General features: G+C 72.0%; 55 protein-coding genes (2 of these 55 running past the window's edge). 30 read left to right on the forward strand and 25 right to left on the reverse strand.

The window, feature by feature from the left end; genetic code table 11:
• Nucleotides 1–638: the final stretch of a DUF7507 domain-containing protein gene (locus tag OG494_RS12890; protein WP_328455268.1), read on the forward strand. It extends 2287 nt beyond the left edge of the window; the window shows 638 of its 2925 coding nt (coding positions 2288–2925); the start codon falls outside the window, past its left edge; its stop codon occupies nucleotides 636–638.
• Between the two features lie 181 nt (nucleotides 639–819).
• Here the strand turns inward: OG494_RS12890 and OG494_RS12895 are convergent, their stop codons facing one another.
• Nucleotides 820–1215, reverse strand: coding sequence for a hypothetical protein (locus OG494_RS12895; RefSeq protein ID WP_328455270.1), 396 nt, complete (start codon nucleotides 1213–1215; stop codon nucleotides 820–822).
• A gap of 455 nt (nucleotides 1216–1670) precedes the next feature.
• Between OG494_RS12895 and OG494_RS12900 the strand changes: the two genes are divergently transcribed.
• Nucleotides 1671–2324 carry a response regulator transcription factor gene (locus tag OG494_RS12900; protein ID WP_328455272.1) on the forward strand — a complete coding sequence of 218 codons (654 nt, stop codon included), beginning with the start codon at nucleotides 1671–1673 and terminating at the stop codon, nucleotides 2322–2324.
• On the forward strand, nucleotides 2308–3498 hold the full coding sequence (locus tag OG494_RS12905) for a sensor histidine kinase (RefSeq protein ID WP_328455274.1): 1191 nt from the start codon (nucleotides 2308–2310) through the stop codon (nucleotides 3496–3498). The genes OG494_RS12900 and OG494_RS12905 overlap by 17 nt, the downstream gene beginning before the upstream one ends.
• A gap of 15 nt (nucleotides 3499–3513) precedes the next feature.
• Here OG494_RS12905 and OG494_RS12910 read toward each other — a convergent pair whose 3' ends face one another.
• Nucleotides 3514–4350, reverse strand: coding sequence for a hypothetical protein (locus tag OG494_RS12910; protein WP_328455276.1), 837 nt, complete (start codon nucleotides 4348–4350; stop codon nucleotides 3514–3516).
• A gap of 228 nt (nucleotides 4351–4578) precedes the next feature.
• Between OG494_RS12910 and OG494_RS12915 the strand changes: the two genes are divergently transcribed.
• The 8 genes from OG494_RS12915 (at nucleotide 4579) to OG494_RS12950 (ending at nucleotide 13827) form a co-directional block, all read left to right on the forward strand.
• Nucleotides 4579–6150, forward strand: coding sequence for a hydantoinase/oxoprolinase family protein (locus OG494_RS12915; protein ID WP_328458933.1), 1572 nt, complete (start codon nucleotides 4579–4581; stop codon nucleotides 6148–6150).
• A complete protein-coding gene (locus OG494_RS12920; protein ID WP_328455278.1) occupies nucleotides 6147–7235 on the forward strand; it encodes a DUF917 domain-containing protein in 1089 nt (362 codons plus the stop codon). Before OG494_RS12915 ends, OG494_RS12920 begins: the two co-directional genes overlap by 4 nt.
• Nucleotides 7236–7317: 82 nt before the next feature.
• Nucleotides 7318–8913, forward strand: coding sequence for an ABC transporter substrate-binding protein (locus OG494_RS12925; protein ID WP_328455280.1), 1596 nt, complete (start codon nucleotides 7318–7320; stop codon nucleotides 8911–8913).
• A 10-nt stretch (nucleotides 8914–8923) separates the two neighbouring features.
• Nucleotides 8924–9853 (forward strand): ABC transporter permease, encoded by a 930-nt coding sequence (locus OG494_RS12930; protein ID WP_328455282.1) that lies wholly within the window; start codon nucleotides 8924–8926, stop codon nucleotides 9851–9853.
• Nucleotides 9850–10704 (forward strand): ABC transporter permease, encoded by an 855-nt coding sequence (locus tag OG494_RS12935; protein WP_328455284.1) that lies wholly within the window; start codon nucleotides 9850–9852, stop codon nucleotides 10702–10704. The genes OG494_RS12930 and OG494_RS12935 overlap by 4 nt, the downstream gene beginning before the upstream one ends.
• A complete protein-coding gene (locus OG494_RS12940) occupies nucleotides 10701–11669 on the forward strand; it encodes an ABC transporter ATP-binding protein (protein ID WP_328455286.1) in 969 nt (322 codons plus the stop codon). The genes OG494_RS12935 and OG494_RS12940 overlap by 4 nt, the downstream gene beginning before the upstream one ends.
• Complete coding sequence (locus OG494_RS12945; protein ID WP_328455288.1) at nucleotides 11666–12460, forward strand: ABC transporter ATP-binding protein; 795 nt, start codon at nucleotides 11666–11668, stop codon at nucleotides 12458–12460. Before OG494_RS12940 ends, OG494_RS12945 begins: the two co-directional genes overlap by 4 nt.
• A complete protein-coding gene (locus OG494_RS12950) occupies nucleotides 12457–13827 on the forward strand; it encodes a serine hydrolase domain-containing protein (RefSeq protein ID WP_328455290.1) in 1371 nt (456 codons plus the stop codon). The genes OG494_RS12945 and OG494_RS12950 overlap by 4 nt, the downstream gene beginning before the upstream one ends.
• A gap of 29 nt (nucleotides 13828–13856) precedes the next feature.
• Here the strand turns inward: OG494_RS12950 and OG494_RS12955 are convergent, their stop codons facing one another.
• On the reverse strand, nucleotides 13857–15152 hold the full coding sequence (locus OG494_RS12955) for a hypothetical protein (protein WP_328455292.1): 1296 nt from the start codon (nucleotides 15150–15152) through the stop codon (nucleotides 13857–13859).
• Nucleotides 15153–15504: 352 nt separating this feature from the next.
• A complete protein-coding gene (locus OG494_RS12960) occupies nucleotides 15505–15837 on the reverse strand; it encodes a Sec-independent protein translocase TatB (RefSeq protein ID WP_328455294.1) in 333 nt (110 codons plus the stop codon).
• A 525-nt stretch (nucleotides 15838–16362) separates the two neighbouring features.
• On the opposite strand from OG494_RS12960, the gene OG494_RS12965 reads away from it, so the two are divergent.
• The gene (locus tag OG494_RS12965) at nucleotides 16363–17040 is read left to right on the forward strand and encodes a hypothetical protein (protein WP_328455296.1); all 678 of its coding nucleotides are present in this window, start codon (nucleotides 16363–16365) and stop codon (nucleotides 17038–17040) included.
• Between the two features lie 57 nt (nucleotides 17041–17097).
• On the opposite strand, the gene OG494_RS12970 is transcribed toward OG494_RS12965, so the two are convergent.
• Entirely contained in the window at nucleotides 17098–18630 is a 1533-nt protein-coding gene (locus OG494_RS12970; RefSeq protein WP_328455298.1) for a hypothetical protein, read from the reverse strand.
• Between the two features lie 106 nt (nucleotides 18631–18736).
• On the opposite strand from OG494_RS12970, the gene OG494_RS12975 reads away from it, so the two are divergent.
• Nucleotides 18737–18859: a hypothetical protein gene (locus OG494_RS12975; protein ID WP_328455300.1), complete on the forward strand. Its 123-nt coding sequence runs from the start codon at nucleotides 18737–18739 to the stop codon at nucleotides 18857–18859.
• 22 nt (nucleotides 18860–18881) lie between these two features.
• Here OG494_RS12975 and OG494_RS12980 read toward each other — a convergent pair whose 3' ends face one another.
• Complete coding sequence (locus tag OG494_RS12980) at nucleotides 18882–19292, reverse strand: hypothetical protein (RefSeq protein WP_328455302.1); 411 nt, start codon at nucleotides 19290–19292, stop codon at nucleotides 18882–18884.
• A gap of 768 nt (nucleotides 19293–20060) precedes the next feature.
• Nucleotides 20061–21302 (reverse strand): hypothetical protein, encoded by a 1242-nt coding sequence (locus OG494_RS12985; protein ID WP_328455304.1) that lies wholly within the window; start codon nucleotides 21300–21302, stop codon nucleotides 20061–20063.
• A 503-nt stretch (nucleotides 21303–21805) separates the two neighbouring features.
• Between OG494_RS12985 and OG494_RS12990 the strand changes: the two genes are divergently transcribed.
• Nucleotides 21806–22804 (forward strand): hypothetical protein, encoded by a 999-nt coding sequence (locus OG494_RS12990; RefSeq protein WP_328455306.1) that lies wholly within the window; start codon nucleotides 21806–21808, stop codon nucleotides 22802–22804.
• 591 nt (nucleotides 22805–23395) lie between these two features.
• Here OG494_RS12990 and OG494_RS12995 read toward each other — a convergent pair.
• Nucleotides 23396–24784, reverse strand: a complete 1389-nt coding sequence (locus tag OG494_RS12995) for a KamA family radical SAM protein (protein WP_328455308.1) — start codon at nucleotides 24782–24784, stop codon at nucleotides 23396–23398.
• 131 nt (nucleotides 24785–24915) lie between these two features.
• Here OG494_RS12995 and OG494_RS13000 point away from each other — a divergent pair, with 131 nt between their 5' ends.
• From OG494_RS13000 to OG494_RS13010, 3 genes are read left to right on the forward strand one after another with little or no spacing between them, the layout of a single operon-like run.
• Entirely contained in the window at nucleotides 24916–26520 is a 1605-nt protein-coding gene (locus tag OG494_RS13000; RefSeq protein WP_328455310.1) for an amidohydrolase, read from the forward strand.
• Nucleotides 26521–26531: 11 nt separating this feature from the next.
• The gene (gene lnt / locus OG494_RS13005) at nucleotides 26532–28160 is read left to right on the forward strand and encodes an apolipoprotein N-acyltransferase (RefSeq protein ID WP_328455312.1); all 1629 of its coding nucleotides are present in this window, start codon (nucleotides 26532–26534) and stop codon (nucleotides 28158–28160) included.
• Nucleotides 28161–28186: 26 nt separating this feature from the next.
• Nucleotides 28187–28954 carry a polyprenol monophosphomannose synthase gene (locus OG494_RS13010; protein ID WP_328455314.1) on the forward strand — a complete coding sequence of 256 codons (768 nt, stop codon included), beginning with the start codon at nucleotides 28187–28189 and terminating at the stop codon, nucleotides 28952–28954.
• Nucleotides 28955–28960: 6 nt separating this feature from the next.
• Here the strand turns inward: OG494_RS13010 and OG494_RS13015 are convergent, their stop codons facing one another.
• Both OG494_RS13015 and OG494_RS13020 read right to left on the reverse strand, forming a co-directional pair.
• On the reverse strand, nucleotides 28961–29149 hold the full coding sequence (locus OG494_RS13015; protein WP_328455316.1) for a hypothetical protein: 189 nt from the start codon (nucleotides 29147–29149) through the stop codon (nucleotides 28961–28963).
• A gap of 141 nt (nucleotides 29150–29290) precedes the next feature.
• Complete coding sequence (locus OG494_RS13020) at nucleotides 29291–30052, reverse strand: DeoR/GlpR family DNA-binding transcription regulator (RefSeq protein WP_328455318.1); 762 nt, start codon at nucleotides 30050–30052, stop codon at nucleotides 29291–29293.
• 48 nt (nucleotides 30053–30100) lie between these two features.
• On the opposite strand from OG494_RS13020, the gene OG494_RS13025 reads away from it, so the two are divergent.
• Nucleotides 30101–30769 (forward strand): NUDIX domain-containing protein, encoded by a 669-nt coding sequence (locus tag OG494_RS13025; RefSeq protein WP_328455320.1) that lies wholly within the window; start codon nucleotides 30101–30103, stop codon nucleotides 30767–30769.
• Between the two features lie 556 nt (nucleotides 30770–31325).
• Here the strand turns inward: OG494_RS13025 and OG494_RS13030 are convergent.
• The 3 genes from OG494_RS13030 to OG494_RS13040 form a co-directional block, all read right to left on the reverse strand.
• Nucleotides 31326–31673: an RNA polymerase-binding protein RbpA gene (locus OG494_RS13030; RefSeq protein ID WP_003081521.1), complete on the reverse strand. Its 348-nt coding sequence runs from the start codon at nucleotides 31671–31673 to the stop codon at nucleotides 31326–31328.
• A 226-nt stretch (nucleotides 31674–31899) separates the two neighbouring features.
• Nucleotides 31900–32664, reverse strand: a complete 765-nt coding sequence (locus OG494_RS13035; RefSeq protein ID WP_328455328.1) for a thymidine kinase — start codon at nucleotides 32662–32664, stop codon at nucleotides 31900–31902.
• A gap of 22 nt (nucleotides 32665–32686) precedes the next feature.
• Nucleotides 32687–34087: an MFS transporter gene (locus OG494_RS13040; RefSeq protein ID WP_328455330.1), complete on the reverse strand. Its 1401-nt coding sequence runs from the start codon at nucleotides 34085–34087 to the stop codon at nucleotides 32687–32689.
• 244 nt (nucleotides 34088–34331) lie between these two features.
• On the opposite strand from OG494_RS13040, the gene OG494_RS13045 reads away from it, so the two are divergent.
• Entirely contained in the window at nucleotides 34332–35003 is a 672-nt protein-coding gene (locus OG494_RS13045) for a transglycosylase family protein (protein WP_328455332.1), read from the forward strand.
• 40 nt (nucleotides 35004–35043) lie between these two features.
• Here the strand turns inward: OG494_RS13045 and OG494_RS13050 are convergent, their stop codons facing one another.
• Nucleotides 35044–36018, reverse strand: coding sequence for a hypothetical protein (locus OG494_RS13050; RefSeq protein ID WP_328455334.1), 975 nt, complete (start codon nucleotides 36016–36018; stop codon nucleotides 35044–35046).
• Nucleotides 36019–36289: 271 nt separating this feature from the next.
• Nucleotides 36290–37072 carry a glycerophosphodiester phosphodiesterase gene (locus tag OG494_RS13055; RefSeq protein ID WP_328455336.1) on the reverse strand — a complete coding sequence of 261 codons (783 nt, stop codon included), beginning with the start codon at nucleotides 37070–37072 and terminating at the stop codon, nucleotides 36290–36292.
• A gap of 66 nt (nucleotides 37073–37138) precedes the next feature.
• Between OG494_RS13055 and OG494_RS13060 the strand changes: the two genes are divergently transcribed.
• Entirely contained in the window at nucleotides 37139–37525 is a 387-nt protein-coding gene (locus OG494_RS13060; RefSeq protein WP_328455338.1) for a hypothetical protein, read from the forward strand.
• A 217-nt stretch (nucleotides 37526–37742) separates the two neighbouring features.
• Here the strand turns inward: OG494_RS13060 and OG494_RS13065 are convergent, their stop codons facing one another.
• On the reverse strand, nucleotides 37743–38705 hold the full coding sequence (locus OG494_RS13065; protein WP_328455340.1) for a tyrosine-type recombinase/integrase: 963 nt from the start codon (nucleotides 38703–38705) through the stop codon (nucleotides 37743–37745).
• Nucleotides 38706–39262: 557 nt separating this feature from the next.
• A complete protein-coding gene (locus tag OG494_RS13070; protein WP_328455342.1) occupies nucleotides 39263–39778 on the reverse strand; it encodes a GNAT family N-acetyltransferase in 516 nt (171 codons plus the stop codon).
• A gap of 41 nt (nucleotides 39779–39819) precedes the next feature.
• On the opposite strand from OG494_RS13070, the gene OG494_RS13075 reads away from it, so the two are divergent.
• The 3 genes from OG494_RS13075 to OG494_RS13085 are packed head-to-tail and all read left to right on the forward strand — an operon-like array spanning nucleotide 39820 to nucleotide 41567.
• Nucleotides 39820–40377 (forward strand): helix-turn-helix domain-containing protein, encoded by a 558-nt coding sequence (locus OG494_RS13075; RefSeq protein ID WP_328455344.1) that lies wholly within the window; start codon nucleotides 39820–39822, stop codon nucleotides 40375–40377.
• 49 nt (nucleotides 40378–40426) lie between these two features.
• Entirely contained in the window at nucleotides 40427–41071 is a 645-nt protein-coding gene (locus OG494_RS13080) for a DUF1345 domain-containing protein (protein WP_328455346.1), read from the forward strand.
• 40 nt (nucleotides 41072–41111) lie between these two features.
• Nucleotides 41112–41567, forward strand: coding sequence for a DNA topology modulation protein FlaR (locus OG494_RS13085; protein ID WP_328455348.1), 456 nt, complete (start codon nucleotides 41112–41114; stop codon nucleotides 41565–41567).
• On the opposite strand, the gene OG494_RS13090 is transcribed toward OG494_RS13085, so the two are convergent.
• Together OG494_RS13090 and OG494_RS13095 are read right to left on the reverse strand one after the other, a co-directional pair.
• Nucleotides 41551–41685, reverse strand: coding sequence for a hypothetical protein (locus tag OG494_RS13090; protein WP_328455350.1), 135 nt, complete (start codon nucleotides 41683–41685; stop codon nucleotides 41551–41553). The genes OG494_RS13085 and OG494_RS13090 overlap by 17 nt on opposite strands.
• Nucleotides 41667–41858 carry a hypothetical protein gene (locus OG494_RS13095; RefSeq protein ID WP_328455352.1) on the reverse strand — a complete coding sequence of 64 codons (192 nt, stop codon included), beginning with the start codon at nucleotides 41856–41858 and terminating at the stop codon, nucleotides 41667–41669. Before OG494_RS13095 ends, OG494_RS13090 begins: the two co-directional genes overlap by 19 nt.
• A 212-nt stretch (nucleotides 41859–42070) precedes the next feature.
• On the opposite strand from OG494_RS13095, the gene OG494_RS13100 reads away from it, so the two are divergent.
• From OG494_RS13100 to OG494_RS13110, 3 genes are read left to right on the forward strand one after another with little or no spacing between them, the layout of a single operon-like run.
• Nucleotides 42071–42196, forward strand: coding sequence for a hypothetical protein (locus tag OG494_RS13100; protein ID WP_328455354.1), 126 nt, complete (start codon nucleotides 42071–42073; stop codon nucleotides 42194–42196).
• Between the two features lie 33 nt (nucleotides 42197–42229).
• Nucleotides 42230–42835: a TetR/AcrR family transcriptional regulator gene (locus OG494_RS13105; protein WP_328455356.1), complete on the forward strand. Its 606-nt coding sequence runs from the start codon at nucleotides 42230–42232 to the stop codon at nucleotides 42833–42835.
• Nucleotides 42819–44441 (forward strand): acyl-CoA dehydrogenase family protein, encoded by a 1623-nt coding sequence (locus OG494_RS13110; protein WP_328455358.1) that lies wholly within the window; start codon nucleotides 42819–42821, stop codon nucleotides 44439–44441. Before OG494_RS13105 ends, OG494_RS13110 begins: the two co-directional genes overlap by 17 nt.
• Nucleotides 44442–44546: 105 nt before the next feature.
• Here the strand turns inward: OG494_RS13110 and OG494_RS13115 are convergent, their stop codons facing one another.
• From OG494_RS13115 to OG494_RS13135, 5 genes are all read right to left on the reverse strand, one after another.
• A complete protein-coding gene (locus OG494_RS13115) occupies nucleotides 44547–45125 on the reverse strand; it encodes a DinB family protein (RefSeq protein WP_328455360.1) in 579 nt (192 codons plus the stop codon).
• A 152-nt stretch (nucleotides 45126–45277) separates the two neighbouring features.
• Complete coding sequence (locus tag OG494_RS13120) at nucleotides 45278–46381, reverse strand: SWIM zinc finger family protein (RefSeq protein ID WP_328455362.1); 1104 nt, start codon at nucleotides 46379–46381, stop codon at nucleotides 45278–45280.
• Nucleotides 46378–48876, reverse strand: a complete 2499-nt coding sequence (locus tag OG494_RS13125; protein ID WP_442874477.1) for a DEAD/DEAH box helicase — start codon at nucleotides 48874–48876, stop codon at nucleotides 46378–46380. The genes OG494_RS13120 and OG494_RS13125 overlap by 4 nt, the downstream gene beginning before the upstream one ends.
• A gap of 71 nt (nucleotides 48877–48947) precedes the next feature.
• Complete coding sequence (locus OG494_RS13130; protein WP_328455366.1) at nucleotides 48948–49730, reverse strand: ABC transporter permease; 783 nt, start codon at nucleotides 49728–49730, stop codon at nucleotides 48948–48950.
• Entirely contained in the window at nucleotides 49727–50653 is a 927-nt protein-coding gene (locus tag OG494_RS13135) for an ATP-binding cassette domain-containing protein (protein ID WP_328455368.1), read from the reverse strand. The genes OG494_RS13130 and OG494_RS13135 overlap by 4 nt, the downstream gene beginning before the upstream one ends.
• Before the next feature lie 79 nt (nucleotides 50654–50732).
• Here OG494_RS13135 and OG494_RS13140 point away from each other — a divergent pair, with 79 nt between their 5' ends.
• Nucleotides 50733–51509 (forward strand): TetR/AcrR family transcriptional regulator, encoded by a 777-nt coding sequence (locus OG494_RS13140; protein ID WP_328455370.1) that lies wholly within the window; start codon nucleotides 50733–50735, stop codon nucleotides 51507–51509.
• Here OG494_RS13140 and OG494_RS13145 read toward each other — a convergent pair.
• The gene (locus OG494_RS13145) at nucleotides 51492–52664 is read right to left on the reverse strand and encodes a cytochrome P450 family protein (protein WP_328455372.1); all 1173 of its coding nucleotides are present in this window, start codon (nucleotides 52662–52664) and stop codon (nucleotides 51492–51494) included. The two genes, OG494_RS13140 and OG494_RS13145, sit on opposite strands and share 18 nt — an antisense overlap.
• An 85-nt stretch (nucleotides 52665–52749) precedes the next feature.
• On the opposite strand from OG494_RS13145, the gene OG494_RS13150 reads away from it, so the two are divergent.
• The 3 genes in view from OG494_RS13150 to OG494_RS13160 are tightly spaced (at most 22 nt apart) and all read left to right on the forward strand, a layout consistent with a single transcriptional unit that may run on beyond the window.
• A complete protein-coding gene (locus OG494_RS13150) occupies nucleotides 52750–53820 on the forward strand; it encodes a TetR/AcrR family transcriptional regulator (RefSeq protein WP_328455374.1) in 1071 nt (356 codons plus the stop codon).
• Nucleotides 53821–53842: 22 nt separating this feature from the next.
• Entirely contained in the window at nucleotides 53843–55120 is a 1278-nt protein-coding gene (locus OG494_RS13155; protein ID WP_328455376.1) for an RNA polymerase sigma factor, read from the forward strand.
• Nucleotides 55117–55845, forward strand: partial view of an alpha/beta fold hydrolase gene (locus tag OG494_RS13160; RefSeq protein ID WP_328455378.1) — the 5' portion only. Its footprint extends 75 nt past the window's final position; only the first 729 of its 804 coding nucleotides appear in the window; its start codon is at nucleotides 55117–55119; its stop codon lies off the right edge, out of view. Before OG494_RS13155 ends, OG494_RS13160 begins: the two co-directional genes overlap by 4 nt.

The following is a 55845-nucleotide window of genomic DNA, read 5'->3' on the forward strand; positions in this document are numbered from 1 at the left end:
CCACCCTGATCAAGGTCACCGCGCCGGGCGACAACAACTTCGACGGCCTGACGAACACCGGTGACACGCCCCTCCTGGAGATTTCGGTCACCAACAGCGGCAACGTCCCGGTGGCCGGGCTGGTGCCGGCCGCCACGGCGAACGGCGCCACGCTCGACTGCGCCCTGCCGACGACTCCGCTGGCGCCGGGGGAAACCGTCACGTGCGAGCCGAGCTACACGGTGAAGACCGCCGACGTCACCGCGGGGTCGATCAAGTTCGTCAGCGACGTCACGGGGACGGATCCGGCGGGCAGCAAGGTCGACGCGACCTTCACGCTGAACCGCACCACCGGGGCCGACCCGGTGACGTCGACGCCCCCGACGCCGCCGACCGACGACACCAGCGTCACGACCTCGCCGCCCACCAGCGCCACCGGTGCTCAGCCGAGCACGACCTCGTCGTCGGCGGTCGCGGCGGTGACGACGACCGGTTCGCCCGCGGCGGCCACCGCAGCCGCCGGCAAGGCGTCCGGGGGTTCGTTGCCCACCACGGGTTCGGACGTCGGCGGGCTGCTGGCGATCTGCGCGATGCTCGCGCTGGTCGGTGGCGGGCTGCTGCTGCTGGTGCGGCCGGCTCGCCGGCGTCGCCGGGGCTGACCGCCCGGCACGGATACCCGCGTTCCCCCGGTCGTGCTCGGCGGGCCACGACCGGGGGAACGCGCCCTGCACGTCCGATGGTCCGGAAACCCCGGTGGCCCGCGCTCGCGCGGGCCACCGAACGAAGCTGGGTGTCACCGCGAAAACCGGTGACACCCAGCGTTCTTCCCTGGTCGGCGGGTCAGTCGCGCACCGCGAGCCAGTCCCGGGAGAGGGTTTCCACGTCCACTTCGGACAACCGCACCCGCACGTATCCCGGGCCCGGTACCGGTTTGTCGTCGACGACCTCACCCTGCTTCCCCGTGTGCCTGCCGGCCGCGACCACCACCCGGGTACCGGTCGCCAGCCGCCGTCCGGACCCCAGTTCCTCGCGCAGGATGCCGTCGAGCTTGGTGCCGGCCCGCCGGAGGCTGACGACGACTCCGGCGAGAATGGTCAGTGCTTGGGCGAGGGAAACGGCCAGCAGGAGGGAAAAGGAGGCGACTGTGAGCAGTCCGTCGGCCGCCACCGCGACCAGTGCGACCGACCTGAGGTCGACGAGACCGCGCCGGGTTCTCGCTATCTGCCCGCCGGACATCCGCGCGACCTCCCGGACTCCACGCGCCGGGAACCGTGGTCGGCATTCTTGCCAGTGATCATTTTTCTTATTCCTCTTCGGTTTGTTTTGATCCGCCTCGTTGCGGTCGGACAATTGTCGGAACACTTTGTTTGGGAACATTCAAATCTTGTTGCACGCGATTGTGCGAGTCAACGTCTTCGCTTTGCCGGGAGTGCAGGTCTGCCTGATGGAGCACGTTTCGCGTGATCGACCTGTCGATGTGCTGTGCGGGGGTTTTCGGCGCTGGTCCGTTCGGCCGAACGCGGTCGTCCGGACCGGGGCGTACCCCGGTCGGCCGGACCGATCGGCCTGTCCGATCGGACAACGACGATGAGGGGACTGCCTGATCGGCCGCACGGCCGGGCTTCACCAGCGGTCCGCCGGGGTGTGTGCTCGAAGCGGAGGGCCGAACGATCACCGAAACGAGAAGAGTCATGACTGACGTGGGGCCCGGCCGGGCCGGGAAACTGGTCGTCGTCGAAGACCATCCGATCTACCGGGACGGGCTGGTGCGCGTGCTCGACCGGTCGGCCGCCATCCGGGTGGTGGCCCAGGTGGGTACCGGCCGGGAGGCGATCGCCGCGGCCCGGGAGCACGCGCCGTGCACCGTGGTCGTCGACTACAACCTGCCGGACCTGACCGGGATCCAGGTGGCGGCGGCCATCGCCCGGGACGCGCCGGACTGCCGCGTGCTGATCATTTCCGCACTGCTCGACGGCGTCGTGGCCTACCGGGCGCTGGAGGCGGGCGCGGCCGGGTTCATCGGCAAGGACGCCGACAGCGAGGAGATCCTCGACGCGGTGCTGCGGGTGAGCTCCGGCCAGACGGTGCTGCCGCCCGCGGTCGCGGGCGGGCTGGCCGGCCAGATCCGGCTGCGGGCCACGTCCCGCGGTCCCGCCCTCAACGACCGCGAGCGCGAGATCCTCCGCTCGTTCGCGGCGGGGCTGAGCATCCCGCAGGTCGCGCGCAACCTCTTCCTGAGCCCCAGCACCATCAAAGCCCACGCGCAGAAGCTCTACGACAAGCTGGGCGTCTCCGACCGGGCCGCGGCCGTCGCCGAGGCCATGCGCCGTGGCCTCGTCGACTAGCGGCCGGACGCCGGTGGTCGCGGCCCGGCCGATCACCGGGGGAGCCGCCTGGAGCCGGGTCGTGGTCGTGCTGCCGATGCTGGTCAGCACCCTGGTCGCGCAGACCGCGCACTGGACGGCCTTCCTGGTCACCCTCGGGCTCTACGGCGCGTGGACGCTGGCCTTCCTCCTCTGGCGCCCCGGGCCCGCGACCTGGTCGTTCCTGCTGCCCGCCGCGATCGACATCGGCGCGATCACGGTGTTGTCCCTGTTCGCCGGCGGGCCCGCCTCGGAGATCGGGTACGCCTACATCCTGGTGCCCTTCACCGCGGTGGCGAGCTACCGCCCGTGGCTCACGGCGCTGGCGGGGACGGCGTCGGCGCTGGCCTACCTCGCGCTCGTGCCGCTGGCATTGGCGCCGGACGACATCGCCCGCCTCGACCCGGATCGCGGCGCGCCCTACGACCTGCTGCGCGCGTTCGGCTTCGCCGGGTACCTGGTGTGGTTCGGTGTCGTCTGCACCGTGGTCGCCGCGCTGCTCGTGCGCCGCGAGCGGCGGATCGCCGATCTGGTCGGCGTGCAGGAGCAGCTGGTCGGGGACCTGATCAACGCCGAGGAGCGGGAGCGCGCCGCACTCGCCGACGCTCTGCACGACAGCGCCGTGCAGAGCCTGATGGCGGCCCGGCTGGAGCTGTCCGGCGCGCCGCTGCCGGCCGAGGTGCGCACCCGGGTGCTGGACCTGCTGGACACCACGGTCGCCGAACTGCGCGAGGCCGTGTTCGACCTGCACCCGCGGGTGCTGCTGGAGCTGGGCATCGCCGCGGCTCTCGAGACGCTGGGCGAACGCAGCGCGCAGCGGGGAGGGTTCGCGCTGGTCCTCCACGCGGAGCCGGCCGTCGAGCACCCGGCCGAGGCGATGCTCTACTCGGTCGCCCGGGAGCTGCTGGCGAACGTGGTCCGCCACGCCCGGGCCCGGAACGTCCGCGTGGACTTGCGCGAGCAGCCGGGCCGCCTGGGGCTGACCGTCACCGACGACGGCGTCGGCTTCGCCCCGGCCGTCCTGGCGGAGCGGCTGGCCGGCGGGCACGTCGGCCTGGCGGGCCACCGGGTGCGGGTGGAGGGTGCGGGCGGCACGTTCACGTTGCGGACCCGCGAAGGCGGCGGCACCACGGTGGAGGTGTGGCTACCCGGCTGAGCGCTGGGGGTGTCCCTACCTCAGGGTGACCTTCTTCTTCGTGATCCGCCCGAGCGCCTCCCGCAGCGTCCGGTCGAGCTCGCCGCTGGCCGAAGAGCGGTCGAGGACGTCGATGCGGCCCGGGTCGAGGCCGCGCCCGCGGGCGACCATCAGCAGCTGTCCCGTGCGGACCAGGCCGACGAACTTGGCCTCCTCCCCGAACAGGAGCCCGCTCGCGGAACGCCGCACGAAACTGTCGATGTAGGCCCGGACCTCCTTGGTGGCGGCCTCGCGGCCGATGAGGACGATCTCCCCCCACTGCCAGAACCCCCGGACCGCGCCCTTCTGCAGCTCTCCCACGGAAGCGCGGTTGAGGGCGTCGTAGGCGGCCCAGGCGTTGCTGTGCTCGACGTAGCTCTCCAGGCTGCCGAAGCCGCCGTTGGCGGCGCCCCACGCGATCAGCCAGTCGGCTTGGTTCTGGTTTTCGGCGGCGTCGGCGAGGATCCGGTCGCACGCGTCGATCAGCGCGTCCGCGAAGCGCTGCCGGTCCCCGTCGTCCAGTTCGGCGACGGCCTGCGTCGTCGCCACCGGATCGAGGCCCGTGGCGAGCGTCGCGCCGACCGGTTCGAACGCCTCGTCGGCCGCGTCTTCGAGCACGTCCCGCACCACGCGCAGGGCGATGGCCGGGTCCGCCTGCGTCGCGTACGCCAGGTTGGTCGTCCAGCCGTTCTCGTCGGCCGACAACGCCGCGTCGACGAGCCACAGCGCGACGCTCGCCTCCGTCCGGCCCGAGGCGAAGGCCCACAGCTGCGCGGCGCCCTTGACCTGGTCGCTTTCGTAGTTCTGGATGCTCATCAGGTGCATGGCCAGCATCGTGGAACCCCGGGCCGGCACCGGCCGCAAGCGATGGTGAAGCCTTTCGGGCAGCTCCGGCCCCGGCCGCCGGCACGCGGCTCACCCGGACGGGGGGTCCGTACCGGCGGCGCCGCGCGCAACCGGTACGCCCGGCGCAACGGGTGTAGCGTCCGTGGTCTGTTCGGTCCAGTCCGTTGGTCACCATGGCGGTCCGCCGCGGCGACCGGCGACGGTTGCGGGGTGGGCATGCGGATTGGCGTCGACGTCGGCGGTACGAACACCGATGCCGTGCTCATGGCGGACGACCGGATGGTCGCGCACGCGAAGCGGCCCACCTCCGGCGACGTGACCCTGGGGATCGAGCAGGCGCTCACCGCGCTGATCGCGACCGCGGGCGTCACCACCGATCAGGTCGACGCGGTGCTGATCGGGACCACGCACTTCCTCAACGCGGTGGTCGCCGTGCACGGGCTGACCCCCACCGCGGCGATCCGCTTCGCCGTCCCGTCCACCCGGGCGATCCCGCCGATGGGAACCTGGCCCGACGCCCTGTCGCGGGCGCTCGGCCCGCACCGGTACATCTGCGGCGGCGGGCACGAGTACGACGGCCGGACCGCGCTCCCGTTCGACGAGAGGGCGTTCCGCGCGATCGTGGACCGCATCGCCGCCGACGGCGTCCGGGCCGTGGCGCTGACGTCGGTGTTCTCGCCGATGAACGCGGGGCTGGAGGAGCGGGCCGCCGGGCTGCTGGAGGACCGCATCCCCGGCGTGACGGTCTGCCGGTCCCACGAGATCGGCCACCTCGGGCTGCTGCGCCGGGAGAACGCCACGATCCTCAACGCCTGCCTCATCGGCGTGGCCGACCGGGTGTTCGACGGTGTCTCCGCGATGATCGCGCGCCTCGGCTTCACCGGTCCGGTCTACGTCAGCCAGAACGACGGAACGGTGATGGACGTCGACTACGCCCGCCGGTTCCCGATCGCGACGTTCGCCTCCGGACCGAGCAACTCCATCCGCGGCGCCGGCCTGCTGAGCGGCCGCGACGAGTGCGTCGTGGTCGACGTCGGCGGGACGACCAGCGACGTCGGCGTGCTCCGGCACGGGTTCCCCCGCACGTCCGTCGACAACGTCGGGGTCAACGGCGTGTACACCAACTTCCGGATGCCGGAACTGCGCTCTCTCGCCGTGGGGGGTGGCTCCCGGGTGGCCCTGCGCCCGGACAGCGCGGTGGTGCTGGCCGACAGCGTCGGTCGCGACCTGCGCCGCGCCGCGGTCGTGTTCGGCGGCACCCAGCCGACGCTGACCGACGTCGCGGTCGCCGCCGGGCTGGCCCCGCACGTCGGGGACGCCGGCCGGGTGGCGGGCTGGGACCGCGGCCGTTGCGCGGCCGTTCTCGCCGACGTCCACGCCCGGCTGGCCGAAGCGGTGAAGGGGGTCCGCACGACGCTCCGGCAACCCCCGCTGGTGGCCGTCGGCGGCGCCGCTTTCCTGGTGCCGCCGCGGCTGCCGGGGATCTCGCACGTCGAACGCCCGGAGCACCACGCCATGGCCAACGCCGTCGGGGCCGCGATGGCGCAGGCCGGTGCCGAGATCGACCGGGTGTTCCAGGCGTCGGCCGACGACCTGGGCAGCCGCCTCAGCAGGGCCGAGGACGAGGCGGCGGCCCGCGCGGTCGCCGCCGGCGCCGACCCGGACTCGGTCCGGGTCATCTCGGTGAACCTGCAGGAGCTCGGCTACTTCGACAACGAGGTGACCCGGGTCCGGATCCGCGCGGTGGGCGACATCCAGCGCACCCGTCAGCAGCCGGAGCCGGTGTGAGCGGCGCCGGCGGGCCGCTGACGCCCGCGCCCGAGCCGATCACCGGGATCGGCCTCGACGACCTCGCCGTCATCAACCAGGGCGCGCTGGTGCTGGCCTGCGGCCGGGGCGGTGGCTGGGAACGCTCGGTGCTGTACGACGTACTCGCCTACGCCATGCGGTCCGGGGAGACGCTGCCGGTCGTGCGGGCCGCGGACCTGCCCCCGGACGCCTGGGTGGTGCACGTCGCGATGCTGGGCTCACCCGCCATCCTCGGCGAAAAACTCCCCGACGGCACCGAACTCGCGCGGGCGGCGCGGCTGGTCGCGGACCGGCACGGGGTGCGGCTGGCCGGCGTGGCCAACGTGGAGATCGGCGGCCTCAACGCCTTCGCCGCCCCCTTGGCCGCGCTGGAATTGGGCCTGCCGGTCGTCGACGGGGACCTGATGGGCCGGGCCTCGCAGCACTTCAACCAGATCATCCTGTCCGCCACCGGTTTTCCGCCCGGCACCGTGAGTTTCGTGGACAACCAGCAGAACCACATCGTGCTCCGGACCGACGACGTCGCCGTCGTCGACCGGGTGGGCGATGCGGTGGCGGTCGCCTTCGGCGGCTGGGCGGCGGTGAGCCTCTACCTGCTGCGCGCGAGAGTGCTGGGGGTGCACGGGATCACCGGCTCGCTCAGCCGGGCCCGCATGATCGGAGCGGCGCTGACGCCGCCGCTGACCGGGACGGTCGACGACCTCATCGCCCGGATCGGCGGTCGCCGGCTGTTCCACGGGACCATCACCGAGCTGAGCACGTCCGTGCGCGCCAGCGAACCCTGGGCCGTCGTGATCGACGACGGCGACCGGCTCGCCCGGATCGACGCCGAGCAGGAGTACCTGGTGTGCGCGGTCGACGGCGAGGTCGTCGCGACCGTCCCCGACATCATCTGCCTGCTGGCCGACACCGGGGAACTCATCGACATCGAGAAGCTCCGGCTGGGCCTGCCGGTGTCGGTCGTCCGCCTGCGTTCGGACCCCAAGTGGGAGGACGCGCGGCTGGCACACCTCGCCGGTCCGGAGGCGTTCGGTCTCGACCTCGACCCGCTGCTGCCCCCGTGATCGCCCGTTCGGGCAGCCCCGCCGGCTTCGGGGCGATCTAAGTTGTCGAGGCAGCGCCGAGAGATGCACCTGCGAGGCTGATGTGGATTCTGCCGGCACCGATCCCCGGGGCCACCTGATCACCCGAGCGCGGTTCCTGCGGCTCGCCGCGGGTTCGGTCGCCGGCCTCGCCGTGGGTGCGCAGACCTCGTGCAGCCCCGCGAACGGACCTTCACCCCAGGACGACACGCCGGTGCGCGGCGGTGAGCTCACCTTCGCCCGCAGCCAGGACCCGCTGGGTCTCGACCCGGTGTCCGTCACGGACAACGGCTCGATCTTCTTGCTGTACAACGTCTTCGACACCTTGGTGACGATCAACGCGGACTCGACGGGGGTCTCTCCCGCGCTCGCTGCTTCGTGGACGACCTCCGCGGACGGCACCCACTACGTCTTCACGCTCCGATCCGGCGTGCGGTTCTCCGACGGTACCCCGATGACCGCGGCGGACGTGGTGTTCTCGCTCGACCGCGCCCGGGGACCGGACAGCGCCTACGCTTTCCTGTTCGCCCACATCACCCACGTCGGCGCGACCGCGGCGGGCACCGTCGAGGTGGTGGTCGACCGGCCGTACCCGCCGCTGATCGACAACCTTTCGCTGTTCGCCGCCGGGATCGTCCCCCGCGCCGCCGTGCAACGCGACCCCGCCGCCTTCGCGGCGGCGCCGGTCGGCACCGGCCCGTTCCGGGTGGCGTCCCTGGTGCGGGGCCAGGAGGTGGTGCTGGCCCGCAACGAGCACTACTGGAAACCCGGCCGCCCGTACCTCGACCGGATCGCGATGCCCTACGTGCCGGACGACACGGCGCGGATGCTCAAGCTCCAGGCGGGGGAGGCGCAGCTCGCGGAAAGCGTGCCGCGCGCCGAGGCCGAACGCCTGCGCGGCCACCCCGAGCTGGACGTCTCGGTCGACGAGGCGTTCCAGCTCGACGCGGTGTTCTTCAACTACAACACGGCACTGCTCGCCGACCGGAGGGTGCGCCAGGCCCTGTGCCACGCCGTCGACGTCGAGGGCATCAACCGGTCCGTCTACTACGGACTCGGCGCCGTCGCCAACGGCGTCACGCCGAAGATGCGCGGCTGGAGCCCGGACGTCCGGGCCTACCGGTACGACCCGGCCGCGGCCAGGCAGCTGCTGGCCCGCGCCGGGATCCCCGCCGGCACCGAACTCCCGCTGCTGGTCAACTCCGGCGACGCCACCGCCGTGACCACCGCGCAGGTGATCGAGCAGGGCTGGCGCACGGCCGGGCTGCACCCGGTGATCCAGCAGGTCGACTTCGCCACCCTGGTCCAGCGGCTGCAGGCGCAGGACTTCGTCGCGCTCCTGGCCTTCGAGACCGCCGACGTGCCGTCACCGTGGGAGATGCCGCAGCTCACCTTCGCCTCGGACAGCCCGACCAAGGGCATGTACACCTCCGTGCGCAACAGCATGCTGTCCGACGCGGTCGCTGCCGGTCCGCTGCACCTCACCCCGGCCGAACAGGAGCGGGCCCTGCAGGCGGTGCAGCAGCTCGGCATGGACGAAGCACCGCTGCTGCCGATCAGTTTCCCGCCGACCGTCACCGGGCTCGGAGCCGACGTGCAGGGCTTCCGGGCGGTCGGCACCGCGTGGTGGCGCCTGGAAGACGTCTGGCTCGCCCGATGACCCGCGCCCGATGACCGGGTACGCCGCCCGCCGCCTGCTGGCCGCCGTGCCGACCCTGCTGCTGGCCGTCGTGCTGGTGTTCGTCCTGCTCCACCTGATCCCCGGGGACGCCACCGCGCAGCTGCTCGGCGGCAAGGCGTCGGCCGCGGAGGTGGCGCGCCGCCGCGCCGAACTCGGCCTCGACCGGCCCGTGCCCAGCCAGCTGGGCACGTTCCTGGCCGGCCTCGCCCGCGGTGACCTCGGCACGTCGCTGACGCGGGAGCAGCCGGTGACCCAGGTGATCGCCGCGGCGGCGGCCCCCACGCTCCTCCTGCTCGTCCTCGGTATCGCGGCGAGTTCCGCGGGCGGGTTCCTGGCGGGGACACTCGCCGCCTACCACCGCGGCCGGCCGCTGGACCACCTCGTGCGCGCCGGCAGCGTCACCGGCGGGGCCGTCCCGTCGTTCTGCGTGGCCATCGTGCTCATCCAGCTGCTGGCGCTGAACCTGCGGCTGCTCCCGGTCTCCGGCTACCGTGCGGGCTTCGCCGGGCTGCCCTACCTCGTGCTGCCCGTGCTCACCTTCACCGTCATGGCCGGGTCGGTGCTGACCCGGCTCGTCCGCGCCGGCGTGCTCGGGGAACTGCCGCGGGAGTACGTCGCCACCGCGACGGCCCGGGGGCTGTCCCCGCGGCGGGTCCGCACCGGGTACGTGCAGCGCAACGCCGTTCTCCCGGTCGTCACCTACCTGGGCACCAACATCGGCAGCCTGATCGGGGTCGCGGTGGTGATCGAAAACGTCTGCGCGGTGCCCGGGCTCGGGCAGCTGCTGGTGCGGTCCGTGCTGGAGCGGGACCTGCCGGTCGTCCAGGGCGTCGCGCTCGTGCTCGCGGTGCTCGTCATCGGCGGGAACATCCTGGCCGACCTGGTGTGCGCGGCCCTCGACCCGAGGTTCCGCCTGTGACCGCCGCGCCGGGATTCGCGTCGCCCGGCGTCGGCAGGCGGGACGCCGAGGTGCTGGCCGGCGCGGCGATCCTGCTGGTCCTGGTCGCCGCGGCGGTGCTGGCGCCGGTGCTGACCCCCTGGGAACCCACCGCCGTCGACCTGCTGCACCAGCACGAGTCCGTGTCCGCGGCGCACCTGCTCGGCACCGACCACCTCGGCCGCGACGTCCTGGCCCGCGTGCTCCACGCCGGCCGGACCGACCTCGCGGTCGCCGCCGGCGTCACCGTCGCCTCGGCGGTGCTGGGCACCGGGCTCGGGGCGCTGTGCGGGTGGCTGCGCGGCCCGCTCCCGGCGGTGGTGCTGCGGCTGGTGGACGTCGTGGCCGCGTTCCCGTTCCTGGTCCTGGTCCTGGCCGTGCTGGCGGTCACCGGCCCCGGTCTGGGCGGTGTCCTGCTCGCGATCCCGCTGACCGGGTGGATCAGCTATACGCGGTTGTGCCGCACGGAAATCCTGGTGCTGCGCGAAGACGGCCTCGTCGACGCCCACCGCGTGCTCGGCCTCGGCGGCGGGCGGATCCTGCTGCGCCACGTGCTGCCGCACGCGCTCGGTCCGTGTCTCGTGTACTCGACCAGCGATTTCACCGGCAACCTGGTGCTGATCGCCGCCGTGTCCTACCTGGGCGCCGGGGTCCAGCCGCCCACCCCGGAGTGGGGCGCGATGATCGCCGAGGGCCAGCACTACCTCGACCGGGGCTGGCTGCCGCTGGTGGCCGCGACCGCCGCGGTGGTGGTGGCCGGGCTGGGCGCGAGCCTGCTCGGCGACGGGCTGGCGCACCGCCTGCGGACCCCGGCCGCCGGAGCCGCGGCATGACCGGCGACGTCCTGCTGGCGGTGCGGGACCTGACGGTCGCGTTCGGCGCGCCGGAGCACGCCGCGGTGACCGGCGTTTCCCTGGACGTGCGGCCCGGCGAAATCGTCGGGGTGGTCGGGGAATCGGGGTCGGGCAAGACGGTGCTGTGCCGGACGGTGCTCGGCCTGCTGCCCGCCCCGGGCCGGGCCGTGCGCGGGGACGTCCGGTTCCGCGGCCGGTCGCTGCTCGGCGACCCCCGGGCCCTGGCCGCGGCGCGGGGGAGCGGGATCGGGTACGTGCCGCAGAACTCCGTGGCGGCCCTGAACCCGGTGCGGCCGGTCCGGGCGCACCTGGTCGAAACCCTGCGTGCGCACGGAACGCGCACCCGGCGAGCGGCGGCCGCCGAAGCCGCGGCGCTGCTCGAGACCGTGGGCCTCGACCCGGCCGTCGGGGCCGCGTACCCGCACGAGCTGTCCGGCGGGATGCGCCAGCGCGTCCTGATCGCGCTCGCCCTCGCGCCGCGGCCCGCCGTGCTGCTCGCCGACGAACCGACGTCGGCGCTCGACGTCGTGGCCCAGCTGCGGATCCTCGACCTGCTCGCGGCCGTGTCCCGGGAGCGGGGCACCGCGGTGGTGGTGGTGTCCCACGACATCGGCGCGATCCGGCACCTGTGCCACCGCGTCGTCGTGCTGTACGCCGGCGGCGTGGTGGAAGCCGGCCCGGCCCCGGCCGTCCTCGGCGAACCGGCCCACCCCTACACCCGCGGCCTGCTCGCGGCGCTGCCGCGGGCGGATCCCGGATCCCCCGGCCGGCTCGCCGCGATCCCCGGCACGGCACCGGCACCGTCGCACCGGCCCACCGGCTGCGCCTTCCGGGACCGCTGTCCCGTGGCGACGCCCCGGTGTGCCACCGAGCCACCGGCGCGGCAGGCCGGTCCGGGGCACGTGTTCTCCTGTCATCTCGTCACGCAGGAGGTGGCCGGATGACCGAGCCACTGCTGGCGGCCCGGGACCTCACCGTCCGGTTCGGCGGCGGCCCCGGAAGGCGATCCCGGCGGGAGGTGCTCGCGCTCGACCGCGCGTCGGTGGCCGTCGCCGCCGGCGGGGCGCTCGGCGTCGTCGGGACATCCGGCAGCGGCAAGACCACCCTCGCCCGGTGCCTGGTCGGGCTGACCCGGCCCGGCACCGGGGTGGTCCGGCTGTCCGGCCGGGACATCGCCGGGCTCACCGGCGCGGCGGCCCGGGAGTTCCACCGCCGGGTCCAGCTGGTGCCGCAGAACTGGGGCAGCGCCCTGGACAGCCGCTACTGCGTCGCCGACGCGATCGCCGAACCCGCCCTGCTCCACGGCCGGACCACCCGCCGCGGCCGGAACGAGTTCGTCACCGGTCTGCTCGACCTGGTCGGGCTGCCGCGGTCCTACGGCGTCCGGCGGCCGCACGAGCTGTCCGGCGGGCAGGCCCAGCGCGTGGTGATCGCCCGCGCGGTGGGCCTGGACCCCGATGTCCTGATCGCGGACGAGGCGGTGACCGCGCTCGACGCGTCCACCCGGGCACAGATCGTCAACCTCCTCGCGGAGCTGCGTGCGCGGCTCGGCCTGGCGCTGGTGTTCATCAGCCACGACCTCGCGCTGGTGACCCACGTCGCCTCGGACGTCGTCGTCATGCACGAGGGCGCGGTGGCCGAGGCCGGCCCCGCGGCCGACGTGCTGCGCCGGCCCGCCACCGCGATCGCCGCCGAGCTGGTCGCGGCCGCCCGCACCCGGACGGAACCGACGTGAGCGCGCCCGGCCGCGGTCACGACGACGACCCCGAACTCGAAGTGCTCGTCCGCGACCTCGCGCCGCGGCACCGGGTGCCCGGGGTGTCGGTGGCGATCGCCGACCGCGGCGGGGTGCGCCGCGCCGTCACCGGCCACGTGACCGTGGCTTCCGCCGTGCCCGTCACCGCCGACACGTCGTTCCCGATCGGGTCGGTGACGAAGATCGCGGCCGCCGCGATCGTCGTGTTCCTGCTCGACCGGGCGGGCCTGACCCTGGACACCCTGGTCCGCGCGCTGCTGCCGGGTCTCGACGTGGCCGCCGACGAGCCCCTGGCCCAGGTCACCGTGCGGCACCTGCTGACCCACACCAGCGGCCTCGACGGTGACTACCTGCCCGTCCTGGACGACGGCCCGGACGTGCTGAGCCGGTACACCCACGCGTGCCGCCACATCGCGTCCGCCTTCCCCGCGGGCACCCGGTTTTCCTACTGCAACGCGGGATTCGTGCTGCTCGGCGCCATCGCCGAGCGGCTGAGCGGCGCGACGTGGCCGACGCTGTTCACCCGGTTCTTCGTCGTCCCCGGCGGCCTGCGCGGCACCTGGGTCGCCGAGCACCGGCGGCGGCCCGGCGACCTCGTGCGCGGGCACGCCTACGAGGCCGCCACCGGTCGCTTGGTCGAGGACCCGGGCTGGGAACACCCCTACATCGCGTCCGCCGGCCTGGTCGTGGCCACCCCCGCGGACCTGCTCACCATCCTGCGGGCGGTCACCGAAGGCACCACCGGGCCGTTCGCGGCGGCGGCTTCGGTGCTGGCGGGCCCCGCAGTCGCCACCCCGGCCGGACACTCCGTGCCGGGCGCGGTCGGCTGGACCCCGGGCTGGGCCGAGTGGGATTTCGGCGGCCTGCGCGTGCTGGGCTACAACGGCCAGATCCGCTGCCAGGTCACCCAGGTCCGGGTGGCGCCCGGACACGACTTCGCGGTGGTCGTGGCCACCAACGGCCTCGGCGGCGACAGCGTCGCACGGGCGGTGTTCGAGCACGTTTTCACCCGCCGGTTCGGCGTCCGCGTGCCACCGCTGCCGCGCGAAGTACCCGCGGGCGCGCACGAAACCCTGCCCGAGCACGCCGTGTACACCCACGGCGACACGGTCCTGACCCTCGGGCGGCGGGCCGGGCGGCCGGTGGTTTCGCTGGGCTACGGTGCCGCGCTCGCCGGGTGGGCGCCGGCGGCGATCGACCACGCTCCGCTGGTGCCGGTCGACGACGGCACCTGGACCGTGCGCTGGCCGCAGGCCCACCGCACGGTGGCGTTCACCGGGCCGCGGGAGGGCGGCGCCCGGTCCTGGGCCCACTACGACGCGCGCGCCTTCCGCCTGCGCCCCTGACGCGGCCGCGCCAACGGGCGGTCAGTGCGTCAGGCCGGCTTCAGCAGCGCGTCGCGATGCGTGTCGTAGAGCTCCTGGAGACGCCGGGTCGCGACGTACGCGTACGCCTTGTCGAACAGCTCCGCGGTCGCTGTGGCCGTGCCGGCCGCGATCGCTTGGACGGCTTTCGCGACCTCGTCGAGGTACCGGCGCCGGATCGCCAGATCCGTGTCCTCGACGTACTGGCGGTAGGTGTAGACGGCCCATTCGGCGGAGACGTTCCGGCGGTACTCTTCGACCCCGGCCAGGAAGGCGAGCTCGTAGTGCTGGTTGAGCTTGGCGAGCAACTGGTACAGCCGCTGCTTGTGGAACGGTGCCGCCGAGTCCCAGAACTGCGTGAACGCGTCCGGGAGTTCGACGTCCGCGCGCAGTTCGGCGCCGAGCAGGATCTTCTTCTTCGAGCCGGTCGCCCGGATCGCTTCCTTCACGATCCCGAAGTCGCCGCCGGGCAACGGGTTCACCACCCAGGAGGTGCTGCTCGTCCGGATGATCGAGCCGACGGTTTCGGTGGGGGAAAGCCCGTGCTCGCGCATGCAGGCGAACCGCGCGACCGCGAACACCGGATCGGTCGGCGACGCGCTGAAGACGATGCTCTTGCGGAACTGGGTGTAGAAGCAGGGGCCTCCCGCGGTCACGGTGTCCGCTCGCAGCTGGGCGGTGTTGCGCGTGACCAAGGCGTCCGTCTCCAGCATCATGGTCAGCGTCCAGGTGTAGCCACCGTCCACCAGGCCCGCGTAGCCGAGCGACACCGAGCCGTCGGCCGCCAGGACCACCCCGTTGTTGAGGACGCCGTCGTTCTTGTCGCCCAGCGAGCCGTCCGTCAGGTACGGCTCGGCCTTGCGGTACGCCTCCGCCAGCAGGTCGTCGGTGATCACCAGACCGAACTCGTCGAGCATCGCCTGTTCGAACGACAGCGCGACCGCACCCTGGAGTGGCGTGTCGCCGAGGTAGATCATGTTCTTGATCCGGTTGGTCGCCGCGTCGCCGGCTGCACCCGGATCCGCGTCCGAGCCATCCGGGGAGGTGTCCCTGAGTGCGAGGAATTCGTCGACGACGTCCCGCTGCCGGTCCGGCCCCTCCAGGGCGTCCATGCCCCAGCCCGAAGCGGAAATCGCCTCGAGCATCGCATAAGCCAGATCTCGCAGTTCGGAGGTGTCGTTCGCGCAGAAGGCGGTGAGCGCTTCCTCGAACTCGACCACGTCGCCCGCGGATTTCTCGACGGCTTCCGACAGGTAGTACAGCAGCACGTCTCGCGGATTCGTCCGGTCCGGTTCGGCCGTCGTCATGGAGGTTCCTCCCAGTCCGTGGGCGGGGCGGCCTGCCGAGAGCCGAGCCCGTGGTGCGCGACACCGAAGTCCGAGCGCACGTGGCTTCCCCGCCACCCTCGACGAGCGGTCCCCTCCGGACATCCTGCGGGGCGGCGGTCGATCCGGCCCGGCTGTGGCAGGCAACCGCAGGGGCACGCGGGCCTGCCCCATCGGGCACCTGCGTCGCGCGTCCGATCGGCCCGTCGTGCGGCGAGTCACCGGAGCAGCCTCCGGCTCCGGCTCCGCCGAGAGTGGGAGTATCCGTCCGTTGTGGACAGTTTCGTCCGCGGCGGTCCGGGAACGCGCGCCGCCCAACGAGCACCGCGTCGGCTCAGGTGGCGTCCGGGTCGATCGCCGGCGGCGAAGAGGCGGCGACCAGCGCGGGCGGCGACGAGGGCGGGACCTCGTCGAGGAAGCGTCGGAGCGTGGTCGCCGGATCGAGCGGGCGCAGATCCGGCAGCGGTTTGCGCAGTTCGCGAAACTCCGGTTCGAGCTCGGTCTCGAGCCGCCGCTGCGCCGCGGACGCGAGGTCACGAACCCGACGCACCGCATCGGCCAGCCACTGAACCGCACCGGGTAGCCGTTCCGGGCCCAGGACGAACAGAGCGGCCAGCAGGAGGACCGTCAGATGTCCCAGGCTGATACCGAACACGACCACCTCCACTGCGTTTGTACCCCGTCCCACCCTACGGACCAGCAGCGGTCGGCGAATCCGGGCCGATCGGGCTGTCCGATCGGTGGATCCGTTCACCGGGAACCGCCCGTAACGTGCTTCACGGCTCGGTGAGCGGGAAGCGAAGTGGGTGTACTGCGGGTGATGCTCTTGGCGGTCGTGCTGCTGTTCGGGCAGGAGTGACCCGCGGACGCGTCACCCGCGAACGCCTCCTCCGTTCCGCTCGGCGACTGGATGGGGATCTTGCCGGAATCGCGGACCCCCGCTCACCGAGCCGCCTCGGCCGGCACCCGCGGCTCGGCGACGTCCGGCCGCCCCGCTGCCCGTTCGGTTGCCCGCGGGAACACCGACGTGGGCGCGTCCCGCCGCTACGGTTCGGGCAATCCGTCCGTCAAGGAGCACCCGATGACAGGGGTGAAGCACCGGTACCCGCTCGACGCGGTCGCGTTCGCCGGGATCGGCGTGACGGTCGGCACCTTGGGTTACAGCGAAAACAACGGACGTTGAGGCGGAGCGATGCACATCCTTCCCGAGAAGTGGGTGGCCGGCCTGCACCACGAAGAACAGGTCGACAGCCTCCTCTTGATCAACCAGTACTGCGCGCTTCACGAGACTCGCGGCTTGGGACCCAAGGAACGCGAGGTGCTGGACGAGCTCTTGCGGACCGCCGAGGAGTTCGTGCACGAAGTCGCGGGGCAGCTGGCGGCGCTGGAGAGCACTGTGGCGACCGCGCTCGCCGCGGTTCCATTCAAGGAGGCCGAGGAAACCCGGGAAGCGCTGGACAGCATCGTCGTGGCGGCGGCCCAGTGGAACGCCTGGCCCTTCCACACCATCCTGGATCGGCTGAAGGACAACAACCGGCAGATCATCGAAGCCTATGACATGAACCACTATCCGGTGCTCGCCGACTACCTGGCCGAATTCGACTCGGCGTACCTGGACGGCGTGAACGAGCTCCGCGGGCTGCTGGCCGACTGGCTGCCCGAGTTCCACAAGCCGGACGAGAGCTTCGACGGCACGTCATACCGGGCGAAGAACGCCTTGCAGGAACTCGGGAAGATCGACGAAGGCTTACTCCGGCTGCACAGCGTCCTGAGCGCCGGCGGCCACCTCGTGCACAACTGGCACGCGAACTACGCGGAGATCCTGCAGGTCATCAAAGCCGACCTCGCCGAGCTCGCGGCCGCCTTCTGACCGGGGCGGCAGCCGCCGCGATGGCCGGAGCAGGTGAAATCCGCGCCCGAGGTCACTTCACAGTGAGCTGCTGGCACATGGGGAATGCAGATAGTACTTGCGACCGGTGGTTTCACAAAGGATTTGAACGGCGGCCAGGTCCGTCTCCACCTGGTCGCCGCAGCTCCAGCAGGGAGTGGGCAGGTTGACGAAATCGTGCGCCAGGAGGCTTCCGTGGAGGAGGCAGTGCCGGTCGCACACGGGGCAGCGCGTCTGCTCGTCGGCTTGCCACTCGGGTTCCGGGCCGATGCACTCGAACCCGGACGGGAGATCCGGCTCGGCCGGCGGGGGTTCGCTCTCGTCCAGGGTTCGGGCGTACTTGGCCGGAGGCGTCGCGTCCTCGCCGATCTGCCGCGCGCGCTTGCGGCTGACAGCCGCAGTGGGGGCCGAAAGTGCGCGTCGGAGTGTCTCGTTGTGGTTGGTCAGGACGAATTTGACGGCTTCCTGGTAGGCGAAGTCGAGCCGGCTCACGAACTCGGCTACGTCGTGCTCCTGTCGCGCCCGGCCGATCATGGCCCGGATCGCGTCTTCGGTCTGGGGCCACTCGCGAGCCTGAGCACGCTTCTTCCGCGTGTTCAGCAGGTGGTACCTGGATGCGAATTCGCTCCAGGTGGCAGTGTCCGATGCGGACACAGCGGTGGCGCAACGCGCGATCCGAAAGCACTTCTTTTCCGTCGCGACGATGTTCGACGCGTCGGACTGATCGAGGATGTGCCATATCGCCTTCGCCGCGTCGCGGTCCTCCTGCTTCCTCAACGCGGCGCAGTTGCGTCGCGCTCCTTCCCACGTTCGGAAGAGCCCGGTCAGCTCGGTGAGCTTGCTTCGGACGACGGGAAGATCGTGCAACCAGCCGACGGCCTCGAGGTTCGAGTGGTAGATGGCCGAAATCAGCTGCAGCCAGCTGGGTGCGTCTTCGTCCTCGAGCGGAATGGCGGCGATCTTGGCGGCGACAGCCACGGCCTTGATGCGCGGCCGGTGCTTCAGCAGCGCCTTCTCGCCGTCGAGGAGGCTGTCGAACCAGGCTTTCGCGTCAACGGGGTCTTGTTCGGCTCGTTCGGCGATCCGGTTCTCCAGTTGAGACACCTCGTCGGCGTGCCCCCGTCCGGGTGCGGCACCCGCGCGGCGTTCGGACGGCGTGTGGCGGATGCGCCGATGGCTGTGGTCGGGGAAAGACATGCAGCACACCATGCGCACGTCGTCGAGTTTCCCGGCCAGAGGCCCGTCCGCGGCGACCAGCACGCTCAGCTTGGTCGGCGTCTCCAGCAGGTGAACGTGCCGGTAGGCGTCGCCGAGGTACTCCCGGGCTGTCTCGCTCTCGTCCGCCGTGAGGGGGGTCAGTGCGAGGTCGGGTAATTGCCAGTCTCGGGGAAACAGGTCGAAATCGTACCAGTGCTCGGACGGTGGCTTCTCCTCGTTCTTGATGATGTCGAGTCCCGCGGTCTGGCTGAGTCCCAAGCCGAACCGGCCGTAGAAACCCAACCGGCAACCCTTGCGACCGTAGGGAAAACGATCCTCCCCGCTGACCTGCCCGTGACACAGTACGTACACCATCGGCCGACCACCCGCTTTGCTCGCTTGTGGCGAGGCTAATCGGAGTGCAGGCCCGGAGTGCGCCCGTTGAGGCAGCCGTCAGGGCAACCGACACCGAGAGTCAGGGGTGCAGGTGGTCGCCGGCGACCTCGCGGTGCCGACCGTCGACGAGGACGCCGTCGTGATCCTCGGCCGGGCCGCACGCGGCTTCGAAGAGTTCGTCCCCGGCCACATCGAGGCGTTCTCATGAGGCCGCCGGTTGCGGAAATCCCTCAGAACGGCACTGCCCGCACGGCGTGATAGCTCTGCGCGCCGGTGGTCCCGAGAGTGACGAAGGGATCGATTCCCTGGATCTGACCGGGGTGGACGTAGTAGGTCGTGATGGCGCCCGGGTTGGCCACGGCCAGGTTCGCCACCATCGCCTGGCACTCCTGTGCGCGGCCGGTGTTCGGGAAATCGTTGCTGATCACCTCGATGTGCGTGACCGGCGATTCGAGCTGATCGACCAGTGACCTGAAGGTTTCCCGGCAGTCGTCGGTGTCCGACATGAACGGCCAGTGGTAGCACGCGACCTTGCCGTTGCCCGCGAAGGCCATGACGAGCGCGCACGACGTCGTGCCGAGGCACAGCACCTGATCGCCGACGTCGGCGATCACGTACTGGCCCTGTTCGATGGTGTGCATCACTCTGCCCTCGTCCCACGACATCGCCGTCTCGCTTCACCACCGTCAGCGTCCCCGCCCGGCGGCGGCCTCCCGGTTCCTTCGAGGGCAACCCTGAGCGCGAAACGGACCGACGGCGGCGGCCGGCCGGTGCCCGTGAGGCTGCCCGCCGGGGATCGAGCAACGGCGGCAGCCGGCGCGAATCGCTCAGGCGCCCGGCACGCCGATCGTGTCCGGGGCATTGACGCTCGACCGCATGCGTGAGGTGGTAGCGCGAACCCGAAGGGAGGCCGATCGGGGCCCTCCTGGGCACTTTCGAGGCCGGTCGGCAAGCCAACACGAATCGTGCCCGCGGCCTTCGCCGGCACCCACCGATCCGTACCGACCTCGACGTTCCGAGTGCAGGTCCGCGGTCCGCTCGGTTCGCCAACCCGGCCCTCAACGCCCGCCACCGCACCGAGGTCTCGGGTACCAGTGTGCGCTCGAAACAGGCGAACGCACTGAACCATGCTGGCTGCGGTCGCCCGATCGGCGGAGCGGCCACGAGAGCGCGGGTCGGTCTCGATGCGGTGTATAACCCGTGCGCCCATGCCGAGCGGCGGATTCGGGCCGGGAACGTACCTGACGGGATAGCCGGCAACCAGTGCGGCGGCAATCAGCTCGCCTTGGTCACGTACTTACCGATCGCGCGCTCAACGAGGTGGTTCATGCTGTAGCTGCCGACCGTGGGTCTGATCGGCGCGATGTTCCGCCTCAGCCAGGCAGCGACCTCCAGCGACAAATGACGGCTCAGGACGCGCCGGGCACGCCGAGTTTCCAGAACACGAACGCCGGCTCCTGGTGCACCTTGGCTTCCCGGCGCAGGCCGTCGCGGACCGCCGGGCCGAAGCCGAGGAGGCTCGAGAGGGCACCGAAGATCGTCGCCGCGGGTGGTGCGGCGCCGGCCATCCCGCCGGCGACGGCGAAGCCGGCCGTGGCCAGGACGAAGGGCAGGTCACGCAGCAGAGTGTTGCGCCGCATGGCTTTCTCGATGACGCGGATGTTCGGCCGGAACACCTCGTCGAAGACCCGGGCGACGTCCGCGGAGAACTGCTCTTCGTCCGGGTCCGAGCCGATCAGGTCTTCGGTCAGCGCGAGGTGCCGCCGGAAGGCGTCGAACGCCTCGTCGTTACCCCGGATCTTGAGCAGGTCCAGCGTCGGCACCTGTTCCAGGACCGGCCGGGTGAACGTGTCGACGAAGGACAGCAGCCTCGTCCCGGGATGCAGGCCGTTCATCGCGTCCCGGGCCAGCCGCCAGTACGCGTCGGACGTGCTCCAGAACGTCCCGTCGACCGCTTCCGCGTGCAGCAGCCCGTTCCACGTGGTCAGGGACTGCAGGGTCAGCCGCGGCTCGACGGTGAAGCGGGCGATCTCGGCAGGACCCATGCCGAACTCCGTCCACAGCTCACGGTCCAGCTCGATCTTCGCCTGCTCGGCCAGCAGCGGCAGCCGGTACTCGACCCACTGCGGATAGCTGTGCACGTCGTAGCCGAGCATTTCCAGGTGGTCGCCGAGGTGGTCGGTGACCGCGCGCTCCACCGCGGTCACGGTCTCCTCGGCCGCCATGCGCAGCGGCCGGAACACGACGAGCCCGGCCCGTACCAGCGGCAGCACGTCCCACATCCGCTCGAGCTGGGTCGCCAGATGGGCCAGCAGCCGGGTGCCGGTCTGCCTGCCGAAGGTCCGCCGGTAGAAGTGGGCGAACCGCTTGATGTGGTCCTGCACGTACAGCAGCGGGTCGTCGCAGATCACCAGGTCCGCGACCAGCACCGCGCTCTTGACCTCGGCGGACCAGTCGCGCCAGGGATCGAGGGCGATGACGGCGACCCGGCCCGGTTCCGGCCGCGGCTCCTGGCCGGGCGCGGGCAACCCCGCGTAGAAGGCGCGGAGCCGCTCCAGCATCGCTTCGGCATCTTTGCGCTTGCTCAGCGACAACTCGAGTTCGGGGAGCAGTTCGTCGAGGAACCGGCTGTACTCGCTGTCTGCGGACATCAGCGACCCCGGGTGTAGTCGGATCCGGCGTGCCCGGTGACGACCTCGAGGGTGCTCAACGGGGAGGTGTGATCGGCCATCATCGGACGGGACGGCTGGACAGCACACGCATGCCGGCACTCTACGGTGCGAACGCGTTGGCAGGGCAAGTACGGCATCGTCATCCATTTCATCGCGTCCCTTCCCCAGGGGGATCGGCCGCATGCCCTCCGGCACAACGCTCTCCCGGCCCGGACCTCGACGCCCGCCAGGCGCGGGTGCCGATGCACGCCGGGTTCGGCGTGGTGGTCGAGGCCGGACGCCGCCTGCACCGGCAGGACAGCCCGGCGCACCGCGCCGCCGTGGCCGCCTTGTTTCGTGGGTGCCCTGGACCTGTGACGCCGGCTCGTTGAGCCGTTCGGGTGGCGACTCGGCCGGCGGCCAAACCTCCCGGGGCCGCCGGGCGTGGCGGGGGAGACGGCCGACTCCCGGGGGAAACCATGCTCAAGCGAACTCTTCTACTCGTGGCGGCGCTCGGCGCCGCCCTCGTGCCCGGCGCACAACCCGCGGTGGCGGCGGGCTGCACCTGGGCGATGACACCGCTGGCGCTGCCGGCCCCCTACACCAGCAGCGAGGTCTACGCGGCGGCCGAAGGCGGCTGGTTCGTCGGAGCCGTGCGCGGCCCCGACGCGTATTCGCAGGTGCGGTGGCACGGCGGTCAGGTCGTTTCGTCGTTCCGCCTGGTCGAAGTGCGCGACATCAACTCCTCCGGAGACGTCGTGGGGGACGGGGGGACCGGTGATTGGTGGGCCGCGAAACCCGTCGTGTACCGCGGTGGCCGATACGTGAACCTGCCCATGCCGCAAGGGTTCCGGTCCGCCAAGGCCACGCACATCAACAACGCCGGGGACGTCATCGGTGTCGCCTACGGTGAGTTCGGCGGCGACGTCCACCCGGTGCTGTGGGCCGCCGCGCGGCCGGGCACGGCCGAGGTCCTGAACCCGGATCCGCAGCACCTCTACGACACCTACCCGGTCGACGTCGACGAGCAGGGCCGCGTCCTGCTCTACACCGACGTCGGCGAGCGCTCGGGCGAGGTGTTCGTCCGAGCCGCGGACGGCGGTTACCGGCAGCTGCCCCCGCTGTACCCCGGCGGCGCGGTCTACCTCGAGGCCTTCCACGGCGGCCGCATCGCCGCTTCGGTCGTCACGCCCGAGCTGACGACGGTCGCCATCGAGGCGGACCTGGCCGGGAACGTCGTGCACACGACCACCGAAGCGGCCGACACCCTGTTCCTCGACGCCGGCACGACGATGGCCGGCGTGGCCCACACCTTCGGCCCCGAGAACTACGAACTCCGCATCTGGGACAACGGCGAACCCACCGCCGACCTGGCCGGCGACGCCGACTTCAACGCGGCCCCGCAGCCCGCGGGGCTCACCGACGACGGGACGCTGGCCGCGACCATCAGGTTGCCGGGCACGACGCAACCGCGGGCGGTGGCCTACCACCGCGGCTGCTGACGTCGCGTGCATCACGTGGCCGCCGCGCCGACTTGCTCCTGGTCGACGGCGACCCGACGACGACCATCGGCGACACGCTCAACACGCGCGCGCTCTGGCGGCCGGGCAGCCGGCTGAAGGAACCGTGACGGTCGGGCGCGGTCGGCAACCGCCCGCGGCTGTGCCGGGCCAGGTGCTGGTCGCAGCCGACGTGTCTCCGGCGAGGGCCGAGGGGCGCCTTCCGCGATGCGGCCGCGGTCGGCCAGGCCGAAACGGCGGTGCCCGCGGCGACCCTCCGGAAAGTGTCTGGCCGGTACCGCGAGTAGTCGGCGGGGTCCGGGGCATCGGAGGCGTCGTCCCAGCGCACGGCCAAGCTCCTAGACGTACTCGACGAGCTTGGCTGTCGTGATCGCGTCCGTACAGCCTGACTGATCCGCGCCCGTCGCCAGGTCCGGGCGACTGTCCACGATGGATCTTCTGGGCCGTATGGCGATCGGTCGCAACCGGTACTTACCGGCTTTGACCAGCCCAAACACGCGTATAAGCCGAGGGGTGCCGCGTCGGCCCCGATCGGGGCCTCCGCGGCACCCCTCGCACAGTGACGCGTCGGCGTCAGCGGGAGCGGTTCGCCCACCAGGTCTGGCCGGCTTCGGGCAGGGTGGTGATCGGGTCGTAGTAGGGGTAGCGCCGCTGCAAGGCTTCCGGGTCGTCCAGCTCGATGCCGGTCCGGTAGTTCTTGGTCCAGTAGGAAATCCCCAGCTCGCGGTCGTAGTCGGCGAGCTGGTGCACCCAGCGCTTCCCGACATACGGCACGTCGCAGACGATGCGCGGGGTGGCGTAGCCGGGGAGGTAGCCCATGATCGCGTGCTGCAGCTCCTGGGCTTCGTGCACGGAAACCCGCCAGTGCTCGGCGTTCGGGATCATGTCGCACATGTAGAAGTAGTACGGCAGAATGTTCGCTTCGCCCTGCAGCGCGAAGCACAGGTCCAGCAGCTGGGCCGGCGTCGCGTTGACGCCGCGCATCAGGACGCCCTGGTTGCGGACGTCGCGGACGCCCACGTTCAGCGCCGTCTGGGCCGCTTCCGCCACCAGCGGGGTCACCGACTGGGCGTGGTTGACGTGGGTGTGGATCGCCAGGTTGACGCCGCGGCGCTGGGCGGTGACGGCGACGCGCTCCAAGCCTTCGACGACCTTCGGCTGGAGCCAGTGCTGCGGCAGCGCGGCCAGGGCCTTGGTCGCCAGGCGGATGTCGCGGACGGTCTCGATGTCCATCAGGCGCATCAGGAACGACTCGAGCTGCGGCCAGGGCACGTTGGCGACGTCGCCGCCGGAGACCACGACGTCGCGGACGCCCGGGGTCTTCTTCAGGTACGCGATCATCGCGTCCTGGCGGTCGACCGGCTTGAGCGAGAGCTTGTGCTTCTCGACCTGCTCGGTGGAGTTGCCGACGAGGTCCATCCGGGTGCAGTGGCCGCAGTACTGCGGGCAGGTCGAGATCATCTCGGCCAGCACCTTGGTCGGGTAGCGGTGGGTCAGGCCCTCCACGACCCACATCTCCGCCTCGTGCAGTGAGTCGCGCTCCGAGTGGGGGTGGCTCGGCCACGTCGTGTCGCGGTCGCTCTTGACCGGGAGCATGTAGCGGCGGATCGGGTCGGCGTAGAACGCCTCGGTGACCTTCGCCGGGTCGGTGCCCGCCGTCGGCGCCATCGTGTTGATCATCTGCGGCGGCAGCAGCATCGACATGGTCGCCATCTCGCGCTGGTCGGCGGCCAGGTCGTCGTAGAAACGCTCCTCCAGCAGGTCGCCCATCAGGGCGCGCAGCTGCTTGGCGTTGCGGATGCAGTGCACCCGCTGCCACTGGGCGTCGCGCCACTCGGCGTCGGTCACGTCGTGCCAGCCGGGGAAGCGGCGCCAGTCGGGTTCCACCAGCTCGGCGCGGGCGTACTCATAGGGCTGGTCGATCGCGGCGGCAGGCGTCACAGGTTCCTGGATCGCAGTCACTTGTACTCCCAGTCGTCGGTTAGGCGTCAAAATATCCTGTCATAACGTTCTCACGGAGTAAATCTTCCTGCATGCTCGTAGATCTTCCCCCAGGTGGCGGAGGGGTTCGAGACGCGGAGCAGACTCAAGACGTGACGGACGAACACACCACGCTCCTGCTCGGCGGGCGCATCTACACCCCGGCCGGCCCGGACGCCACGGCGATGGCGATCACCGGCGGCACCGTCGTCTGGGCCGGGCAGGACGGCCCGGCCCGCGCGCTGCACCCCGGCGCCGAGGTCGTCGACCTCGACGGCGCCTTCGTGGCCCCCGCGTTCGTCGACGCCCACGTCCACGCCACCGCCACCGGCCTGCACCTGACCGGCCTCGACCTCACCGCCGTGCGCGACCGCGCCGGGCTGCTGGCCGCAGTCCGCGACGCCGTCGTCCCCGGGCAGGTCCTGCTGGCCCACGGCTGGGACGAGACCCGCTGGACCGACCCGCGGCCGCCCAGCCGCACCGAACTCGACGACGCCGCCGGGGACACCCCGGTCTACCTGAGCCGCGTAGACGTCCACTCCGCCCTCGTCTCCACCGCGCTGATCGAGCTGGCCCCGGCCGCCCGCAAAGCCGACGGCTGGTCGCCCGACGGCCCGCTGACCCGCGACGCCCACCACGCCGTCCGCACGGCCGTGCGCGCCGCCATCACCCCCGAGCAGCGTGAACGCGCCCAGCGGGCGTTCCTCGCCGAAGCCGCGAAGCAGGGCATCGTGAGCGTCCACGAGTGCGCCGGGCCCGACATCTCCGGCCGCGACGACCTCGCCGCGCTCCTGGCCCTCGCCGGCCCGGGCCTGCCCGACGTCATCGGCTACTGGGGTGAGCTCGGCGCCGTCGACACGGCCCGCGAACTCGGCGTCCGCGGCCTGGCCGGTGACCTGTTCGTCGACGGCGCCCTCGGCTCCCGCACCGCGGCGCTGACCGAGCCGTACGCCGATCACCACGGCTCCGGCACGCTCTACCTCGACGCCCACCGCATCGCCGAGCACCTCGCCGCCTGCACCGAAGCCGGCCTGCAGGCCGGCTTCCACGTCATCGGCGACGCCGCGACCGCCGAGGTGATCGAAGGCTTCCGCCTCGCCGAGAAGGAGGTCGGGCAGCGCGCCCTGGCCGCCCGTCACCACCGGCTCGAACACCTGGAGATGGTCACCGCCGAGCAGGCCCAGATCCTCGCCGGCTGGGGCGTCGTCGCCTCGATGCAGCCCCTGTTCGACGCCGCGTGGGGCGGCACCGACGGGATGTACGCCGACCGCCTCGGCGCCGGCCGCGCGGCCGGGCTCAACCCCTTCTCCGCCCTGGCCGCCGAAGGCGTCATGCTCGCCTTCGGTTCCGACGCGCCCGTCACGCCCCTCGACCCGTGGGCCGGCGTCCGCGCGGCCGCCTACCACCGGACGCCGGGCGCGGGCCTGTCGCCGCGCGCCGCGTTCACCGCCCACACCCGCGCCGGGCACCGCGCCGCCGGCGTCCACGACGGGAGCACCGGGAGCCTGGCCCCGGGCGCGCCGGCCCACTACGCGATCTGGGACGCGACCGACCTCGTCGTCGCCACCCCCGACACCCGGGTGCAGCGCTGGTCCACCGATCCGCGGGCCGGCGTGCCACCGCTGCCGCGCCTCGAGCCCGGGGCGGCGCTGCCGCGCTGCCTGCGCACGGTGCGCGCGGGCGAGGTCGTCTACGACGACTTCACGCCGGGCACCTAGAGTCAACCCCTGTGGCAGTCACCGTGGCGGACCCCGAACCGGGCGCTTCGCACAAACCCGCCCGTACCAGGCCCTTCCCCCGGATGTGGCTGCTGCGGCTGGCCGGCGCGCTGGTGTCCGGTTTCGCCGTTTACCTGAGCTTCGCGCCGCGCCCGCTGTGGTGGCTCGCCCCGCTCGCGTTCGCCGGGTTCGCCCTCGTGCTGCGCGGCCGCACCTTCCGGGGCGCGTTCGGGTACGGCTTCGCGTTCGGGTTCGTCTTCTTCCTGCCGCTGCTGACCTGGCTGCTGGACTTCCTCGGCCCGGACTACGGCCCGTGGCCGTGGCTGGGCCTGTCGTTCGCGCTGGCCCTCTACTACGGCCTCGCGGGCGGTCTCATCACGCTGGTGTCGCGGCTGCCGCTCGCGCCGTTGTGGGGCGCGCTGATCTTCATCGCGATGGAGACGCCGCGCGCGTGGTTCCCCTTCGGCGGCTTCCCGTGGGGCCGGGTCGCGTTCAGCCAGCCCGAAGGCGCGTTCCTGCCGCTCGCCTCGATCGGCGGCGCGCCCCTGGTCGGCCTCGCCGTCGTCTTCACCGGGTTCTGCCTCGCCGTGCTCGCCGGAGGCCTCTGGGACGCCCGTGCCGCCCTGAAGCCTGCCCTGCGCGCCCGGCGCAACGTCCTGGCCGCCCTCGGCACCGTGCTGCCCGTCGTCGCGGGCCTGGCCTGGTGGCCGGCCATCGGGACCGGCGCGCAGGACGGCGAGCGCACGATCGCCACCGTGCAGGGCAACGCCCCGGACATCGGCCTCGCGCTGCAGGGTGAGCGGGACCTGCTGCGCCGCAACACCCTCGCCGAGAGCGAACGGCTGCTGGACGCGATCCGTGCCGGGAAGGTCCCGAAGCCGGACCTGGTCCTGTGGCCGGAGAGCGCCACCACCGTCAACGGCCCGGACCCGCAGGTCGACCAGCTCGTCGCGAGCTTCGGCGTGCCCGCCCTGATCGGCGCGCTCTACGTGCTGCCGGACCGGCACATCCAGAACTCCGTCATCGCCTGGGACCCGCGCACCGGGCCCGGGCAGCGCTACGCGAAGCAGCAGCTCGTGCCCTTCGGCGAGTACGTGCCCGCCCGCAAGCTCGCCGAGCTCGTCACGCCGTTCGTCGACCAGGAGACCGTCGACATGGTCCCCGGCGACGGCGCGAACCAGACCCTGGCCGCCGCGGGCACGAAGGTCGGCGTGTTCGTCTGCTATGAGGCGGCGTTCGACTACCCGGCCCGCGACGCCGTGCGCGACGGGGCCGAGGTGCTGGTCGTGCCGACCAACAACGCCTGGTACGGCGAGAGCGAGATGAGCGTGCAGCAGCTGGCCATGTCGCGGCTGCGGGCGGTCGAGCACAGCCGGTCCGTCGTGGTGTCCGCCGTCTCAGGAGTGAGCGCGATCGTCGCCCCCGACGGGACGGTTACCAGCTCAACGGGCCTTTTCACCGCGGATTCCCTGGTCGGGCGCGTCCCGCTGCGGACGCAGACTACGCTGTCGGATCGACTCGGTGCGTGGACGGAGTACGGGCTGCTGGCACTGGCGATCGCCGGGGTGGCCGGCGGGCTCGTACTCCGTTTTCGCACCCGGCGCAGCAGCGCCGGCACGGCAGGGGACACGGCGGACTGACCGCCGGGGATATCGGAGGAGCACGGATGTCGCAGGCGCCGCGGGGGGCCCGGGGAATCGAGCCGGTGCTGGTGGTGATCCCGACCTACAACGAGCGGGAGAACCTCGGGCCGATCCTGGACCGCCTGCACAAGGCACTTCCGGATGTGGACGTGCTGGTCGTGGACGACGGCAGCCCGGACGGGACCGGTGAGCTCGCCGACGAGCGCGCCGCCGCCGACGAGCACATCCACGTGCTCCACCGGACGGAGAAGGCCGGCCTGGGCGCCGCCTACATCGCCGGGTTCCGCTGGGGCCTGGCGCGGGAGTACAACACCATCGTCGAGATGGACGCCGACGGCTCGCACGCGCCCGAGGACCTGCCCCGGCTGCTGGACGCGGTCGGCGACGCCGACCTGGCCATCGGGTCGCGGTACGTGCCCGGCGGCAGCGTGGTGAACTGGCCGGTCAACCGCCAGATCCTCTCCCGCGGCGCCAACGTCTACTCGCAGCTCGCGCTGGGGATGCGTGTGCGCGACATCACCGCCGGGTTCCGCGCGTACCGGCGTCCGGTGCTGGAGAAGCTGGCCCTGGACGAGGTCAACTCGCACGGCTACTGCTTCCAGATCGACCTGACGCTGCGCACGGCCGACGCCGGCTTCGAGATCGTCGAGGTGCCGATCACGTTCACCGAGCGCGAGATCGGCGAGTCCAAGATGAGCGGCTCGATCATCCGCGAGGCGTTCCTGCGCGTGGCGACGTGGGGCGTGCAGCGCCGCACGCAGCAGCTGAAGCGGCTGTTCAAGCGCGGCTGAGCGCCGTCACGATCCAGGCCTCGGAGCCGGGAAGACGCCGTCGGGGGTCTGGTGCGCGGTGAACGCCGCGCGCAGCCGGCCCACGGCGGCGTCTTCCCCGTCGTGGGCGGCGAGCAGTTCCTGCGCGTTCCTGAGCCCAGGGGTGAACTCGACCACCGTGACGCTGTCGGGGCCGTAGCAGGCCGGTTCACCCACTTCGGCGGCCTCGAACGCGGCTTCTCCGCGTTCTCGATGCAGGTGACGGCCGCCGCGGCCCGGAAGCGTTCGTTGTGCGGGCGGATCTCGGCGTCGAACAGCGCCGCGAACTCGACCCCCGTGCTCACTCATGGCGTTTCCTCAGTGGCCGGTGAGCCGCAGCTCGACCCCCTGCGCTGCAAGTTTCCGCACGTTCGGGTCGGCTTCGTCGGCGTCGGTGATGATTCCGGCGACGTCGGCGAAGGGCAAGACCGCGCACCGCGACGCCGTGCCGAGCTTTTCGGCGCTGGCCAGCACGTACGTGTCGGCCGCGCGCCGGGCCAGCGTTCGCTTCATCGCGGCTTCGTCGGCGTCGCCGGTGGTCAGGCCGGCCTCGGGGTGGACGCCGGTGACGCCGAGCAGGAAGACGTCGGCGCTGATCGCCTGGGCTGCTTCGGCCGCGGCGGCGCCGCAGGTGACCGCGGAGTGCCGGAACAGGCGGCCGCCGAGCAGGAACACCTCGATGCCGTCGTGGTCCAGCAGCGCGGCGGCGACCGTGGGGCTGTGGGTCACGACGGTCGCCGCCAGGTCCCTGGGCAGCGCTTTCGTGACGGCCAGGGAGGTGGTCCCGCCGTCGAGGATGACCGTCGACCCCGGCCGGATCAGCCCGGCGGCGAGGGCGGCCACCCGGTCCTTGCCCGCCACGGCGATCGACGTCCGGCTCGCGTAGTCGGCGACGGCGGGGGAGATGGGCAGCGCGCCGCCGTAGACGCGCTGGCAGAGCCCGGCCGCGGCGAGGTCGCGCAGGTCACGGCGGATGCTGTCCTCCGAGACACCCAGCTCGGCCGCGACGTCCTTCGCCAGCACCTTGCCTTCGGCGGCCAGCCGGCCGAGCAGCAGCTCGCGGCGTTCCCCGACCAGCATGCACGATCCTCCTTGTTCGTTCCGAGTTATGCACATTATGGTCGCGGCATGACCACTTCGACAAGCGTGCCCGGCCTCGACGTCCCGGATCACCGCGGCCGCACCGGCCTCGACCGCGTGGGCCGCGACCTGGACCGGAACCCGCGGGTGCGCGTCACCGGCGTCGAGCTGCTCGCGGCCGGCTGGCACGTGCTGCGCCGCACGACGCTGGACTACCGCCACGACGACGGCCACTGGACGACCCAGCAGCGCGAGACCTACGACCGCGGCAACGGCGCCACCGTGCTGCTCTACGACCTCGAGAGCGCGACTGTGCTGCTGACCCGTCAGTTCCGCTACCCCGTCTACGTCAACGACCACCCCGACGGGATGCTGCTGGAGGCCGCGGCCGGGCTCCTGGACGACCAGGACCCCGAGACGGCCATCCGCCGCGAGGCCGAAGAGGAGACCGGCGTCCGCATCGGTGAGCTGGAGCACGTGTTCGACGTCTTCATGAGCCCGGGCTCGGTCACCGAACGCCTCCACTGCTACGCCGCGCCGTACCGCCCGGCCGAACGCGGCCCGGGTGGCGGGCTCGCGGAGGAGGGGGAGGACATCGAAGTGGTCGAGCTGCCGTTCAAGGAGGCCCTCGCGATGGTGCGCACGGGGGAGATCGCCGACGCCAAGACGATCATGCTGCTGCAGTGGGCGGCCCTGGAAGGCCCGTTCAGCCGCTAGCCGGCCGCCGTGAGGGGCACCCTCATGGCCTACGGCGAGCCGCCGGGCGCGCGGCGGTAATGCACCAGGTGGCCGGTCGTGAGGGGCATCCTCAGGGCTTTAAGTCCCCGAGGGTGCCCCTCACGACTGTCGACGGTCCGACGCGGTCGCCCGGGCACCCGGCTGTTGCGGGTTCACGTGCGGCTGAGGTGTGACACCGCGGTGCCGTGAAGGTGCCCCTCACGGCGCCGCGGTGAGCTGTCGGCCAACTCCATCGGCGCGCACGCCGCTCGGGAGTAGTTCCAGTGGAGCCCGCCGTGAGGGGCACCCTCACGGCACTAGGCGAGCTGCCGGCGCGCATGCGGCTGGTCGCGGACTCATCGTGCGGCTGGATAGCGGCCACCAGGAGAGCTGTCGTGAGGGGCACCCTCAGGGACTCAATAGCCCTGAGGGTGCCCCTCACGGCCGAAGGGCCGCGGCAGCCGGGTGCGGGCATGTGAAAGGCCCCCGCGGGGGGAGGTCGCGGGGGCCTTTCCGTTGTGGTGGGAGCTTGGCTACGAGCCGAAGCCCGAAGGGGTCACGCGGACCGGGAGGTCCGGCGGCCCTTCAGCTCGGCGAGACGTTCGTTCAGCAGGTCCTCGAGCTCGGGGATGGTGCGCCGCTCAAGCAGCATGTCCCAGTGGGTCCGCGGCGGCTTGACCTTCTTCTGCTCGGGCTGCCCGCCATCGACGATCTCGGACTCGCTGCCGTGCAGCCGGCATTCCCACACCGTCGGGATCTCGGCGTCGTCGGAGAACGGCACCTCGAACTCGTGGTTCTTGGGGCAGGCGTAGCGCACGGTGCGTCGCGGGGCGAGGTCGTGGTTGCGGTCGGTCTCGTAGCTGACCGCTCCCAGCCGGCTTCCACGAAGAACACGGTCGGCCATGATGGGGTCCTTTCAGTCAGCTCCGGGGTGGAGCCAGGGTGGTGCTCACCCTATGCAACGACTCAGGGTCTCCGGGGATTCCCGGTTCACCATGTCGTTGCTCACGATGAGCTGCGTCACCCGCCGGGATCAGCTTCCACTAGTAGGAGGCATTTCGCGCTCCGGCGTGACGTCAATACGGCCTTCTTAGTGCTGATATCCCCCGGATGGGCTACTCGCGCATCCTTCAGGTCAACCGTAACTGACCGTGATGCGCGGTAACGGGTCCCAGGTCACCCGCCCGAAAGTGGCGACGGCACAATACCTGATAACGCAAAGTAGCTGATTCGACCTCAAATCGTGCTGAAGCTGAAGTTTCAACTACGGATTGTTCGGTATCTGCCACGACCACCGTATCGCCTTCGCGCACAACCTCGCCGTCGAGCACCCGCGCGTTGAACCGGCCGGCCAGCCCGCACCAGCACAAGACCTCCACCTGGACCGGCTGCAGCTCGTCCGCCAGCTCGAACAGACGTGCGGCCCCGGGGAAGAGCTTGCTGCGGAAGTCCGTCGCGATCCCGAAGCAGTACACGTCGATCTGGACCTCGTCGGCCAGTTCGGCCAGCTGGTCGACCTGCGCGGGGGAGAGGAACTGCGCCTCGTCGATCACCACGTAGTCCACGTGCTGCCCGCGCGCCCACTCCTGCCGCACCAAGTCCCGGACGTCGGTGTCCTCGCCGACCTCCACCGCCTGCCGGCTCAGCCCGATCCGGCTGGAGATCTGCGGCGCGCCCGAGCGGTCGTGGCGCACCAGCACCAGCCCCCGTCTGCCCTGGCGCGCGTGGTTGTGGTCGATCTGCAGCGCCAGCGTCGACTTCCCGCAGTCCATCGGCCCGTAACAGAACTTCAGCCGGCCCACCGGCGGCGTGCCGCGGCGCGAACCGGCCGCGGGGACCGACGACAGGGCGTCCGTGGGATCGGGGCCGGAGGCCCGGTCGTTCAGCAAGGTCACGACAGTCGACCCTATCGGGGACCTACAGCACCTCCGGCGGACGGTTGCCCGCCGCCTCGATCGCCCGCCGCACCGGGACCAGCGCCACCAGCACCAGACCGGCCACGAAGAAGATCACCAGCGCCACGATCGCCAGCCGGAACGACCCCGTCGCCTGCCCGACCCCGGCGAACACCAGCGGCCCCAGCCACGACGTCCCGCGCTCGCCCACGACGTAGAGCGAGTAGTACTGCGCGTCCTTGCCCTCCGGGATCATCTGGCTGAACAGCGACCGCGACAACGCGTTCGTCCCGCCGAGCACCAGCCCGATCCCGACCGCCACCGCCAGGAACTGCACCACCTTCCCCGGCTGGATGAAGTACGCCCCGACCAGCACCACGATCCACAGCACCAGACTGCCCAGGATCGTCCGCTTCGCCCCGATCCGCCGCGCCACCAGCCCGTGCAGCGTGCCACCCAGGTACGCCACGAACTGGATCACCAGGATCGTCATGATCAGCACTTCGTCGCCGAACCGCAGTTCGTCCTTGCCGTACTGCGCCGAGACCGCCACCACAGTGGTGATGCCGTCGGTGAAGATCAGGTAGCTGCCCAGGAAGGCCAGCGTCAGCGGGAACGCCTTCGCCGAGACGATCGTCCGCCGCAGCTCGCCGAACCCCGCCCGCAGCACCGACGTCCCCGGCGCGACGTCCACCGGCGTGTGGTCGCGGGGGAGTGCCCGCACCGCGGGGACCGTGAACAGCGCCCACCACAGGCCCGAGGTCAGGAAGCAGATCTGCACGGCCGTGCCCTTGGACACCCCGAAGGCGTCGTGGCCGAGGTAGAACCCCAGCTGCAACGCCAGCGCCAAGCCGCCGCCCAGGTACCCGAACGCCCAGCCCTTCGCCGAGATGTCGTCCCGCTCGTCCGGCCCGCCGATGTCCACCAGGAACGAGTAGTAGACGACCAGCGAACCGCCGTAGCCGATGTTCGCCACGATGAACAGCGCCGCACCCAGCTGCCAGTCCGAGCCGGCCATGAAGAACATCGCCGCCGCCGCGGTCGCGCCCAGGAACGCGAACCCGCCCAGGATCCGCCGCTTGTTCCGGCTCCGGTCGGCCACCGCACCCGCGATCGGCAGCACCAGCACCTGCACGATCGTCGCCACCGACAGCAGGTAGCCCCACGTCGAGCCGGCCGGGAACTGCAGCCCGAACACCGTCACGTCGCAGTGGTGCAGCGTGTCCGACGCGCCGGCCGCGTCGACACAGGCGTGGTCCCCGTTAAGGGTGAAGTTCGACTTCGCGTCCTCGGCCGCGATCGTGCTCATGTAGAGCGCGCCGAACACCGTCGTCGTCGACGAATAGAACGGCGAATTCGCCCAGTCGTAGAAATACCAGCCCCAGCGCTCGCGCTTGGTCGAGCGCGTCCCGGCCAGCGTCATCCACGGCTCCTCAAGGTCAAGTATGTCCAGGTCAGCGCGGAGACTACGGGGAGGCGGCGGCGCCGGTCCCCGCAACACCGAAACGTGTCCGGTTTGTCGCATCGTGGTCATCCGCCACTTCCGTGGCCAATGACGGCGCACGGTCCACAGCGTGTCGCTGACAAGAGTGAACGGTGTTTCGTGTGAGACTGCTGAGCAAAGTGTGTCTCTTGTGGTCAAAGGGGCACGCTCCTACTGTGCTCGCATGATCCACAACCGGAGACGCACCGTCGCGAGGCTCCTGCTCCTCGCCTTCGCCGCTGGGGGTCTGCAGCTGACCATCCCCGCCGTCGCCTCCGCGGACCCCGCGTCGACGGCCTGGGCCAAGCTCCGCATGTGCGAATCGAGCGGCCGCTACGCCACCAACACCGGCAACGGCTACTACGGCGCCTACCAGTTCGACCTCCCCACCTGGCGCAGCGTCGGCGGCGCCGGCCGCCCCGACCAGGCCGCCCCCGGCGAACAGGACTACCGCGCCCTCTACCTCTACCGGATGCGCGGCTGGCAGCCCTGGCAGTGCGCCGGCATGCTCAAACTCTCCGGCGACGGCGACGCCCGCAGCAAACGCGTCCCCACCTACGCCGACTCCGCCTACATCGGCGGCGGGGGACCGGCCCCCGCACCCACCCCGCCACCCCCGAGCGGCAAACCGGCGTGGCCGGGCGTCGTCTACGCCTACGGCGACTGCGCCGCCCCGCTCAAGACATTCCAGCTCCGCATGAACGCCTTCGGCTACGGCTTCACCGGCACCGGCTGCTACCTCGAGAAGACCAAGGAAGCCGTCCTCGCCCTCCAGCGAGCCAACGGCATCAAGGACTCCGGCCTCCTCGGCCCCAAGACCTGGGACGCCGCCTGGTCCGGCAAACCACCCCGCTGACCAGCACCCGGGCCGGGCTGTTCCCGGCCCGGGTCCGGCATCACGGCAGGGGATAGAAGTAGTACCCGTCACCGTCCAGCACATGGTTCTCCGCCAAGAACCGGGTGAACCGCCGCAGGAACTCCGCGTGATCGGAGTCCAGCACCGGCCGCACCGTGAACGACGACGTCGCCGAAGCACCCTGCACGCTCTCGTCGACCGGATAAGCGCCACACACGTTGGTCAACCCGCCCGAGTGCCGGGTCCAGAACGGCCCCCACGTGCTCGCACACCGCGCCTCGGCCGCCACCCGGTGCGCCTGACGCGCCGCCACGTCGTAGAACAACCGGTTCTGCGGCCCGGTGAACCCGGCCGACCCACCCGACGTCCCCGGATAACCCGCGTACCGCCCGACCGGCGCGACGTCCCGCACGAACCGCCCCGTCTCCGCGATCGGCAGCTCAGCCGCCGAGAAGTCGAACATCGGCGTGTACCACGTCCGCAGCACACAATCCGCGCCCCGCACGTACCCCGCCGGATCCAGCTGCCGCGCCACGTCGCACCGCACACCCGTCCCCATCGGCGACCCGGTCAACGTGAACCGGTCACTCGTCTCCGCCACCAGCTGCGACCGCACGGTGTACGACGTCCGCTTCTCCGCGGCCACTTCCGCCGAAGCCCCCGTGGCCGGCGGGTCCTCGCCGTCCAGGGAGAACACCTCCGTGACGTCGGGAGCCGCCCGCCACTCCGCGATGCTCTTCACCACCGGCACGACCGACCGATCACAGAACCCGGCGCCACCCGTCGGCGGACCACACAGGATCGACACCCCGAACCGCGCCGTGTCCGCCACGTTGTCCGTCCGCCAGTTCACCAGCCGGTGCGCCATCACCACCTGCCGCGAGTCCTTCAGCACGTTCAACGTCGAAAACACGTACGCCGACGCCGTCCCGTCCACCCCACACGCCGGCTCCAGGCACGCGTAGTGCGCGAACTTCAGCTCCGTGAACCAGCACGCCCCGTAAACGCTCTTCACGAAATAGCCGTGCCGCGTATCCACATGACACTCGTCCAGCGACAACGGCTGATCCACCGGAGCGGTGTAAGGCTCCGAATTCGGCGGCGGCCCCGCCGCCTCACCCGGAACAGCGACCAGACCCAGCAACGCCACCACGGCGCAGAGCAGCACAACACCACGTCTTCGCACGGATTCCCTCCCCAAGGACGCCCGGAACCGGGCAGGAAACCCACGCTAGCGACACCGGCACGAACCGGTCACTCCGGCGAACAGGTGGACAAAATTCCCCTCAGGCCTGCTGCCACTCGCCCCGCTCGATCAGCACCTCGCGCAGCAGATCCGGCCGGTCCGTCACGATCCCGTGCACCCCGAGGTCCAGCAGCGCCCGCATCTCCGCCGGGTCGTCGATCGTCCACGTGTGCACCTCGATCCCGGACCGCCCCGCCATCGACACGAACGCCTTGTCCACCACCCGCAACGCACCCTGCCGCACCGGCACCTGCGCCATCACCCCGAGCACCAGCGGCCCCAGCGGCAGCAGCGGCAGCTTCCCGCGCGCCCACAACGCCAGCACCGACCGCGGCCCGACCGCCGTCACCAGCTTCGGCCCCGCCAGCTTCCGCAACCGCGCCAGCCGCGCGTCCGAGAAGGACGCCGCCGCCACCCGGTCCTGCGCGCCTGCGCGCTCCAGCACGTCCACGAACGGCCGCACCGCCTGATCGGCCTTCACGTCGATGTTGAACCGCGCCTCCGGCAGCTCCTCCAGCACGTCCTCCAGCCGCGACAACGCCACCTTGCCCCCGACCTTGACGTTCTTCAGCTGCTCCCACGTCTGCGACGCGATGGCCCCCGACCCGTCCGTCGTCCGGTCCAGATGAGTGTCGTGGTGCACCACCACGACACCGTCCGCCGTCGCGTGCACGTCCGTCTCGATGTACCGGTACCCCTCCGCGAACGCCCGCTGGAACGCCGGCAGCGAATTCTCCAGCCCCGCCAGCTCGTCGAGGTGCCAGCCCCGGTGAGCGAAAGCACGGGGGAGCGGATCGGCCAGGTACGGGAAAGACGCGCGCATCCCTCAAGTGTGCACTTCCGCCATGACCCCGGCATGAGCAGACGATGGCCAGCTAGGGTCTCCCGGGTGAGGGAAGCCGCCGAACTAGCCCAGCCCGCGCCGCCCGCCGAGGACCTCGTCCCGGCCCGCCGCGGCGCCCCCAAGCACTGCGGCTGGTGCGGCCGCCGCCTCCCCGAAGGCGGCAACGTCGGCCGCCGGCGCCGCTACTGCGGCCAATCCTGCCGCCAGCGAGCCTACGAACGCCGCACCGCCCTGCAACGCAGCGGCCTCCCCGAAGACGCCGTTGTGCTTTCCGACACCGAGATCGCCGCCCTCCAGGACCGCCTCTTCCAGCTCCGCTGCGCGGCCGAAGACATCGTCACCGCCGCCGACGACGGAGCCGGCGCAGGAGAGCTGCGCGGCCTCGCCGCCGACATCGCCCGCGCCGCCAGGGACCTCGAACAACTCCGCTGACCCACAGCACCACAGCCCGACCCGCAACTCCGCGGTGAGCTGCGGGGGTAGAGGGCCCGCCTTCCCGGCGACCTGGCCCGGCTGGTGCCCAAGTTCGGCGAGCAACTCGGCGGTGAGTTGCGGGGCCCGGGCCGGCTGGTGCCCGAGCTCCTCGGCCGACCGCGTTTGCCGCACCCGGCATCCGGCGGGCGTCCAGCGTCACAGCGGCGGGGCCCGGTCAGCTCAAGCCGTCCAACGCGCGGTACGTCCGGTTGCTCGCCGCCGCCGCACGCTGCTCCCGGCCGGTCGCCTCGATGTAGTTCTGGCTCGTCGCCAAGCTCGCGTGCCCCAGCAACGCCATGATCTCCGACGCCGTCGCCCCGTCCTCCGCCAGACGCGTCGCGAACGTATGCCGCAACGCGTGCAGATTCGCCCCCGCCGGCACCCGGTCGTGCAACCCCGCACCCCGGTAACACGACTTCACCAGGTACTCCAGCGCTCCCCGCCCGATCGGCTCACCCACCCGATCCAGCAACAACGGCGAACCAGGGGAGGAGCGCACACTCGGGAACCGCACCCGGCACGACTCCCGGTACCGCTCGATCAGCTCCGCCAGCACCGGCTGCACCGGAATCGACCGATCCCGGCTGCCCTTGCCCTTCACGTGCAACCGCAGCTCACCGGCCCGCCCCACCAGCGACCGCGGCGTCAGCGCCCGCATCTCCGCCGCCCGCAACCCCGCCACCAGCCCCAGGGCGATCACCAGCACGTCCCGCTCCGGCCACGGGTCCCGCGCCTTCCGCGAACCCGCGGCCGCCGCCGACAGCAGCTGCTCCGGGGTTTCCTCACCCCGCAACGGCTTCGGCGTCAACGCCGGCGTCCGCGGCCGCGCCACCGCTCCCATCGGATTGCCCGCCAGCAGCCCGTCCGCCACGCAGAACGTCAGGAACTGGTTCCACGTCGACCAGGCCCGCAGCACCGAGCTCTTCGCGTGCCCGTCCGCGAACACCCCGAACACCGTCCGCAGCGCCTGCCCGGTCAGATCGGCGACCTCCAGGTCCTCGGCAGGGCGGCCGAGCTCGGAAACCAGGAGAGTGGTGATCCCGGCCAGATCCCGCCGGTAGGCGTCAGTGGTGTGCGGCGAGTCCTTGCGCGGCCGGCGCGCGGCGAAGAAGGCTTGCTGGGCCTCGGAAACCTTCATGGTGGATCTTGTACCGTACGGCACCGACAATTCCGCTCACCGGGTCCCGTCCGATTTCATGCATAATTGCCATTATGCATGAAATGTCGGAATCGCCGGGAGTCCGCTCCCGGGGGATCCCGGATCCCGCCTGACGGCCTTCAGGGCCCTCGGACGCCCGTTTCGACGCACAGCGGGTCATACGCACATACGTTCGAGTGCCGCTCGGGGGCCGCCAGTCTGCCCGGAGTGGATCCACAGGACGCCCAGACGGCTCCGGCAAGACCTGCCGGCGTGCGTTCGGCCCAATATCGCAAACTCTAGTTTCGTCACCGTGACGTTTTACGGTCGGGTGACCGGACCTTGAATCCGCAGCTCCAGGGGATGCTCTCGCGATCTCCTGAGGCCCCGAGACGCCGCGGCTGAGCCTCCGTGGCTGCCCGTGTGACGGAGCTACGACTTCGCTCCCGCGTGAACTCTCAGGAGGATCCGTCCTGACGAAGAACCTCCGCGGAGCCGGCTCTTTCACCCCTCTTGGGTGTCCGCCGCAGGTGCTGCCTTAGTGCCGATAATGTACATTATGTCAAGTAAACGGGATCCGGGGCTCCCTCGTCGTCCGAGAGGTCCTTCTGGACCCAGGCGACGTCTCGCCAGGCTCCGTGCTTCCAGCCCACCTTCCGGTAGACGCCCGCGGGCTCGAACCCCAGTGCGCGGTGCAGTGCGGCGCTCGCGTCGTTCGGCAGGGTCATCCCGGCGAACACCCGCCGGTATCCGTGCTCCCGCAGCCTGTCGAACAACGTCTCGTACAGCGCGCGCCCGGCGCCCGTCCGGCGTCGGCCGGGTTCCAGGTAGACGCTCGTCTCGCACGACCACCGGTACGCGGCGCGCTTGGCGAACGGGCCGGCGTACGCGAACCCCAGTACTTGGCCGTCCTCCTCGATGACGAGCCAGGCGTGTGCGCCGACGATGCGGCGGGTCATCTCTTCGGCGTCGGGTGGTTCCGTTTCGAAGGAGATCACGGTGTCGGTGACGTACGGCGCGTAGATGGCGGCGCAGGCCGCGGCGTCGTCCGGTGTGGCGTCTCGAACCTTCATGGCTCATATGGTAGCCGTAATGGTTCGTATAGTATCAAGTGATGACCGATCCCCTGACTCTTCGCCTGGCGGCGACCGTCCATACCGCGCGGACGTCTCAAGGTCTCTCCGCGGCTGTGCTGGCCGAGAATTCCGGGGTCTCGCGGGCGATGATCGGGAAGATCGAGCGCGGTGACGTCCAGCCGACGGCCGCGTTGCTGGCGAAGCTGTCGGCCGCGCTGGGGATGACGCTGACGGAGCTCATCGCGCGGGCCGAGGGTGACGGGCGGCGGCTGGTGCGGGCGGCGGAGCAGCCGGTGTGGGTCGATCCGGACTCCGGGTACCGGCGGCGGTCGGTCTCCCCTGCCGCCGGGCGGCCGCTGGAGCTGGTGGAGATCGAGTTGCCGGCGGGTGCGGAGGTGCCGTTGCGGGCGAGCACGTTCCTGCACCAGCAGATCTGGGTGCTGGCCGGGCGGTTGCGGTTGAGTGAGGGCGCCGAGGTGCACGAGCTGGACGCCGGGGACTGCCTGCAGCTGGGGTCGGCGCCGGACCGGGTGTTCGCGAACCCGGGGTCACTCCCCTGCCGCTATCTGGTGGCGCTGGTCCCCCGGGCCACCTGACCAGGTGATCCCGGGTGCCGTCGGGCGGCGGGGCGGCTAGCTTCGCGCGATGCGTCGTCTGCGGAGGATCTGGCACCAGTGCGCGGAGTTCTTGCTGGTGTTGCTGGGCTTGGGGTGGCTGATCGCGCCGAACACCGGGCTGGACGTGGTGTTCCTGCTGGCGTGGGACGTGTTCGCGCTGGTGGCGATCGTGACGCGGTGGGTGCGGATCCGGCGGTACCGGCTGGTGGGTGACGAGGCCGAGCCGTCGTGGTTGCACAGTCTTCTCGGGCGGCGGTCGAACTTCGCGGCGACGCTGGTGGTGAGCGTGGTCGGGATGACGGCGGGTGGGTTGATCCTGGTGGCGAACACGATCGCCGAGGAGGACGACGAGATGGCGTCGGTGCTGCAGATCAGTGCGGTGCCGGCGGTGCTGGCGGCGTGGATCCTGCTGCACTTCGGGTACGCGGACCGGTACGCGCACCTGCATTATCAGGCTGCTCCGGGGCCCGGGTTGCGGTTCCCGGAGACGGAGCGGCCGAATCTGCTGGACTTCGCGTATTTCGCGTTCACGGTGGGGACGTCGTTCGCGACGTCCGATGTGGAGGTCCGGGCGCGGCCGATCCGGTACACGGTGCTGACGCACAGCGTGGTGTCGTTCGTCTACAACACGGCGATCCTGGGGATCGCGGTCGGCGTGATCACCGGGAAGTGAGCGGTCGCCTCCGGGTGCGAGTCCGGCGAGGATGGCGGGCGTGGATCGGGTACTGGTGCTGGGGCGTGGTGGCGCCGGGAAGTCGACGTTCGCGCGGCGGCTCGAGGTGGTGACCGGGTTGCCGGTGGTGGAGCTGGACGCGGTGTTCTGGGCGGCCGGGCTCGCCGGGTTGTCGCGCGAGGAGTGGGTGGCGCGGCAGCGGGAGCTGGTGGCGGGTCCGCGGTGGGTGCTGGAGGGCGATCTGGGGCCGTATGACGTGCTGGAGGTCCGGCTTGCGGTGGCGGACACGGTGGTGCTGCTGAACTTCTCGCTGGTGCGGTGTGTCTGGCGGGCGGTGCGGCGGGGCCGGGAGCGGGCGGACTTCTGGTGGTGGGTGCTGGGCTACCGGCGGCGGTCGTTGCCCGGGCTGCGGCGGGCGCTGGCGGCGTCCGGTGTGGACGTTGTGGAGCTGCGCTCCCCCGTGGCCGTGGAGCGGTTTCTCAGGAGCGCAGGTTGAGGGCCGCGACGGCGTGGTCGGTCCAGGCGGCGAGGAAGTGGCCGGGTTCGAGGTCGCCGGGGGTGTGTCCGATGAGGACGTCGAGGATCGGGTAGCAGGTCAGGGCGGCGACGAGCACGGCGGCGGTGGCTCGGGGTCGGTGACGTCTGCTCTCCCCTGGTCTCGCAGCGTGGTGATCCACTCGGTGCCGCGCCGGTAGAGGATGGCGAGGACGCCTTGCCGCCTGCTCTCGAAGAGTTCGGGGAAGCCGGTGAGCTCGCGGATCATCAGGCGGACGAGGTCGGCGAGCACGCGCAGGGCTTCGCGGGGGTCGTCGGGGAGCCGGGCGTCGGCGGTTTCGGCGGTGCGGGCGGGTCGAGGTTGTCGTGGACGGTGGCTTCGAGGAGGGCGGCCTTGGACGGGAGGTGTTTGTAGAGGGCGCCGGAGCCGGGGTTGAGGCCGCAGGCGGGCTGGGGCCGGGGCCGGGGCCGGGGCCGGGGCCGGGGCCGAAGATCGTGTCGCGGATGACGCTGACGCCGGGCGAGCGGGTCTACGTCGTGCTCCCCGACCGGCCGGCTGGCGCGCCGGGTGTCGGCGTTCGAGGCGTTCTTCTCCTGCGGCGGAAGCTGCCGGCGGACGTCGAGCGTTGACTGAAGTAATGAATCAGTGCTTCACTTCTTGACGTGCCCTACCGCCGCACCCCGAAGGTGCAGGAACGTCTCGACGCGCAGCGCGAGACGATCGTCGCCGCCGCGACGCGCCAGCTGGCCGAACGCGGTTACAGCGGGTGCTCCGTCGCCGCGGTCGCCGAGCGGGCCGGTGTCGCCGTCGGCAGCGTGTACCGCCACTTCCCCACCAAGGCCGACCTGGTCGTGCACGTGTTCCGGCAGGTCGTGACGCGGGAGGTCGAGGCGGTCCGGACGGCGTCCGCGGGCCTGGACGAGCCCGCCGAGCGGGTCCTGGCCGTGTTCGAGACGTTCGCCCAGCGTGCGCTCAAGGCGCCACGGCAGGCCTACGCCCTGCTGGCCGAGCCGGTCGACGCGCTCATCGACGCCGAACGGCTCGAGTTCCGCCGCGCGTTCACCGACGTCGTCGCCGAGCACGTCGCGGCCGGCGTCCGGGACGGCTCGCTGCCGCCGCAGGACGGCCGGATCACCGCCGCCGCACTGGTGGGGGCCGCCGCCGAGGTCCTGATCGGGCCGTTGACCAGTGGAAACGAACAGGACGTCGCCGCCTTGCGCGCGTTCGTCCTTCGCGCTTTAGGAGGTTCCGATGCCCGCCACGCATGAGGTCGTCAACCAGGTCCCGCCGCTCAACGGCCACGACGTCGCGGCCGATCCGGCGCTGCTGGACGGGCTGGAGCGGGCCGGGGCGGGCTGGGCCGCGGCCGAGGTGCACGAGCTGGGCCGGCTGGCCGGCAGCGAGCTGGCCCAGGACTGGGGCCGGCTGGTCAACGAGAACGAGCCGGTGCTGCGCACCCACGATCGCTACGGCCACCGGATCGACGAGGTCGAGTTCCACCCGCACTGGCACGACCTGATGACGGTCGCGGTCGAGCACGGCCTGCACGGGACGCCGTGGCGGGACTCGCGCGAGGGCGCGCACGCGGCGCGCGCGGCGAAGTTCTACGTCTGGGGCCAGGTCGAGGCCGGGCACAGCTGCCCGATTTCGATGACCTACGCGGCGATCCCGGCCTTGCGGGCGAATCCGGAGCTGGCGGCGCGGTACGAGCCGCTGCTGGCGGCGACCGAGTACGACTTCGGGCTGCGGGAGCCGACGTCCAAGCGCGGGCTGATCGCGGGCATGTCGATGACCGAGAAACAGGGCGGCTCGGACGTCCGCACGAACACGACCACCGCGACCCCGTCGGCGGACGGCAGCTACATCCTGGTCGGACACAAGTGGTTCACCTCCGCGCCGATGTCGGACATGTTCCTGACGCTGGCGCAGGCGCCGGGCGGGCTGTCGTGCTTCCTGCTCCCCCGCGTCCTGCCCGACGGCTCGCGCAACCCGATCCGGCTGCAGCGGCTGAAGGACAAGCTGGGCAACCGGTCGAACGCGTCGTCGGAGATCGAGTACGACAACGCCGTCGGCTGGCTGGTCGGCGAAGAAGGTCGCGGGGTCCGCACGATCATCGAGATGGTCAACAACACCCGGCTGGACTGCGCACTCGGCAGCGCGTCGGGGATGCGGCTGGGCGCCGTGCGCGCGGTGCACCACGCCACCCACCGGCACGCGTTCGGCAAGGCGCTGCTCGACCAGCCGCTGATGGCGAACGTGCTGGCCGACCTGGTGCTGGAGTCGGAAGCCGCGACGACGGCGGCGATGCGGCTCGCGGCCGCGGGCGACCGGCCCGGGGATCCGCGGGAGCAGGCGTTCCGGCGGCTGGGCCTGGCCGTGACGAAGTACTGGGTGTGCAAGCGGGCGCCGTCGCACGCGGCGGAGGCGCTGGAGTGCTTCGGCGGCAACGGGTACGTCGAGGAGTCCGGGATGCCGCGGCTCTACCGCGAAGCGCCGCTGACGTCGATCTGGGAGGGCTCGGGCAACGTCGCCGCGTTGGACGCGCTGCGGGCGATGGGCCGGCAGCCGGAGTCGGTGGCGGCGTTCTTCGAGGAGGTCGAGCTGGCCGCCGGCGGGGACGCGCGGCTGGACGACGCGGTGGACCGGGTTCGCAAGGAGCTGACCGACCTGGACGGGATCGAGTACCGCGCGCGGCGGCTGGTGGAGTCGCTGGCGCTGGTGCTGCAGGGTTCGCTGCTGGTGCGCCACGGCGACCCCGCGGTCGCGGACGCGTTCTGCGCGTCCCGGTTCGGCGGCGACTGGGGCATCGCGTTCGGCACGCTGCCGGCCGGCGTCGACACGGGCGCGATCATCGAGCGCGCCGCGGTCCGCTAGCTGGCGGCCGCCGCCTCGGCTCGTCTCGGCGTTGCCCGCTCAGCTGATCCGGGCGCCAGCTGAGCGGTCGTGAGTGTTTAGGGCGGTTAGAACCGCCCTAAACACTCACGACCGCGGCTGGGCGTGCTGGTCGGCGGCCTCCTGGACGCGGGTGACGTGCCGGGTCCACCAGTCCGCGTCGCCGGCGAGGTCGTGGTCGCCGCCCGGGCGGCCGTCGATCGTCTCCCGGACGATGTCCGCGTGCCCGGCGTGCTGCGCGGTCTCGGCGACCACCCGCACCAGCAGCGAGCCGAACGTCGTCCGCCGGCGCTCCTGCGGCCACCACGCCACCGAGGCCGGCGCGTCCAAGGGCAGCTGGGCGATCGACTCGTCGGAGTGCTGCCACGCCCGGCGGTAGAGGGTGACCAGCTCCTCGCGGGTCTGCTCGGCCGTGGCCCACATGTCCGCGCTGTCCCAGACCGACTCGTCCTCGACCCACGGCAGGGGCACCGGTGCCGGCCGGCCCACGCTGTCGCCGAGGTACCCGAACTCGACGCCGGCCACGTGCTTGACCAGGCCCAGCAGGTTCGTCGCGGTCGGCGTCATCGGGCGGCGGATGTCGTACTCGCTCAGCCCGTCCAGCGACGCGAGCAGGCTTTCGCGTGACTGCTGGAGGTAGCGGCGCAGATCGGCGGAGAGGTCCATGGCTCCGACGCTAGCGCCGGACACGACAGAAAGACCGGGCGGGCGCGCGGGAGGAGCCCGCGCGCCCGCACCCCCAGTGGCCCGGCGGAAGCCGCCGTCACGGGACAGGAGACGGCAGGGGGCACGCTGGATACCGGGAATTCCGGCGGTTTTCAGCCCAGCAGGAGACCCGGGTCGGTCTCCGGCGGTCCGGTGGGCCACCACACGTCACCGTCGAGGCGGTAGGGATGCCACCGGCCCTGGTGGTCCAGGCGCAGCTGCGTGTCGCCGACCGTGCAGTGGTTGCGCTCGAAGACGGGGTCGACGTCGGCGAGCGCGGCCCGCGCGGCCGCGATCACCGGTTTCGGCGGCGTCCACCTGGTGTCGAGGACGTCGAGCCCGGCGCGGCCGCCGTGGGTCCACGCCGCGACCGCCCGGTCGAACTCCGGCCCCTCGCCCAGCTGCGCGGACGGGAACAGCGCGGCCAGCCGGATGGTGTCCTGGCGGCGGCTCGGCCACGGCTCCCCCGCCAGCACGGCGCCGGCCTGTGCCGAGGCGTTGGCCACCAGCAGTGCGAACGCCTCGGCCGGCACCCCGGGCGCGGCCGGGATCGACGGCGCCCCCGACGGCCGGAACTCCGCCAGGTCGGGCAGCTCTCCCGGCGTCCGGTCGACGTCGGCGGAGAAGTCCGCGCGCGGCGCGGTCCGGCTCTCCAGTTCCTCCCGGATCTCGCGCTCGCCCCGGCCGCGCATCAGCAGCAGCACGAACGGGTCGGCGTCCAGCAGCCACGACGCCTGGAACGACAGCGCCGCCGCGTGTTTGCACGGCAGCTCCCAGCCCGGGCAGTCGCACTCCGGGTCGAGGTCGCCGATCACCGGCAGCAGGTGGACGCCGGCGTCGTCGGCCGCCGCCACCAGGTCGGGCGGCATGTCGCGGTCCAGCAGCGCCGCCAGGTGCCCGGCGCGCGAGGCGACCCGGTCGAGGAACCGCACCCAGTCCCCTTCGGACAGCTCCGCCAGCGTCAGCTGGGTGCGGTACGGGCCGCCGCCAGCGCTGTCCACGTCGTCCACCACGGCCGCGATCCGGCCCGGGCTCACCGTGATCGGCCCGACCAGGCCGGCCGCGGCGTACCGGCGGCCCTGCTTGAGCTGCCGCAGGTCCAGCGCGGTGTCTTCCATGGCGCTCACCCACGCCCGGCCCCACCACGACGTCGCGAACCGCCCGCGTGTCCCGGTCGCTCCGAACGCGGGGAAGCCCCGCACACGGTCATCGGTCATCCGCGGCTCCTCAGCTCGACGAGCTCCGCGAGCTCGGTGTCGGACAGTTCGGTCAGCGCCGCCTCGCCGCCGGCCAAGACGGCGTCGGCCAGGGCCCGTTTCTCCCGCAGCATCGCCGCGATCCGGTCTTCGACCGTGCCCTCGGCGACGAGCCGGTGCACCTGCACCGGGCGGGTCTGCCCGATCCGGTACGCCCGGTCGGTCGCCTGGTCCTCGACGGCCGGGTTCCACCAGCGGTCGAAGTGCACGACGTGGTCGGCGCGCGTCAGGTTCAGCCCGGTACCGGCCGCCTTGAGCGACAGCAGGAACACCGGCACCGCACCGTCTTGGAACCGCGCGACCAGTTCCTCCCGCCGTGGTACGGGAGTGCCGCCGTGCAGCAGCTGCGTGCCGATCCCGCGTGCGGCCAGGTGCTGCTCCAGCAGCCGGGCCATCGCGACGTACTGGGTGAACACCAGCACCGCGCCACCTTCGGCGAGGATCGTGTCCAGCAGTTCGTCGAGCAGCTCCAGCTTCCCGGAACGGCCGCCGGGCTCTTTGAGGTACTGGGCCGGGTGGTTGCAGATCTGCTTCAACGCGGTCAGCAGCTTCACGATCCGGCCGCGCCGCGCGATCCCCTCGCTCGCGGCGATGTCGGCCATCATCTCCCGCACGACCGCCTCATACAGCGCCACCTGCTCCGGGCTGAGCGCCACCGGCCGGTCCGTTTCGGTCTTGGCCGGCAGCTCCGGCGCGATGCCCGGGTCGGACTTGCGCCGCCGCAGCAGGAACGGCCGCAGCAGCCGGGCCAGCCGTTCCGCCGTCGCCGGGTCGCCGGCCTCGATCGGTTTCACCCAGCGCGCCCGGAACTCGGTGAGCGACCCCAGCAGCCCCGGGGTCGTCCAGTCGAGGATCGCCCACAGCTCCGAGAGGGTGTTCTCCACCGGGGTGCCGGTCAGCGCCACCCGCGCCGACGCGGGGACGAGCCGGAGCGTCTTCGCGGTGCTGGAGCGGTGGTTCTTGACGTGCTGGGCCTCGTCGGCGACCAGCAGCCCCCACCGGAGGGCGGCCAGCGGCGCGGGATCGGTGCGCAGCGTGCCGTAGGTCGTCAGGACGAACCCGCCGATGTCCTCGATGTCGTCGAGCGAGCGGGCCGCGCCGTGGAACCGCCGTACCGGCACTCCGGGGGCGAACCGCCGGATCTCGCGCTCCCAGTTGCCCAGCAGCGACGCCGGGCACACCACCAAGGTCGGCCCGGCCGCCCGGTGCAGGTGCAGCGCGATCAGCGTGACGGTCTTACCGAGACCCATGTCGTCGGCGAGACAGCCACCGAGGCCCAGCTCGGTGACCGTGGCCAGCCACTGCAGCCCGCGCAGCTGGTAGTCCCGCAGCGACGCGGCCAGCCCGGACGGCGGCACCGGCGGCTCGGGCGGGGCGGCCAGCCGTTCCCGCAGCTGCGCCAGCCAGCCCTCGGTGACGACCTCGACGTGCTCACCGTCGATCTCGGTACTGCCGCTGAGTACCGCGCCGAGTGCGTCGACCGGTGTCAACGGCTTCAGCGTCCGCTCACGGGCCTTCGCGGCGAGCGCCGGATCGACCAGCACCCAACGGTCCCGCAGCCGGACGACTGGACGGCGGGCTTCGGCGAGCGCGTCCAGCTCGGCCTCGGTCAGCACCTCGCCGCCGAGGGCGAGCTGCCAGTCGAACGCCAGTGCCCGGCCGCCGCCGAAGAACGACGGCAGGTCCCCTGGCGCGTCCCCGGAGACGACCACCGCCCGCGCGCTCAGCGAACCGGCCAGTTCCGCGGGCCAGTGGACGTCGATGCCGGCCGCCGTCAGCCGCGGGGCGGCGGCCGCGACCAGCTCGACCACGTCGTCGCCACCCAGCGCCAGCTCGTCCGGGACGGCCGAGGTGAGCAACGGACTCAGCGCCGGCCACACCTGCGCGCCCCGCCGCAGGGCCAGCACGACGTCGATGCGGGCCCGCGGCCCGAACCGGCCCGTCTCCCAGAGCTCGGCCGCGTCCGCGATCTCGCCGGGATCGGCGAGGCTGTGCACCTGGACCACAGCCCGGTAGCGGCCGGCGTCGAAGCCGTCGGGCGCCTCGACGCGCAGCGACACCCGGATGCCCGAGCCGAGGCCCGCGGCCAGCTCGTCGGCCCAGTCGCGGATGGCGTCCGCGCGCTGCGGCGCGACCGCGGCGAACAACTTCGTCCCGGCCGCCTTCGCCGCGGCGGGCGTGCGGGGCAGCGTGTCGGCGACGGCGTCGAGGAACGCCCGCAGCAGCGGCCCCGGCGCCCGGTCACCGGCAGGCATCGCGGCAGCCAGGTCGCGCAGCCACGCGGCTTCCGCCGACTGGAGCGGTCCGACGCGCCAGGCGTCGTGCCCGGCCTCGGTGACGCCGGGCAGCACGCGTCCGGCCGCGATCAGCCGCAGCGCGGCCTTCGCCGCCGTCGCCCAGAACACCACGGACGGCTCCGGATCGTCGCTCACGAGCAACGCCCGCAGACCGTCCACGATGGACAGTGGTGTGTCGTCGAGCACCAGGTGGCCCGCCCGTGGCGGTTCCCCCGGCAGAAAATCGGCGTTCAGTTCCCCAGCCTCCCGTATCGGCGCACGGACAACGGCACGAACACCGCGAGCAGGACCAGCGGCCAGAGGACCGCCATCAGCACCGGGTGCGTGCTCACCCAGGACGTCCCCGCCACACCCGGATTGCCGAACAGCACCCGCGCCGCCGTCACCGTGGAGGACAACGGGTTCCACTCGGCCACGGTTCCCAGCCACGCCGGCATCGTCGCGGTCGCGACGAACGCGCTGGAGAGGAACCCGAACGGGAACTCACACGTCTGCGCGAGGGTCACCATCGACGGGTCGGTGGTCAGCAGGCCCAGGTAGATCCCGGCCCACACCAGCGCCGCCCGCAGCAGGAGCAGCAGCGCCAACGCGGTGAGGGTCTCGCCGAGGCTGCCGTGCGGGCGCCACCCGACCGCGAACCCGCAGCCCAGCAGCACCGCCAGCGCGAGGACGGCGTTGACCAGGTCCGCGGCGACCCGCCCGGTGAGCACGGCCGACGGTGCCATGGGCAGCGACCGGAACCGGTCGGTGACGCCCTTGGTGGCGTCGTCGAGCACCGCGATCATCGTCCCCGACAGGCCGAACGCCATGGTCATGCCGAACATCCCCGGCATCAGGAACTCGCGGTAGGAGCCGCCGCCCGGCACGGTCATCCCGCCGCCGAGCAGGTAGGCGAAGATCAGCACCATCAGGATCGGGAACGCCACCACCGTGGCCAGCCGGGCCGGGCGCCGGGCCAGGTGGGCGAGGTAGCGCTGGGTCAGCGTCCAGCCGTCGGTGATCGCCCAGGTCATCGCGCCACCCCCGTCAGCTCCAGGAACACCTCGTCGAGTGTCGGGTGGCGCAGGGCCACGTCGGCGAACGACAGCTCGGTCGCCGCCAGCTCGCGCACGACGTCGGTCAGCATCGACGGTTCCGCCGGGGCGCTCACCCGCAGCTCTTCGGTGACCGGCTCGGCGCCGGTGACCCGGGCGAGCAGCGCCGTCGCCGCGTCCACGACGTCCGGATCGGTCAGGACCAGCTCGATCCGGGTCACGCCGAGCGAGCCCTTCAGCTCGGCCGGAGTGCCCTCGGCGATGACACGCCCGTGTTCCACCAGGGAGATCCGGTCGGCCAGGCGATCGGCTTCCTCCAGGTATTGGGTGGTGAGCAGGACGGTCGTGCCGTCGGCGACCAGGGACCGCACCGCCTTCCAGACTTCGCTGCGGCTGCGTGGGTCGAGCCCGGTCGTCGGCTCGTCGAGGAACAGCACCCTTGGCGCCGCGAGCAGGGATGCGGCCAGGTCGAGGCGTCGCCGCATCCCGCCGGAGTAGGCGGACACCGGTTTCGACCCGGTGTCGGCCAGGTCGAACCGCTCGAGGAGGTCGTCGGCGCGGCGGGTGGCTTCGCGGCGGCCGAGGTGGTGCAGCCGGCCGAACAGCACCAGGTTCTGCCGCCCGGACAGCAGTTCGTCGACTGCGGCCTGCTGGCCGACGACGCCGATCGCCGAGCGGACCTTCGCCGGTTCGGTGGCGACGTCGAAGCCGGCCACGCGCGCGACGCCGTCGTCGTGCCGCAGGAGTGTGCTCAGGACGCGGACGGCGGTGGTCTTGCCCGCGCCGTTGGGTCCCAGCAGGCCGTGCAGCGTGCCGGCCGGGACCGCGAGATCGAACCCGTCGAGGGCGTACGCGGCGCCGTAGCGCTTGCGGAGTCCCTCGGCCTGGATCTGCAGAGTCATCTTCCCCCTTAACTCTGTACTGTGTACGAAGAAGAGGTTAGCACAACTCTGTACGACGTACGGGGATCCGGTGGGCAGAATGAGCGGCGTGAGCACCGAGGACGACGGCGGCACTGACCCGCGACGGGGGATCGAGCTGCTCTGGGGCGTCTCCCCGCCCCCGCGACGCGGCCCGAAACCCAAGCTGACCACGGCCGACGTCGTCAGGGCGGGCATCACCCTCGCCGACGCCGACAGCCTCGACGCCGTCACCATCCGCCGCGTCGCCGAGCACCTCGGCGTCTCCCCCATGTCGCTCTACACCTACGTCCCCGGCCGGGACGAGCTGCTCGAGCTGATGATCGACCACGCCCGCGGCGAGCTGCCGGTCCCCGAACCCGGCCTCGGCTGGCGCGCGGCGCTGACCGCGATCGCCGAAGCGGCCTGGGCCCACTTCCACCGGCACCCGTGGCTGCTGGAGGCCGCCACCACCCGCTCGGTCCTGGGCCCGCACACCTTCGCCCGGTACGAGCACGAACTGCGCGCGATCGACGGCATCGGCCTGGACGACGTCGAGATGGACTCCGTGATCACCATCGTCAACGGCCTCGTCCGCGCCACCGCGCGCACCTCCGTCGACGCCGCCCGCCTGGTCCGCGCCAGCGGCCTGACCGACGCCCAGTGGTGGGAGCGCGCCGCGCCGGTGCTGGCCGGCATCCCGGCCGCCGACGCGGCGAACTTCCCCCTCGCCTCCCGCGTCGGGCAGGCCGCCGGCGAGACGCACAACGCGGCGTCCGACGCCGCCCACAGCTTCCGCTTCGGCCTCGCCCGCGTCCTCGACGGCATCGAGGCCCTGGTGTCAGAGCGTCAGCGGTAAGGCCGACGGCCGCCACGTCCCGCCGTCGGGCGCGCGCGGGACGTCGTCGACGGCCAGCGCGAGGTCCGGGAACCGGGCGAACAGCGCCGAGAGCGCCACTTCGGTCTGCACCCGCGCGATCGACGCGCCCAGGCAGAAGTGCGGCCCGTGCGAGAAGCCCAGCTGCGCCGGTCCGGACCGGGTGACGTCGAGCCGGTCGGCGCCGTCGAACACCCGCGGGTCACGGTCGGCGGCCACCAGGGCCGCGGTCACCCGCTCGCCTTCCCGGATCACCGTGCCGTCGATCTCGACGTCTTCGCGCGCGAACCGCGGGGTGGTCAGCAGCTGCGGGCTGCACCAGCGCATCAGCTCCTCGACCGCACCCGGCCACAACGCGGGATCCGCGCGGAGCAGGGCGAGCTGATCCGGGTGGGTGAGCAGGGCTTCGACGGCGTTGGCGATGAGGTTGACCGGCGTCTGCCCGGCCAGCATGAGGTGCCAGACCAGGGTGACCAGCTCGGTGTCGGTGAGCCGGTCACCGTCCTGGGCGCGGACCAGGTCGCCGATGAGGTCGTCCCCCGGTTCGGCGCGGCTGCGCGCGACGACGTCCTTCGCACCCTCGATGATCACCGGGATGGCCGCGAGGAAGTCCTGGCCCACCCCGCCGGCGACCGCGGCGCCGTACTCGCGCCAGCGCGGCCGGTCCGCCGTGGGGATGCCGACCAGCTCGCAGATGACGTCCATCGGCAGCGGCCGGGCGAAGTGCGGGATCAGGTCGACGACGCCGTTCTCGGCGTGTGCGGGCAGCTCGTCGAGCAGCCGCTCGGTGATGGCCGCCAGCCGTGGCCGGAACTGCGCGGCGCGCTTCGGCGTGAAGGCCGGCGCCACCAGCCGTCGCAGCCGCAGGTGCTCGGCGCCGTCCTGCTCGGCCATGGTCCGCATGTACTCGAGGCAGTGCTCGGGGATGCCCGGCGGGCGCAGGAAGCTCTCGGGCTTCACCTCGAAGCGCGGGTCGCTCAGCATCGCGCGGGCCTCGGTGTAGCGGGTCAGCGCCCAGAACGGGCCGAAGCCGGGGATCACCAGCTGCGCCACCGCACTCGCCTCGCGAGCCTGGTCGTAGGCGGTGAACGGATCGGTCAGCACCTTGAGGTCGGTCAGGTCGATCTCGGGGATCATCGGGGCTCCAAATGTTAATATCAGATGTTCATGTCATCTGGATGGTCACGGTATCTTGACCGGCAACACCGGGGCAAGGAGGACGATGGCCGGACTCAGCAGGGCCGCAACCCAGGAACGCAACCGCGCGAAGGTGCTCGCCGCCGCCCGCGACGAGTTCGCCCGGCGCGGCTTCCGCGACGCCAAGATCGACGTCATCGCCGAGCGCGCCGAGCTCACCCGCGGCGCCGTCTACTCCAACTTCCCCGGCAAACGCGCGCTCTACTTCGCCGTCCTGGCCGAGCTCGCCGAGCACGCACCCCGCCCCGCCACACCGGCGTCGCACCCCAGCGCGCCGGCCGCCCTGGCCGCGTTCGCCCGCGCCTGGGTCGCCCGCCTCCCCCTGGCCACCGACAGCGACAGCGAGGACGCCCGCCTCACCCGCGACCTGCTGCCGGAGATCCTCGCCGACGAACACACCCGCCGGCCGTACACACAGCTCATGCGGATCGACGCGATCCTGCTCGGCCTCGCCCTCGAACGCCTCCGCCCGGGAGGACGCCTGGTGCGCGTCGCCGAAGCCGCGCTGACCACCCTGCACGGCGCGAGCCAGCTCGCGGCCGCCGCGCCCGGCTTCGGCGAGCCGTTCCACCTCGTCACCGCGTGCGCGGGACTGCTGGATCTGAGCCTCGACGACGAGTGGCCCGCGGAGCCGCCGATCACGTCCCACGCCCGGGTCGTGGACGAGCCGTGGGACCCGCCCGGCACGCTCGACCTGCTCACCGGCGACACTGTGCGTCCCGGCGACGGCGTCGTCACGGTCCTCGGCCTGCACCGCGCCGCCGCCTTCGAGGAAGCCGTCCGCGCCGGGGCCGACGTCACCGTCGCGCTGGTCACCAGCGACCCCGGTGAGCTCGCCCCGCTGGCCCGGCTCGCCGTCGCCGACCTGCGCGTCTGCCTGGACCAGGCGTTCCCGGCGCCGCGGGAGCCGCGCCTGCGGATCGTCTCCGACGCCGAGGGCGCGCTGGCCGCGGCCGCCGGCGTCACCGCGGTCAGCGACGCCACCGAAACCGCCGTCCGCGTCGAAGGCGGCCGGATCGTCGCGCGCGCCGAAGGGTTCGGCGCCTGCCACGCCGTAGCTGTCGAATCGGGGCCGGGCCGTTCGTCGGGACGGTGACAGCAACCGGGAGGAGTGGGTGGTGGAGGTCGAGAACGCGGTCGCCGAAGCGTTCAGTGAGGAGTGGGGCCAGGTCGTGGCCACGCTCATCCGGATCACCGGCGACTGGGACCTCGCCGAGGAGTGCGCGCAGGAGGCCTTCGCGCTCGCCCTGCGGACCTGGCCCCGCGACGGCGTCCCGAACCGCCCGGGCGCCTGGCTCACCACCACCGCGCGCAACCGCGCCACCGACCGGCTCCGGCGCGAGACCCTCGGCGCCGCCAAGCTCCGGGAGGCCGGTCTCATGCACGTCCCCGAAGACCCTGACCTCGACGACAGCGGTGTTCCCGACGACCGGCTGCGGCTGATCTTCACCTGCTGCCACCCGGCGCTGGCCACCGAAGCCCAGGTCGCGCTCGCGCTGCGCACGCTCGCCGGCCTCAGCACCGCCGAGATCGCCCGCGCGTTCCTCGTCCCGGAAGCGACCATGTCGCAACGGCTCGTGCGGGTGAAACGCAAGATCCGCCACGCCCGCATCCCCTACCGCGTCCCGCCCGCGCACCTGCTGCCCGAACGCACCGCCGCCGTGCTCGGCGTGCTCTACCTGACGTTCAACGAGGGCTACTCCGCCAGCGCCGGACCGGACCTGCTGCGCCCCGACCTCGCCGCCGAAGCCGTCCGCCTCGGCCGCGTCCTGGCGCACCTGATGCCCGACGAACCCGAGGTCCTCGGCCTGCTCGCGCTGATGCTGCTGCAGCACGCCCGCCGCGCCACCCGCGTCGGCGCCGACGGTGACCTCGTCCCCCTGGAGGAACAGGACCGCACCCGCTGGGACGCCACGCTGATCGCCGAAGGCACGCAGCTGCTGGAGACGGCGTTGCGGCGCCGGCACCCCGGGCCCTACCAGATCCAGGCCGCCATCGCGGCCTGTCACGCCACCGCCTCCCGGCCCGCCGACACCGACTGGGCCCAGATCGCCGGGCTCTACCGCGAGCTGCGCAAGTTCGTGCCCAGCGCCGTCGTCGAGCTCAACCGGGCGGTCGCCGTCGCCATGGCCGACGGGCCCCTCGCCGGGCTCGCCCTCCTCGACGAGCTGACCGAGGCACTCGAGGGCTACCACCTGCTCCCGGCCACCCGCGCCGACTTCCTCCGCAGGCTGGGCCGCCACACCGAAGCCGCCGAGTGGTACGCCACCGCCCGTGATCTGGCCACGACCGCTGCCGAGCGCAGCTACCTCACCCGGAGAATTTCCGAAACGGTGTCTGTTCCGGCCGATCCCATCCGTCGGGTAGGCGAACCCCGATCCGAGGAGACGCCATGACCACCCGCACCCTCGCCGTCCCCGGCGCCACCATCACCTACGACGTCACCGGCAGCGGCCCCGTCCTGCTGCTGATCCCCGGCGGCCCCGCCGACGCCACCGGGTTCGCCCCGATCCGGCCGCTGCTGGCCGAGGACCACACCGTCGTCACGTTCGACCCCCGCGGCATCTCCCGCAGCCCCCTCGACGGCGAACCCGGCGACCACACCCTGCGCGAGCACGCCGACGACGTCCACCGCCTGCTCACCGAAATCGGCGACGGGCCGGCTGAAGTGTTTGCCAACAGCGGCGGCGCCATCACGATGCTCGAGCACGTCGTACGCCACCCCGGCCAGGTCCGCACCGTCGTCCTGCACGAGCCGCCGGTCACGCGGTACCTCGGGCCGGCGGTGCTCGACGGGCCGGACATCCCCGCGATCTACCGCGAACACGGCATCGGCGCCGCCATCGGCGCGTTCGCGAAGATGAGCGGCTTCGACATCACCCCGCCCGCCGACCCGACGCCCGAAGAGCTCGCCCGGATGAAGGTGATGGAGGGCAACTTCGCCTACTTCTTCGGCCACCTCATGGCCGCCATCGGCGCTTACGACCCGGACCTCGACGCCCTGCGCGCGGTGACCACCCGGCTCGTCGTCGGCGTCGGCGAGAAAGCCGCCGGGCTGCCCGCTCACGAGGCGGGCCTGGGCCTCGCCGCCGATCTCGGCCTGACCGCGGAGCTGTTCCCC

This window comes from Amycolatopsis sp. NBC_00438 (assembly GCF_036026695.1).
Lineage (GTDB): Bacteria > Actinomycetota > Actinomycetes > Mycobacteriales > Pseudonocardiaceae > Amycolatopsis.

Excerpts from the sequence above, each read along its gene's own strand:
- OG494_RS13025 (WP_328455320.1), top strand. The coding sequence starts at position 30,101 with ATGACCACTTCGACAAGCGTGCCCGGCCTCGACGTCCCGGATCACCGC.
- OG494_RS12940 (WP_328455286.1), top strand. The coding sequence starts at position 10,701 with ATGACCGGCGACGTCCTGCTGGCGGTGCGGGACCTGACGGTCGCGTTC.
- OG494_RS12930 (WP_328455282.1), top strand. The coding sequence starts at position 8,924 with ATGACCGGGTACGCCGCCCGCCGCCTGCTGGCCGCCGTGCCGACCCTG.
- OG494_RS13110 (WP_328455358.1), top strand. The coding sequence starts at position 42,819 with ATGCCCGCCACGCATGAGGTCGTCAACCAGGTCCCGCCGCTCAACGGC.
- OG494_RS13010 (WP_328455314.1), top strand. The coding sequence starts at position 28,187 with ATGTCGCAGGCGCCGCGGGGGGCCCGGGGAATCGAGCCGGTGCTGGTG.
- OG494_RS13030 (WP_003081521.1), bottom strand. The coding sequence starts at position 31,673 with ATGGCCGACCGTGTTCTTCGTGGAAGCCGGCTGGGAGCGGTCAGCTAC.
- OG494_RS12895 (WP_328455270.1), bottom strand. The coding sequence starts at position 1,215 with ATGTCCGGCGGGCAGATAGCGAGAACCCGGCGCGGTCTCGTCGACCTC.
- OG494_RS12980 (WP_328455302.1), bottom strand. The coding sequence starts at position 19,292 with ATGCACACCATCGAACAGGGCCAGTACGTGATCGCCGACGTCGGCGAT.
- OG494_RS13150 (WP_328455374.1), top strand. The coding sequence starts at position 52,750 with ATGGCCGGACTCAGCAGGGCCGCAACCCAGGAACGCAACCGCGCGAAG.
- OG494_RS12910 (WP_328455276.1), bottom strand. The coding sequence starts at position 4,350 with ATGCTGGCCATGCACCTGATGAGCATCCAGAACTACGAAAGCGACCAG.
- OG494_RS12965 (WP_328455296.1), top strand. The coding sequence starts at position 16,363 with ATGCACATCCTTCCCGAGAAGTGGGTGGCCGGCCTGCACCACGAAGAA.
- OG494_RS12915 (WP_328458933.1), top strand. The coding sequence starts at position 4,579 with ATGCGGATTGGCGTCGACGTCGGCGGTACGAACACCGATGCCGTGCTC.
- OG494_RS13080 (WP_328455346.1), top strand. The coding sequence starts at position 40,427 with ATGCGTCGTCTGCGGAGGATCTGGCACCAGTGCGCGGAGTTCTTGCTG.
- OG494_RS13140 (WP_328455370.1), top strand. The coding sequence starts at position 50,733 with ATGAGCGGCGTGAGCACCGAGGACGACGGCGGCACTGACCCGCGACGG.
- OG494_RS12955 (WP_328455292.1), bottom strand. The coding sequence starts at position 15,152 with ATGACGACGGCCGAACCGGACCGGACGAATCCGCGAGACGTGCTGCTG.
- OG494_RS13020 (WP_328455318.1), bottom strand. The coding sequence starts at position 30,052 with ATGCTGGTCGGGGAACGCCGCGAGCTGCTGCTCGGCCGGCTGGCCGCC.
- OG494_RS13045 (WP_328455332.1), top strand. The coding sequence starts at position 34,332 with ATGATCCACAACCGGAGACGCACCGTCGCGAGGCTCCTGCTCCTCGCC.
- OG494_RS13135 (WP_328455368.1), bottom strand. The coding sequence starts at position 50,653 with ATGACTCTGCAGATCCAGGCCGAGGGACTCCGCAAGCGCTACGGCGCC.
- OG494_RS13120 (WP_328455362.1), bottom strand. The coding sequence starts at position 46,381 with ATGACCGATGACCGTGTGCGGGGCTTCCCCGCGTTCGGAGCGACCGGG.
- OG494_RS12900 (WP_328455272.1), top strand. The coding sequence starts at position 1,671 with ATGACTGACGTGGGGCCCGGCCGGGCCGGGAAACTGGTCGTCGTCGAA.
- OG494_RS13055 (WP_328455336.1), bottom strand. The coding sequence starts at position 37,072 with ATGCGCGCGTCTTTCCCGTACCTGGCCGATCCGCTCCCCCGTGCTTTC.
- OG494_RS13115 (WP_328455360.1), bottom strand. The coding sequence starts at position 45,125 with ATGGACCTCTCCGCCGATCTGCGCCGCTACCTCCAGCAGTCACGCGAA.
- OG494_RS13070 (WP_328455342.1), bottom strand. The coding sequence starts at position 39,778 with ATGAAGGTTCGAGACGCCACACCGGACGACGCCGCGGCCTGCGCCGCC.
- OG494_RS13130 (WP_328455366.1), bottom strand. The coding sequence starts at position 49,730 with ATGACCTGGGCGATCACCGACGGCTGGACGCTGACCCAGCGCTACCTC.
- OG494_RS12985 (WP_328455304.1), bottom strand. The coding sequence starts at position 21,302 with ATGTCCGCAGACAGCGAGTACAGCCGGTTCCTCGACGAACTGCTCCCC.
- OG494_RS13145 (WP_328455372.1), bottom strand. The coding sequence starts at position 52,664 with ATGATCCCCGAGATCGACCTGACCGACCTCAAGGTGCTGACCGATCCG.
- OG494_RS13065 (WP_328455340.1), bottom strand. The coding sequence starts at position 38,705 with ATGAAGGTTTCCGAGGCCCAGCAAGCCTTCTTCGCCGCGCGCCGGCCG.
- OG494_RS12970 (WP_328455298.1), bottom strand. The coding sequence starts at position 18,630 with ATGGTGTACGTACTGTGTCACGGGCAGGTCAGCGGGGAGGATCGTTTT.
- OG494_RS13100 (WP_328455354.1), top strand. The coding sequence starts at position 42,071 with ATGACGCTGACGCCGGGCGAGCGGGTCTACGTCGTGCTCCCCGACCGG.
- OG494_RS13075 (WP_328455344.1), top strand. The coding sequence starts at position 39,820 with ATGACCGATCCCCTGACTCTTCGCCTGGCGGCGACCGTCCATACCGCG.
- OG494_RS12945 (WP_328455288.1), top strand. The coding sequence starts at position 11,666 with ATGACCGAGCCACTGCTGGCGGCCCGGGACCTCACCGTCCGGTTCGGC.
- OG494_RS13040 (WP_328455330.1), bottom strand. The coding sequence starts at position 34,087 with ATGACGCTGGCCGGGACGCGCTCGACCAAGCGCGAGCGCTGGGGCTGG.